33 protein-coding genes are annotated in these 40,623 nt (G+C 68.6%); 17 read left to right on the forward strand and 16 right to left on the reverse strand.

Annotated features, from left to right (window positions below):
• From ACK59X_RS08710 to ACK59X_RS08745, 8 genes are all read right to left on the reverse strand, one after another.
• Positions 1–611: response regulator (locus ACK59X_RS08710; RefSeq protein WP_409956534.1), on the reverse strand; the 611-nt coding region annotated here is incomplete at its 3' end.
• A complete protein-coding gene (locus ACK59X_RS08715) occupies positions 608–3,640 on the reverse strand; it encodes a response regulator (RefSeq protein WP_409956536.1) in 3,033 nt (1,010 codons plus the stop codon). The genes ACK59X_RS08710 and ACK59X_RS08715, both read right to left, overlap by 4 nt.
• An 18-nt stretch (positions 3,641–3,658) precedes the next feature.
• Complete coding sequence (locus ACK59X_RS08720; RefSeq protein ID WP_409956538.1) at positions 3,659–4,102, reverse strand: molybdopterin-dependent oxidoreductase; 444 nt, start codon at positions 4,100–4,102, stop codon at positions 3,659–3,661.
• Positions 4,103–4,329: 227 nt separating this feature from the next.
• A complete protein-coding gene (locus tag ACK59X_RS08725) occupies positions 4,330–5,253 on the reverse strand; it encodes an SMP-30/gluconolactonase/LRE family protein (RefSeq protein WP_409956539.1) in 924 nt (307 codons plus the stop codon).
• A gap of 26 nt (positions 5,254–5,279) precedes the next feature.
• On the reverse strand, positions 5,280–6,257 hold the full coding sequence (locus ACK59X_RS08730; RefSeq protein ID WP_409956541.1) for a Bug family tripartite tricarboxylate transporter substrate binding protein: 978 nt from the start codon (positions 6,255–6,257) through the stop codon (positions 5,280–5,282).
• Positions 6,258–6,366: 109 nt separating this feature from the next.
• A complete protein-coding gene (locus ACK59X_RS08735) occupies positions 6,367–7,569 on the reverse strand; it encodes a CaiB/BaiF CoA transferase family protein (protein WP_409956543.1) in 1,203 nt (400 codons plus the stop codon).
• A complete protein-coding gene (locus tag ACK59X_RS08740; protein WP_409956544.1) occupies positions 7,562–8,500 on the reverse strand; it encodes a hydroxymethylglutaryl-CoA lyase in 939 nt (312 codons plus the stop codon). Before ACK59X_RS08740 ends, ACK59X_RS08735 begins: the two co-directional genes overlap by 8 nt.
• A gap of 154 nt (positions 8,501–8,654) precedes the next feature.
• Positions 8,655–9,320 carry a TetR/AcrR family transcriptional regulator gene (locus tag ACK59X_RS08745; protein WP_409956546.1) on the reverse strand — a complete coding sequence of 222 codons (666 nt, stop codon included), beginning with the start codon at positions 9,318–9,320 and terminating at the stop codon, positions 8,655–8,657.
• A 185-nt stretch (positions 9,321–9,505) separates the two neighbouring features.
• On the opposite strand from ACK59X_RS08745, the gene ACK59X_RS08750 reads away from it, so the two are divergent.
• Genes ACK59X_RS08750 through ACK59X_RS08765 form a run of 4 tightly spaced genes read left to right on the forward strand, consistent with a single transcriptional unit; the run spans position 9,506 to position 14,219 of the window.
• The gene (locus ACK59X_RS08750; protein WP_409956548.1) at positions 9,506–10,312 is read left to right on the forward strand and encodes an SDR family NAD(P)-dependent oxidoreductase; all 807 of its coding nucleotides are present in this window, start codon (positions 9,506–9,508) and stop codon (positions 10,310–10,312) included.
• A gap of 21 nt (positions 10,313–10,333) precedes the next feature.
• Positions 10,334–11,470, forward strand: a complete 1,137-nt coding sequence (locus ACK59X_RS08755; protein ID WP_409956550.1) for a DUF5938 domain-containing protein — start codon at positions 10,334–10,336, stop codon at positions 11,468–11,470.
• Between the two features lie 12 nt (positions 11,471–11,482).
• Entirely contained in the window at positions 11,483–13,015 is a 1,533-nt protein-coding gene (locus tag ACK59X_RS08760; protein WP_409956552.1) for an AMP-binding protein, read from the forward strand.
• A 19-nt stretch (positions 13,016–13,034) separates the two neighbouring features.
• Positions 13,035–14,219 carry a lipid-transfer protein gene (locus ACK59X_RS08765; RefSeq protein ID WP_409956553.1) on the forward strand — a complete coding sequence of 395 codons (1,185 nt, stop codon included), beginning with the start codon at positions 13,035–13,037 and terminating at the stop codon, positions 14,217–14,219.
• Positions 14,220–14,226: 7 nt separating this feature from the next.
• Here ACK59X_RS08765 and ACK59X_RS08770 read toward each other — a convergent pair whose 3' ends face one another.
• The gene (locus ACK59X_RS08770) at positions 14,227–14,649 is read right to left on the reverse strand and encodes a Fur family transcriptional regulator (protein WP_409956555.1); all 423 of its coding nucleotides are present in this window, start codon (positions 14,647–14,649) and stop codon (positions 14,227–14,229) included.
• A 309-nt stretch (positions 14,650–14,958) separates the two neighbouring features.
• On the opposite strand from ACK59X_RS08770, the gene ACK59X_RS08775 reads away from it, so the two are divergent.
• The 6 genes from ACK59X_RS08775 (at position 14,959) to ACK59X_RS08800 (ending at position 22,059) form a co-directional block, all read left to right on the forward strand.
• Positions 14,959–15,669 carry an ABC transporter ATP-binding protein gene (locus ACK59X_RS08775; RefSeq protein WP_409956556.1) on the forward strand — a complete coding sequence of 237 codons (711 nt, stop codon included), beginning with the start codon at positions 14,959–14,961 and terminating at the stop codon, positions 15,667–15,669.
• Positions 15,666–17,063, forward strand: a complete 1,398-nt coding sequence (locus ACK59X_RS08780) for an ABC transporter permease subunit (protein ID WP_409956558.1) — start codon at positions 15,666–15,668, stop codon at positions 17,061–17,063. Before ACK59X_RS08775 ends, ACK59X_RS08780 begins: the two co-directional genes overlap by 4 nt.
• Before the next feature lie 9 nt (positions 17,064–17,072).
• A complete protein-coding gene (locus ACK59X_RS08785; protein WP_409956560.1) occupies positions 17,073–18,545 on the forward strand; it encodes an ABC transporter permease subunit in 1,473 nt (490 codons plus the stop codon).
• Positions 18,546–18,584: 39 nt separating this feature from the next.
• The gene (locus tag ACK59X_RS08790; RefSeq protein ID WP_409956562.1) at positions 18,585–20,762 is read left to right on the forward strand and encodes a TonB-dependent receptor; all 2,178 of its coding nucleotides are present in this window, start codon (positions 18,585–18,587) and stop codon (positions 20,760–20,762) included.
• Positions 20,763–20,843: 81 nt separating this feature from the next.
• Complete coding sequence (locus ACK59X_RS08795; RefSeq protein ID WP_409956564.1) at positions 20,844–21,059, forward strand: hypothetical protein; 216 nt, start codon at positions 20,844–20,846, stop codon at positions 21,057–21,059.
• A gap of 10 nt (positions 21,060–21,069) precedes the next feature.
• Complete coding sequence (locus ACK59X_RS08800) at positions 21,070–22,059, forward strand: SDR family oxidoreductase (RefSeq protein ID WP_409956566.1); 990 nt, start codon at positions 21,070–21,072, stop codon at positions 22,057–22,059.
• 12 nt (positions 22,060–22,071) lie between these two features.
• Here ACK59X_RS08800 and ACK59X_RS08805 read toward each other — a convergent pair whose 3' ends face one another.
• The 4 genes from ACK59X_RS08805 to msrB form a co-directional block, all read right to left on the reverse strand.
• On the reverse strand, positions 22,072–23,052 hold the full coding sequence (locus tag ACK59X_RS08805) for a Bug family tripartite tricarboxylate transporter substrate binding protein (protein ID WP_409956568.1): 981 nt from the start codon (positions 23,050–23,052) through the stop codon (positions 22,072–22,074).
• 130 nt (positions 23,053–23,182) lie between these two features.
• On the reverse strand, positions 23,183–23,911 hold the full coding sequence (gene msrA / locus ACK59X_RS08810) for a peptide-methionine (S)-S-oxide reductase MsrA (protein WP_409956570.1): 729 nt from the start codon (positions 23,909–23,911) through the stop codon (positions 23,183–23,185).
• A 57-nt stretch (positions 23,912–23,968) separates the two neighbouring features.
• Entirely contained in the window at positions 23,969–25,750 is a 1,782-nt protein-coding gene (locus tag ACK59X_RS08815) for a cytochrome c biogenesis protein DipZ (RefSeq protein ID WP_409956572.1), read from the reverse strand.
• Between the two features lie 13 nt (positions 25,751–25,763).
• Complete coding sequence (msrB, locus tag ACK59X_RS08820) at positions 25,764–26,267, reverse strand: peptide-methionine (R)-S-oxide reductase MsrB (protein WP_409956574.1); 504 nt, start codon at positions 26,265–26,267, stop codon at positions 25,764–25,766.
• A gap of 143 nt (positions 26,268–26,410) precedes the next feature.
• Here msrB and ACK59X_RS08825 point away from each other — a divergent pair, with 143 nt between their 5' ends.
• The 6 genes from ACK59X_RS08825 to ACK59X_RS08850 all read left to right on the forward strand — a co-directional run bounded on the left by ACK59X_RS08825 (position 26,411) and on the right by ACK59X_RS08850 (position 35,362).
• On the forward strand, positions 26,411–27,130 hold the full coding sequence (locus tag ACK59X_RS08825) for a response regulator transcription factor (RefSeq protein ID WP_409956576.1): 720 nt from the start codon (positions 26,411–26,413) through the stop codon (positions 27,128–27,130).
• Positions 27,127–28,626 carry an ATP-binding protein gene (locus ACK59X_RS08830; protein WP_409956578.1) on the forward strand — a complete coding sequence of 500 codons (1,500 nt, stop codon included), beginning with the start codon at positions 27,127–27,129 and terminating at the stop codon, positions 28,624–28,626. Before ACK59X_RS08825 ends, ACK59X_RS08830 begins: the two co-directional genes overlap by 4 nt.
• Before the next feature lie 160 nt (positions 28,627–28,786).
• Entirely contained in the window at positions 28,787–32,173 is a 3,387-nt protein-coding gene (locus tag ACK59X_RS08835; RefSeq protein WP_409956580.1) for an EAL domain-containing protein, read from the forward strand.
• A gap of 207 nt (positions 32,174–32,380) precedes the next feature.
• Positions 32,381–33,565 (forward strand): DUF3182 family protein, encoded by a 1,185-nt coding sequence (locus ACK59X_RS08840; RefSeq protein WP_409956582.1) that lies wholly within the window; start codon positions 32,381–32,383, stop codon positions 33,563–33,565.
• On the forward strand, positions 33,549–34,301 hold the full coding sequence (locus tag ACK59X_RS08845; protein WP_409956584.1) for an alpha/beta hydrolase family protein: 753 nt from the start codon (positions 33,549–33,551) through the stop codon (positions 34,299–34,301). The genes ACK59X_RS08840 and ACK59X_RS08845 overlap by 17 nt, the downstream gene beginning before the upstream one ends.
• Before the next feature lie 548 nt (positions 34,302–34,849).
• On the forward strand, positions 34,850–35,362 hold the full coding sequence (locus ACK59X_RS08850) for a hypothetical protein (RefSeq protein ID WP_409956586.1): 513 nt from the start codon (positions 34,850–34,852) through the stop codon (positions 35,360–35,362).
• Between the two features lie 18 nt (positions 35,363–35,380).
• Here the strand turns inward: ACK59X_RS08850 and ACK59X_RS08855 are convergent, their stop codons facing one another.
• Positions 35,381–36,340, reverse strand: coding sequence for a LysR substrate-binding domain-containing protein (locus tag ACK59X_RS08855; protein WP_409956588.1), 960 nt, complete (start codon positions 36,338–36,340; stop codon positions 35,381–35,383).
• Between the two features lie 84 nt (positions 36,341–36,424).
• Here ACK59X_RS08855 and ACK59X_RS08860 point away from each other — a divergent pair, with 84 nt between their 5' ends.
• Positions 36,425–36,715 carry a DUF2917 domain-containing protein gene (locus ACK59X_RS08860; protein WP_409956590.1) on the forward strand — a complete coding sequence of 97 codons (291 nt, stop codon included), beginning with the start codon at positions 36,425–36,427 and terminating at the stop codon, positions 36,713–36,715.
• A gap of 7 nt (positions 36,716–36,722) precedes the next feature.
• Here the strand turns inward: ACK59X_RS08860 and glgA are convergent, their stop codons facing one another.
• The gene (glgA, locus tag ACK59X_RS08865) at positions 36,723–38,219 is read right to left on the reverse strand and encodes a glycogen synthase GlgA (protein WP_409956592.1); all 1,497 of its coding nucleotides are present in this window, start codon (positions 38,217–38,219) and stop codon (positions 36,723–36,725) included.
• Positions 38,216–40,623: malto-oligosyltrehalose synthase (gene treY / locus ACK59X_RS08870; RefSeq protein ID WP_409956593.1), on the reverse strand; the 2,408-nt coding region annotated here is incomplete at its 5' end. The genes glgA and treY, both read right to left, overlap by 4 nt.

Here is a 40,623-nt window from a genome sequence, read left to right on the forward strand (position 1 = left end):
TCGTCCGAAAAGCTCGGGTGGTGCTGGAGCTTGCGCTCCAGCACCTCCTCATAGTGCTGGGTGCGGCGGATGTGGTTGCCGGTCTCGTTGTCGCGCGTCTCGGCCAGCGAGGCCATGGCGCGGATGGTGCCGTCCTGCAGCTCCACGACCTCGCGCGTGCGCTTGGCCACCTCGTCCTCCAGGTACTGGTTCTGGCGCGCCAGCATGTCGCGGGCGCGCTTGAGCAGCAGGTGGTTGCGCACCCGCGCCAGCGTGATGGCGGGGTTGACGGGCTTGGTGATGTAGTCCACGGCCCCAAGCTCCAGGCCGACGGTCTCGTCGTCCGTGGCGCTCATGGCCGTGAGGAAGATCACCGGGATGTCCTCGGTGTCGGGGTTGAACTGCAGGCGGCGCAGCACCTCGTAGCCGTCCATCTCGGGCATCATGATGTCCAGCAGGATCAAATCGGGCTTGGCTTCGCCCGCCACGATCTGCAGTGCCCGCTCGCCGCTGTTGGCCAGCTTGACCTTGTAGTCCGGGCGCAGCAGGTCGCTCATCAGCGACAGGTTGTCGGGCGTGTCGTCCACCACCAGCACCGTGCACCTGCCGCTGGATTCCATGGGATTGTTCATGTCGTGGGTCCTCCTTGTATCGCTGGGCCGGGCAGAGGGGCTGCCCGCAGCAGTGCCAGTGCGTCCGTGAAGATGTAGCTGTCCAGGGCCCGCTTCATCTCGCCGTAGACCGGGCCCAGGAGCGCCTGCAGGGCAGGGGCCGAGTCCTTGAACAGCTCCACGGCGTCCGAGTCGTCGTCCGCCAGCAGCGCGTCCAGGCGCGCCAGCAGTTGCTGCGCCTCGGCGGGGTCCACCACGGCCGGGGGCGCTGCGGCTTCCTGGGCGGGCAGTGCATGCTGCAGTGCCTCCACCAGGGCCTGGCATGCCTTGCCCAGTGGGGCGAGCAGGGCGGCCAGGGTGCCCGCGTCCGCGCCGTCTGCAATGGCTTTTTCCGCCGCCGCGGCCAGATGGGCCAGGTGGGCCGCGCCAATGGTGCCCGCCGTGCCCTTGAGGGTGTGCATGCTGCGCAAGGCGTCGTCGCGCTGGCCTGCGGCCAGGAAGGCCTGCGTGTTCTGCACCGCCGACGCCTGGCCGGCGGTGAACTTGCGCAGCAGGCTTTCATAGGCGGCGGGCTTGCCCAGCACGCGGCGCAGGCCGGCGGCCGTGTCCAGCCCATCGATGCGCGTGAGCGGCCCATGGAGCACATCCGCGGACTGCGCTGGCGTTGCTCCAGCCGCCTCCAGCCCATCCTGTGCTTCGCCGCGCGCCGGCACCCACTGCAGCAACTGGGCGAACAGTTCGTCGGGGTCGATGGGCTTGGTCACATGGCCGTTCATGCCGGCGGTCAGGCAGTTGTCGCGGTCGCTGCTCATGGCGTTGGCCGTCATGGCCAGCACGGGCAGGCTGGTCCATGCCGGGTTCTCGCGGATGCGGCGGGTGGCGGTCAGGCCGTCCATCACCGGCATCTGCATGTCCATGAGCACGATGTCGTAGGGCGCGCGCTGGTGCAGCATGTCCAGCGCCACCTGGCCGTTCTCGGCCACCTCCACCACCAGCCCGGCATCGCCCAGCAGGTCGGCGCCCACCTGCTGGTTCAGGTCGTTGTCGTCCACCAGCAGCACGCGGGCGCCGCGGATGGGGGCCAGGTCGGGGGCACTGCCGGCGCGGCGCGGTGCGGCACGATCCGCCAGGCTGGCCTCCTGCCCTCCCAGCGCCCGCATGGCGGCGTCGAACAGCAGCGATGGGCTGACCGGCTTGGTCAGCATCAGCGCAATGCCGGCCTTTTCCAGTGCGCGGAACACCTCTTCGCGGCCATGGGCGGTGACGATCACCGGCACCGGCGGGTGCGGCAGCAGGGCCAGCTGGGCGGCCGTCTGGAACCCATCCATGCCCGGCATGCGCCAGTCGAGAAACGCAATCTCGCAAGGCAGGCCCGCCTCGTCGGCCTCGCGGGCGGCGGCAATCCCCTCCTCGCCCGAGGCGGCCGTGGTCACGGCAAAGCTCATGCTGGCCAGCAGGCCCGCCAGGATCTGGCGCGCCTGCTCGCTGTCGTCCACCACCAGCACGCGGCGCCCGCGCAGGTCGGGCTCGGGCAGCAGCGGGCGCGCCGAGGGCGTGCCCAGGCCCACGCGGGCGGTGAACCAGAAGCGGCTGCCCTGGCCGGGCGTGCTCTGCACGCCCACATCCCCGCCCATCAGGCCCGCGAGCTTCTTGGAAATCGCCAGGCCCAGCCCGGTTCCGCCGTACGTGCGGGTGGTGGAGGTGACCGACTGCTCGAAGGAGCGGAACAGCCGCGACTGCTGCTCGGGCGTGAGGCCGATGCCCGTGTCCTGCACCTCGAAGCGCAGCAGCAGGCCTTGTTCATCATCACGCGCCAGCTCGGCCACGCGCACCACGATCTCGCCGGTTTCGGTGAACTTCACGGCGTTGTTGCCGTAGTTCACGAGGATCTGCCCCAGGCGCAGCGGGTCGCCGCGCAGGTCGTCGGGCAGGGCCGGGTCCACATCGAATATCAGCTCCAGGCCCTTGGCCGAGCATTTGTCGCCGATCAGATTGGCCACGTTGTCGAGCACGCTGCGCAGCCCGAAATCGACGGTTTCCACCTCCAGCTTGCCGGCCTCGATCTTGGAAAAGTCGAGGATGTCGTTGATCAGGCCCAGCAGGTGCTGGCCCGAGCGCTGGATCTTCTCGACATAGTCGCGCTGGCGCGGCGACAGGTCGGTGGTGAGCGCCAGGTGGCTCATGCCGATCACCGCATTCATGGGGGTGCGTATCTCGTGGCTCATGTTAGCCAGGAAGTCCGACTTCATCTGCGAGGCGTCTTCGGCGCGGGCGCGGGCGATCTCCAGCTCTTCCTCGTGCTCGCGCAGCGCGGTGTTGGCCTTCTCCAGCGCCTCGGTGCGCTCGACCACGCGGGCTTCCAGCACTTCCTCGCTGCGCTTCAAGGCATCCACCAGCTCGGCTTGCGCGGCCAGCGCCAGCGACTTGGCTTTTTCGCGCTTGAGGAACTGCCGGGCCATGGCCACGGCCAGCAAAAAGGTGAGCACCGCCTGGAAGGCCGTGAGGCCGGTGGTCAGCAGGGTCTGGTGCTGCACCTCGGCGTTGCGCTGGTCGCCGAGCAGCGCGGAAATGCGCGACGCGTTGAGCGACAGCTCCTGCACCGTCGGGCGCAGCTCCACCAGGCGCTCGCGCAACAGCCGCATGTTGGCCTGGCTGGTGCGCGCGTCGACGCTCTGGCCGAAATAGCTGTCACCGGCCTCCACGAACTCCTGCAGTTCCGCCAGTGCCTTGGCGTACAGCGGCTCGTGCTGCATCAGCGTGCGCGCAGTGCCGCTCTCCAGTGCGCTGAAGCGGCTCAGGAACAGGTCGTAGCGCAGCTGCAGCGCATCCGTGGAGATGCTTTGCGGGTCGTATTCGTACTGGTGCAGCGCGTGGTCCAGCCGTTCATGCTCCACATTGAGCTGCAGGTAGGACCACAGGGCGTTCACGTCGCCCCGGCGCATCACGGCTTCGACACTGCGGTACTGGCGGTACTGCACGGTCGCAATGGACACATAGACCACCACCAGGCTGGCAATGATCAGGGGCAGGAGGTGCTTGCTGCGCAGCATGGGTGCCCCTGGTGCCGCTCACTGGATCTGCAGTGTGCTGAGCTGCCAGGCGGAGCGGTTGTAGTAGAGCTCGGTACGCAACTCGGCCTTGGTGTCGAAAGGATAGACAATGAACAGCGGCCCCTTCTCGCGGATCGGCATGGGGCGGTTGTTCATGAGCCGCGCCACGATCACCTCGTGGCGCGTGGCGTCGTCGAAAGGGATCTCGGTCTTGTAGTCGTTGAGCGCCACCGCCGTGATCTTGCTGCCCTTGGCGCCCGCGGCGGCCAGCACGTCGCGCAGCAGCGGCCCGGTGAAGCTCACCGGCTGCGGGTACCAGGGGGTCTGGGTGGTGAAGTTCTTCTGGGGCAGCTTTTCGAGCATCTTCATGTCGAACTGCGCCTTTTGCCCCTGGTTGGCCTGGGTGATGCTGCCCTGCACGGTCAGCACCACGGGGCCGGCGGGCTTTTCCAGAGCGGTCATTTGTGCCTGCGCAGGGGAGAAAAAGGCACAGGCCGACACCACAACGCCTGCAGCGAGGCGCAGCCATGGGCTTCTGGCCCGATACGCACCGGTCATGCAATTCTCCCTCATCGGCCTGTGAGGCCGTTGTTCCTGCTTTATGGTCCCTTTATAGCAGCCTGCGCGTTTTCACGCACCTGTGGAATGACCACTGGCCGAAGCCACCGAGGTGCCTGCCAGGGGCGCGCTCAGCGCAAGGGGTGGGGAGGCGCGCCGGTCACGGGCAGGGTGGCCCGCAGCACGGTGCCCGAAGAAGATTCCGTCATGACGATCTCCGAGGTGGCGGGCCGGAAGGCGATGTTGGTCACCGTGAGACCCACGGGGCTGCGCACGAAATGGGTCACTTCGCCGCGCGCATTGAGCACGAAGGCGCCGCCCAGGCTGGCATGCGCCCCCACCACCCCGCCATCGGCCGTGGCGGCCAGGCCAACGGGCCCGCTGGTGCCGAAGAAGGTCTGCAGCGCCCCCATCTTGGAGATGCTGCCGTCGGGCAGCAGCGGCGCACGCCAGACCTGGTTGCCGCGCGTCACGGCCACGAAGAGGGCGCCGCCGTCGGCGCTCAGCGCCAGTCCGTTGGGGCTGGGGGCGTTGGCCAGCAACAGGTCGAGCCGGCCGCCGCGCGTGTAGCGGTAGACGCGGCCAGTGGGGTCGTGCATGCCCGTCTGCCCCTGGTCGGTGAAATACAGGTTGCCTGCGGCATCGAAGGTCAGGTCGTTGACCCCCTTGAAAGACTCGCTGTTGCGGTGCGCCAGCACCGGTTCGGGCGCGCCGCTGCCCGCCGGGTCCAGCCGCAGGATGCCGCGCCGGTAATCGGCGATCCACAGGCTGCCATCGGCATGCAGTGCCAGGCCGTTGGGCCAGCCGTCGTACTGCACCACCAGCTGCCACTGGCCGTCGGGCGTGATGCGCAAGATGCGGCCGTAGGGGATGTCGGTCACGTACAGGTTGCCCTGGCCGTCGAACACCGGGCCTTCGAGAAAGCTGTCCATCACATGGCCGGGCTTGTTGGCGTCCACCCATTCGGTGCGCCGCGGCTGGCGCATGGCGTCGGGCAGGCGGGTCAGCACGGTGGCCTCGATGACCTCGGGCGGGGCAAAGCTCAGGTTCCACATGGCGGGGGTTGCTCCTTGGGTGGGGATTATTCGGCCTGCACGCCGGCGGCCTTGATGACGCGGCCCCAGTCCTCGGTCTGGCTGCGCACGTACTTCTGGAAGTCGGCCGGTGCCATGGCTCCCACTTCCGCGCCCTGGTCGGCAAAGCGCTTGGCCAGATCGGGGGATTCCACGGCCTTCTTCACCTCGGCCTGCATCCTGTCGATGATGGCCTGGGGCGTGCCCTTGGGCGCGGCAATGCCGAACCAGTTGGTGGCCGTGAAATCCTTGAGTCCCAGCTGCGCGCTGGTGGGCGCGTCGGGCAGGGCGGCCAGGCGCTGGGGCGAGGTGACCAGCAGCGCACGGCCCTTGCCGCCCTTGACCTGGGGAATGGCCGTGGGCGCGGCCGTCACCACCAGGTCCACCTGGCCCGAGATCACGCCCAGCATGGCCTCGCCGGCACCCTTGTAGGGCACATGGGTCAGGGAAATCCTGCCGTGCTGGCGCAGCAGCTCCCCGCCCAAGTGTGAGGAGCTGCCCATGCCGCCCGAGCCGAAGGTGAGCTTGTCGGGGTTCTTCCGGGCGGCATCGAGCAGTTCCTGCATGGTCTGGTACGGCGAATTGGCCCCCACGACCACGACCAGCGGCGTGTCGACGATGCGCGTCACCGGAACCAGCCCGGTGGCATGGTCCCAGGGCAGCTTCTTGAACAGGTGCGGCAGCATGGCGTAGGTGGTGTCGTTAATGAGGAAGGTGCTGCCGTCCGGCGCGGCCTTGGCCACCAGGTCCGAGCCGATGGTGCCGCTGGCGCCCACCTTGTTCTCCACATAGAAGGACTTTCCGGTCTGCTCGGTGAGCTTCTGGGCGATCTGCCGCGCCGCATAGTCGGTGGTGCCCGAGGGCGAGTAGGGCACGACCAGGCGCACCGGCTTGTCGGGCCAGGTGGTGGCCTGTGCGGCAGCGGAGGTTGCGCTCAGTGCCAATGCGGCGCCGGCCAGAATGCAGGTGAGGCTTGGGGAATGCATGGATGTGTCTCCTTGGTGTGGTCGAAATCGGGCCGCTGCAGGCAAATGGCGCACAGCGGCGCCCAGCCAGGCCGCACGGCGGCCGGCTGGAGGGGCAGGGAATTGATCGTCAGCCGCCAGCCACGGTGCCCTGGTCTCGCAGGGCGGCCACCTCGTCATCGGAGTAGCCCAGCTCCTGCAACAGCGCGGCCGTGTGCTCGCCCGCGCGCGGCGGCTGCAGGCGCACGCCGGGGCGCGTGCCACCGATGGTCAGGGGCAAGAGCGGCACCTTGGACTCGGTGCCGTTGTTCAGGCGGATGGGCGCCAGGCCCCCGCTTTCGTTGAGGTGCCGGTCGTCGAACAGCTCCTGCGGTTTGGTGATGGGTGCAAACGGCAGTTCGTTGGCCTCGAAGATGGCAGCGAGCTCCGCCGCGCTGCGGCTGGCCAGGTGCGAGCGCAGCTGGGGCATCATCCAGTCGCGCGCCTGCACGCGGTTGTTGTTGGTTGTGAGGCGCGGGTCGGCCAGCAACTCGGTCAGGCCCAGGGCCTCGCAGAAGATGGCCCACTGCTTGTCGCTCACGGCGGCCAGGAAGATCTGCTCGCCATCCTTCACCGTGAAGACGTCGTAGATGGCCCAGGCAGAGATGCGGCTGGGCATGGGGTTGGCCGCCTTGCCGGTGCTGGCGAACTGCATCATGTGCTGCGCCACCAGAAAGACATTGTTCTCGAACAGCGCAGCCTGCACCTCCGAGCCCTCGCCGCTCAGCTCGCGCTGGCGCAGCGCCGCCATGGCGCCGATGGCACCGAACATGCCGCCCATGATGTCGTTGACGCTGGTACCCGCACGCAGCGGATCACCGGGGCGCCCGGTCATGTAGGCCAGTCCGCCCATCATCTGCACCACCTCGTCCAGGGCGGTGCGCTGCTCATAGGGCCCAGGCAGAAAGCCCTTGTGGCTCACATAGATGAGGCGCGGGTTGAGCTTCTTGAGGGAGGCATTGTCCAGCCCCAGCTTGGCCATGGTGCCGGGCTTGAAATTCTCGCTCACGATGTCGGCCGTGGCGATCAGGCGCAGCGCGGCCTGCAGGCCCTCGGGTTTCTTCAAATCGAGCGCGATGCTCTTCTTGTTGCGGTTGAAGGTGGGAAAGAACCCGGCGCCCGAGCCCAGCAGGTGGCGCGTGCTGTCGCCCTCGATGGGCTCGACCTTGATGACCTCGGCGCCCAGGTCGGCCAGCACCATGCCGCAGGTGGGGCCCATGACCATGTGGGTGAACTCCACCACGCGGATGCCGGCGTAGGGCAGGGGCTTGTCGTTCTGGCCGGCCTCAGACATGGCGGGCTCCTTGTTGTACGAAGCCCTTGGGCAAACCCGCCTCGGGGGTCATGCCGTACACCGGCTCACCGGGCAGCCCGGCCACCAGCGGCGCGCGCGCGTCCATCAACCGCTGCAGGTCGATGCCCGTGGAAATGCCACTCGCCTCGAACATGAACACCAGGTCCTCCGTGACCACGTTGCCCGAGGCGCCCGGCGCATACGGGCAGCCGCCCAGGCCACCCAGGGAGGCATCGAAGGTGCGCACGCCTTCTTCGTAGGCCGCCAGGCAGTTGGCCAGGCCCAGGCCGCGCGTGTTGTGCATGTGGGCGGCGCCCGCCTTGTCACCCAGCTCGGCGCGCAGGCGCCGGAACAGCCGGCGCACCTGGGCCGGGTTGGCATAGCCCACGGTGTCCGAGAGGCCCGACTCATCAGCCCCGGCCGCCACGCACTGCGCGGCCAGCCAGATCACCTCGTCCTCGGGCACCAGGCCCTGCAAGGTGCAGCCAAAGGCGGTGGAAATGCCGGCCTCCAGCTTCCCATGGGGGGCAATGTCGCGGCGCAGGTCGGATATGGCGCGCACCTCCTCGACCATCTCTTCGCGCGTCTTGCGCACATTGGCCAGCGAATGGGCGGCGCTGGCGGACATGGGCATGGTGAGCTTGTGCACCCCGGCTTCGAGCGCCGCCTGCGCGCCCTTGCGGTTGGGCACCAGAGCCATTACCGTCAGGCCGGGCAGGGTGATGGCGTGTCGCACCACCTCGGCCGCGTCGGCCATCTGCGGCAGCAGGCGGGCGGGCACGAAAGAGGCGACCTCGATCTCGCGCAGGCCGGCGGCATACAGCGCATCGATCCAGCGCAGTTTGTCGGCCGTGGGCATGGTGCCCTTGACGGACTGCAGGCCGTCACGCGGGCCGACCTCGCTGATCAGCACATCGGGTGCTTGGGGCATCGGATCTCCTGTTTTCTTCAAAGTTCTATAAGAAAGAACATCAATCTGTCCTATGAAAGTATGAGAAAGATCCGATGCAAGGTCAAGCACCGCGCAGAAACAAAAAAGCCGTTCTGCAGAACAGAACGGCTTGTATGGGATACCAGGGGGCGGGCTACGCGGCCTGCACTGCAGGCTTGCGCTTGCGCGGCGCCTTGGCAGGAGCGGCGGCTGCAGCTGGCACGCCGATCAGCTGTTCCACCAGCAGCCGCACATGCCCCTGCATGGTGGGGATGGCCTTGGCATCGCCGGCCATGTGGCGCAGCAGGCACTGCTGGAACACGCCGTCGAACATGGCGTAAGTGAGATCAATGGGTGCGCGCACGGGCGAGCCGGCCAGTTCGGCCATGCGCGTGAGCACGCGCCAGACCATGTTGGCCAGGCTCTTGTCGATGGCCTCCACGTCGGCGCGCAGCGCCTCCTCGAACAGCGACTGCGAGCGGATGTCGTACCACAGGCGGTGCATCGGCGCCTCGGTGCGCACGGTCTCGCCCAGCACGTCGACAAAGCCGTCCACCAGTTGCGCAAACGAGGTGGATTGCTCGGTCACATCGTCGTAGCGCGTGACACAGCGCGCCTTGTACTGGCGCACGCTGCACAGGATGAGGTCGAGCTTGTCGGTGAAGTAGTAGTGCAGCACGCCATGCGAGAAGGCCGAGTTCTGCGCAATCTCGCGCAGGCTGGTGCGCGCGTAGCCCAGTTCGGCCAGCGTCTGCAGCGCGGCCTCGCCCAGTTCGGCGCGGCGTTCGGCGTACTTGTCACGGCGGGGTGCTCTTTCCATCGCGCCATTGTAGGCAGAGCCGGGCAGGGCGCCCATGTCTTTTCATGCATGGACCGGGGCCGGTCGATTGAATTTATGACAACTGTCAAGAAAATATCTTGACACTTGTCCAGCACATTTCCAGAATCGATTCCGTTCATCGCAGAAAGCGGTGGGCCAACGATCCCAATACCAGGAGACAAGACATGGCGAAGTTCGATTTGACCGGCCGCAAGGCCCTGGTCACCGGTGGCGCGCGCGGCCTCGGTGAAGGCATGGCCCAGGCACTGGCTGCCGCAGGCGCATCCGTGATGATTGGCGACGTGCTCACGTCGCTGGGGCAGGAGACGGCGGGCAAGCTGCCGGTCACCGCAGGCGCCAAGGCGGGCTTCGTGAAGCTCGACGTGACGCAGGAGGCCGACTGGGCCGCCGCCGTGCAGGCCACGCAGGAGACGCTGGGCGGCTTCGACATCCTCATCTACAACGCCGGCATCGAGGTCACGGCCCTGGTGTCCGAGATCGAGGCCGACTCGCTGCGCCGCATGCTGGACGTGAACATCGTGGGCACGGCGCTGGGCCTCAAGCACGCGTTTCGCGCCATGCGCCCGGGCGGCGGCGCGGGCAAGGGCGGGGCGGTGGTCAACATCTCTTCGGTGGCCGCCACCATCGCCTTCCCGGCGATCGCAGGCTACTCGGCCACCAAGTCGGCCGTGGACCGGCTGACCCGCGTGGCGGCGATGGAGTCGGGCAAGCTCGGCTACGGCGTGCGCGTGAACTGCATCTACCCCGGCCTGGTGCCCACCGAGATGGGCATGAAGCTCGCCGCCGACGTGGTGGCCGCAGGCCTGTTCCCATCGCCCGAGGCGGCCGTGGGCGCCATCATCGAGCAGACGCCCGCGGGCCGCCTGGGCGAGGTGGCCGACATGGCCGACGCCGTGGTCTTCCTGTGCTCCGACGCATCGCGCTTCATCACCGGCGCGGGCACGCCGGTCGATGGCGGCATGGGCATGTAAACCAGCACAGGAGACATGGCTATGGGCAACAGCAACAAGAAACCCGTCGTGGTCTATGGCGCCTCCGGCTACACCGGCCGGCTGGTCTGCGAGTACCTGCGCGAGTACAACATCCCCTTCATCGCGGCCGGCCGCAGCAAGGAAAAACTCGACGATGCGATGCGCTCGCACGTGCCCGGCATCGAAACCGCCAGCTACGAGGTGGTGGAGGTAGCGCACACGGTGGAGGCGCTCAGCGCACTGTTCGACGGCGCCAGCGTGGTGCTCAACACCGTGGGACCATTCGCGAAATTTGGCCACGAGGTGGTGCAGGCCTGCCTGGCCACGAAGTGCCACTACACCGACACCACGGGCGAGCAGGACTGGCTGATCACGCTGGAGGCCGAGTACGGGACGAAGTTCGCCGCCGCCGGCCTGCTGCTCTCGCCCGGCCTGGCGCAGATGTACACCACGGGCGAGATCGCCGCCCAGCTGTGCCTGGAGACGCCGGGCCTCGATACCCTGGACATCGCCGTGTTCTGGGGCGGCAGCCCCACGGTGGCATCGACCCAGACCATTCTGGTCAACGCGGCCACGTCCAAGGCCTACTTCCTGGAGCAGAACCAGTACGTGGAATGGCAGCCCGACGCCGGCCTGTACAGCCTGGCCATCCCCGGCCAGCACGAGACGGCGCTGGCCCTGCCCTGGGGCGGCACCTCGCACCCCGTGTGGTTCAAGAAGGACCCGCGCGTGGCCAACGTCAAGGTGCTGGGCGGCGTGTTCAACAAGCCGCTGATGCTGGGCGTGCCGCAGATCGTGGCCGCCGCGCTCAAGGCCACCGAGGGCATGAACGAGGAAGACCGCTACGCCGCCCTGGCGCAGACGGCCGCCAGCGTGATGGGCAGCATGCCGCCGCGCGAGAACCCGCGGATCAACAAGTCGGTGGATTCGGTGCATGCCTCGGGCCCGCTGGGGCGCGCGCACTGCGTGATCTACGGCAACTGCAACTACAAGCAGACCGGGCTGATGCAGGCCTATGCCGCAGCCTACCTGCTGCAGCAGGCGCCGCGCCGCGTGGGCTTTGCCTCGGGCTGCCAGGCCTTTGGCCACCACGAGCTTCTGGGCGTGCTGCGCAGCTTCGGCCTGGTGCAGCCGCCCGTGCTTACGGTGCAGCACTGAGCAGGCGGCCCTATGCGCCTGATCGACTACCTCGACAAGGGGGCCATGCTGGGCGAGGACGCGCCGTGCCTGAGCATGGGCATGGCCGACCTGTCCTACGGCGAGGTGCAGCGCACCAGCCACCGGGTGGCGCGGGCGCTGCTGCGTTCGGGCATCGCGCCCGGCGACAAGGTGGCCGTGCTGTCGAGCAACGACGCCCTGGCCTTTGCCTGCGTGTTCGGCATCTCGCGCGCTGCCGCCGCGTGGTGCCCGGTGAACCCGCGCAACGAGACGGCGGAGAATCGCTACGTGCTCGATGCCTTCGACTGCAGCTGCCTGATCTTCCACAGCGCCTACGCGCCCATGGTCGAGCAGATGCGCGCGCAACTGCCCAAGGTGCGCCAGTTCGTCTGCCTGGATGCGGCCCTGGGCTGGGCGCCTTCGTGGGCAGAGTGGGTCCAGGGCGTGGGTGACGAACCAGTGGAAATCGCCCCCGTGGACGACCTGGCCATGATCGCCGGCACCGGCGGAACCACAGGCCAGCCCAAGGGGGTGATGCTCTCGGGCCGCAACCTGGAGACCATGTCGGCCCTTACCTTGATGGGCTACCCCTTCGAGGGCCGGCCGGTCTACCTGGCGCTGGCGCCGCTCACCCATGCGGCGGGCGTGCTCTGCCTGCCGGTGATGGCCCTGGGTGGGCGCATCGTCATCATGCCCAAGCCGGACCTGGGCGAGTTCCTCGCGCTGGTGGAGCGGCACGGGGTGACCCACACCTTCCTGCCGCCCACGCTGATTTACATGCTGCTGCAGCACGAAAAACTGGCCAGCACGCGGCTCGATTCGCTGCAGTGCTTCTGGTACGGCGCGGCGCCCATTGCGGCGGCGCGGCTCGAAGAGGCGCTCACGGCCATCGGCCCGGTGATGGCCCAGCTCTTCGGCCAGACCGAGGCGCCGATGATGATCTCCATGATGTCCCCGCGCGAGCATTTCCACGCCGACGGCACGGTGGCGCGCGAGCGCCTGGCGAGCGCCGGCCGGCCCGGCCCGCTGGTGCAGGTGGCCACCATGGACGGAGAAGGCCGGCTGCTGCCGCGCGGCGAGACCGGGGAGATCGTGGTGCGCAGCTCGCTCGTGATGATGGGCTACTACAAGAACGCTGAGGCCACGGCCGAGGCGGGGCAGGGTGGCTGGCACCACACGGGTGACATCGGCCGGGTGGATGCCGATGGCTACCTGTACATCGTGGACCGGGCCAAGGACATGATCATCACCGGCGGCTTCAACGTCTACTCGGTCGAGGTCGAGCAGGCTCTGATGCAGCACCCCGACGTGCAGGACAGCGCCGTCATCGGCCTGCCCGACGACAAATGGGGCGAGCGGGTGGTGGCCGTGCTGCAGCTGCGCCCGGGGCGCACGGTGCAGCCCGACGAAATCATCGCCTTCACCAAGGCGCGCATCGGCAGCGTCAAGGCGCCCAAGCAGGTGGAGATCTGGCCCGACCTGCCGCGCTCCAAGGTGGGCAAGGTGCTCAAGAAGGACATCCGCGCCACCGTGCTGGCGCGCTGAAAAATAAGGTTGTATCCCCATGGCACACAAGGCATTCATCGCGGGCGTGGGCATGATTCCCTTCGCCAAGCCCGGCGCCAACGAGACTTATCCCGTGATGGCGGCGCAGGCCGGGCGGCTGGCACTTGCGGACGCGGGCGTGGACTACGGCGCCATAGAACAGGCGTACGTGGGCTATGTCTATGGCGACTCCACCAGCGGGCAGAAGGCCGTCTACGGCCTGGGCATGACCGGCATACCGGTCTTCAACGTCAACAACAACTGCTCGACCGGTTCGACGGCGCTGTTCCTGGCGCGCCAGGCGGTGGAATGCGGTGCGGCCGACTGCGTGCTGGCCCTGGGCTTCGAGCAGATGAACCCGGGCGCCATCGGCACCGTGTTCAACGACCGGCCCAGCCCCTTCAAGGACTTCGACCGCGAGGCCGAGGCCCTGGTCGGCATGCCCGAACTGCCGCTGGCCCTGCGCTATTTCGGCGGGGCTGGGCAGAGCCACATGCGCCGGTACGGCACGCCGCTCGAAGCCTTTGCCCGGGTGCGCGCCAAGGCCAGCCGGCACGCGGCGCGCAACCCGCTGGCGCTGCTGCGCAAGGAGCTGTCGGTCGATGACGTGATGAACGCCCCCATGCTCTGGCCCGGCGTGCTGACCCGGCTCATGGCGTGCCCGCCGACCTGCGGCGCCGCGGCGGCGGTGCTGGTGTCCGAATCCTTTGCAAAAAAGAAGGGCCTGCGTACCGACGTGATCATCGCCGCCCAGGCCATGACCACGGACCGGCCCGACACTTTCGACAGCCACGAGATGATGCGCCTGGTGGGCTACGGCATGACGCAGGAAGCTGCGCACAAGGTCTACGAGCAGGCCGGCATCGGGCCGCAGGATCTGGATGTGGTCGAACTGCACGACTGCTTCGCCCAGAACGAACTCATCAGCTACGAGGCCCTGGGCCTGTGCCCGCCGGGCGGCGCGGCGGCTTTCATCGATGCGGGCGACAACACCTATGGCGGCCAGGTGGTGACCAACCCGTCGGGCGGGCTGCTGTCCAAGGGCCACCCCTTGGGCGCCACGGGCCTGGCCCAGTGTTACGAGCTCACCCACCAGTTGCGCGGCAGTGCCCAGGATCGGCAGGTGCCCGGTGCCCGCACCGCGCTGCAGCACAACCTGGGGCTGGGTGGGGCCTGCGTGGTCACGCTTTACCAATCGGCCTGAGGCCGTTTCAGGCAGAGGCTGTGGGCTTGCGGCCGGCCTTGGGCGCCGCCACCTTCGCGCAATCCGCACACTGGCCGTACAGCGTCAGCTCATGGCGCTCCACCGTGAAGCCCTTGGGCGCCATGCCGGCCAGGTCGCCCGGGCAGTCGTGCACATCGAACACGCGCGAGCACACCGTGCACTGGAAGTGGTGATGGTGGTGCCCGTGCTCATGCTCGGCGGGCTCATACCGCGGACTTTCGCCCGGTAGCTGTACGGCCTGCAGCGATCCGTCTTCGAGCAAGGCCTTGATGTTGCGGTAGACCGTGGCCATGCCCAGGCCTTGCACGGTTTCGCGCGCACTCTCCAGCACCTCCTGCGGCGTGAGAGGGCGCTGTGCATCTGCGATCGCCGCCAGGATGGCGGTGCGTTGCCGGGTGGATCGTTCCATGGGGTGGGGCGTTGCCTCAGGGCTTGTTGTTGAGAAACCATTATCGACCAAGGGAGCGCAGCCCTGGCCTCCCGCAGGACTTTGCCGCAAGGGGCACTGCGGGGCGCTTCCCGCGTCTGCCTGCAAATTTCTCGCATACTGTTGTAATTGATATTGATAAAGCATTATCATTTGTGGCTTTCGCGGACCAGTCACCACCGGCAAGCGCGTTTCCGAAGCGCCCGCTTTGTCACCTAGGGCCATCCCAAAGCGCTGGCCCACCCGAGTCCACTTTACTTCTGCAGCCATCAGACGATGGAAGGAACCCCTGTGCTCGAAGCCATAGGCCTCACCAAACGCTACGGCGACCAGACCGCCCTGCACCCGCTCGACCTGTGCATCCGCCCGGGCGAGATCTACTGTCTGCTGGGCGCCAACGGCGCGGGCAAGACCACCACCGTCAACCTGTTCCTGAACTTCATCGCACCGGATGGCGGACGGGCGCTGGTGAACGGCACAGATGTCACACAGGAGCCGGTGGCGACCAAGCACTACCTGGCCTACATCCCCGAGCAGGTCAACCTCTATGGCACGCTGACCGGGCTGGAGAATCTGCGCTACTTCGCCGCACTGGCGCTGGGCGAGGCCCCGCCGCGTGCGCGCCTGCTGGAGCTGATGGCCCAGGTGGGCCTTCAGGCGGACGCGGCCGACAAGCGCGTGGCCGCGTACTCCAAGGGCATGCGCCAGAAGATCTGGATCGCCGTGGCGCTGGCCAAAGAGGCCAAGGCCCTGCTGCTGGACGAGCCCACCTCGGGCCTGGACCCGCATGCCGCGGCCGACTTCACCAGCCTGCTGCAGCGCGCCAGCGAGGCGGGCGTGGCCATCCTGGCCACCACCCACGACCTGTTCCACGCCAGGCAGACGGCCACGCGCATCGGCATCATGAAGCAGGGGCGGCTGGTCGAGAACCTCGACGCCGCGCAGATCAGCGATACCGACCTGCAGGCCCTGTACCTGCGGCACATGCGGGGCAACGCATGATCTGGCTCATCGCTTGCAAGGACCTGCGCGAACGCTTGCGCGATGGCCGGTTGTACTGGGCCGGCGGGCTGGTGGCCTTGCTGCTGCTCACGGCCCTGGCCGTGGGCGCCAGCCACCAGCGCGAGGCCCGCGCCGAGCAGGCCGCCGCGCAAAGCTCGGACTACCAGGACTGGCTGGCCCAGGGCGCGCGCCACCCGCACGATGCGGCGCACCAGGGCATGCATGCCTTCAAGCCCGATGCGGCGCTGGCCCTGGTCGATCCGGGCATCAACCCCTACATCGGCAGCACCGTGTGGCTGCAGGCGCACCGGCAGAGCGAGGTGAAATTCCGCCCCGCGCAGGACGCCACCGGCCTGCAGCGCTTTGGCGACCTGTCGGTGGGCTGGATTCTGCAGGTGCTGGGGCCGCTGCTGGTGGTGGTGCTGGGCTTCAATGCCTTTGCGGGCGAGCGCGAACAGGGCATGCTGCGCCAGACCCTGAGCCTGGGCGTGCCGCCGCTGCGCCTGCTGTGGGGCAAGGCGCTGGCGCTGGCCATGGCGCTGGCGGTGCTGCTGGTACCGGCCGCGCTGATCGCCGCAGCGGCCGTGGCCCTGTTCGCGGGCAGCGGCGAGCGCCTGGATGCACTGCTGCGCTTTGCCGGGCTGGCGTTGGGCTACGCGCTGTACCTGGCCATCTTCGTCTTCGCCACGCTCGGGGTTTCGGCCGCCTCGCGCAGCTCGCGCGTGGCCATCGCGGTGCTGCTGGCGCTGTGGATCGCCAATGCCGTGGTGGCGCCGCGTGTGCTGTCCGAACTCTCGCGCGCGCTGTTCCCCAGCCCGACGGGGCTCGCATTCAACCAGGCTCTGGCGGCCGACCTCAAGGCCACCTCCGACAAGACCTGGATGCAGGCCTTCGACACCACCGAGCGCTGGAGCAAGGATGTGCCGCTGAACCAATGGGGCATTGCCCTCAAGCTCGACGACCAGGCCAGCTATGCCGTGTACGACCGCCACTTCGGCCGGCTGTGGGACACCTGGGAGCAGCAGCAGGCCGTGCAGGAAGCCGGCGGCCTGCTGCTGCCGCTGCTGGCCGTGCGCAGCTTTTCCAGCGCCATGGCGGGCACGGACTTTGCGCACCACCGCGACTTCACCACCGCTGCCGAGCGCCACCGGCGCCTGATCCAGGACATCGTGAGCCAGGACCTGGTGGACCATGCCGACCCGCTGGGCCACCAGCACTTCGCCTACCAGGCCAGCCCCGCGCTGTGGGCGCGGGTGCCGGCTTTCGATTACCACGCGCCCAGCGCCGGCTGGGCCCTGGCCCGGGGCGGGGCCAGCGCGCTGGTGCTGTGCGCCAGCCTGGCGCTGGCCGTGGCTTTTGCCTGGATTGCCGTCGTGCGGCAGCGGGCGCTGTAGGAGACATTGGTGAACCCATCCCCATCCCCATCCCCATTCCAAAGATTTCGCCTGGTCGCGCGCCAGGAGCTGCGCCTTCTTGTGCGCGACCGCAGTCTGTGGCTGGTGGGCGGCCTGTTCCTGCTGCTCGTGGGCTATGCGCTGTTCAACGGCATGCTGCAGACGCGCCAGCGCGACCAGGCCCAGGCGGCCCTGGTGGCGGCCGACAGCCAGGCGCGCGCAGACCAACTGGCGCAACTGGGCCGCATCATGGCCGGCACCGAGCTGCCCACGCCCTTCGGCAACCCGGCCAACCCCGCCAACATGGCGGGCGGCCTGGGTGCGCAGCATGCCGTGATGCCCAGCGCGCCGCTGGCGCCCGTGGCCCTGGGGCAGACCGACTTGTTTCCCGCGCAGTTCAAGGTCACGCACCAGAGCAAGGTCAACTTCCTGCACAACAACGACATCGAGAACCCCTGGCATCTGCAGAGCGGGCATTTCGACCTGGCCTTCGTCGTGGTCTACCTGCTGCCGCTGTTGATCTTCACGCTCAGCTACAACCTGTTGTCGGGCGAGCGCGAGGACGGCACGCTGCGCCTGCTGCTGTCCCAGCCGCTGGCGCTGCCCACGCTGGTGGCGGCCAAGATCGCCGTGCGCGCGGCCGTGCTGCTCGGGGCGGCGGTGCTGGTGCCGCTGGCGGTGCTGCTCATCGCCCGGCCGCAAGCCCTGGCGGCGCCCGGCGCCACGTTGTGGTGGGCGCTGGTGGTGGGGACCTATGCGCTGTTCTGGTTCACGGCGGTGGTGGCGGTCAATGCCTTCGGCTGGTCGTCGGCCACCAATGCCATGGTGCTGGTCATCGGCTGGGTGGTGCTGGTGCTGGTGGCGCCCGTGCTGCTCAACATCGCGGTCACCCAGGCCAGCCCGGCCCCCTCGCGCGCCGAGCTGGCGGCCCGCACCCGGGTGGTCACGGCCCAGGCCATGTCGCACAACGCCGCCTTGCTGGCCACCGACTACACACACGTGGACCAGCCCGACACGCTGGTGCCCCGGGGCGGTCGCCTGGCCATGAGCGGCCGGGCCATGGCCAACTACCGCATCCAGCGCCAGGTGGACGAAACCCTGCAGCCCGAGCTGGAGCGCTTCGACGCGCAGCAGGCGCGCCAGCAGGCCCTGGTGGCGCGCTGGTCCGCCATCTCGCCCGCTGCGGTGGCCTACGAGGGCATCACCGCGCTGGCCGGCACGGGGCACAGCCGCAATGCCTGGTTCCTGGCGCAGGTCGCCAGCTACCACCAGGCCTGGAAGGACTTTTTCTACCCCCGCATCGACGGCGGGCTGGCCCTTGCCGAGGCCGACTTCCCGCGCATCCCCGCTTTCTACTGGCGCGAGGAGGGGCAGGGCGCCGTGCAGGCCCAGGCCGCGCGGGCGGTGCTGCAACTGCTGCTTCCCACGCTGGCGCTGCTGGGCCTTGCCGGCTGGCGGCTGCGCCGCTACCGGGTGGAATGACCCAATGACCCCATTTCAAATCGCAAGAAAGAGCACACCATGACTTCATTCAAGCGCAGCGCAGTGGCGCTGGCGGCAACTGCCGCCATGCAGGGCGCACTCGCGCAGGCCGTCGAAGCCGAACTGCCGGCCATCAACATCCAGGCCGGGCAAGACCGCGACAGCCTGCAGCTGGACAACAAGAGCAGCAGCGCCTCGCGCCTGGGCATCACCTTGCGCGAAACGCCGGCCTCGGTGGAAATCCTCTCACAGGACCTGATGCAGGAGCGCGGCGCCCGCACCCTGAGCGAGGCGCTGCGCAGCACCGCCGGCATGGCCGGCGGCGGCCCGCCATCGTCGCCCACCACGCTGTCGCTGCGCGGCTTCACCAACGTGCTCTACCTGTACGACGGGGTGCGCATGTCGGGCGCGGGCGTCACCAACCGGGTCGAGGACACCTGGAACTACGAGCGCATCGAGGTGCTCAAGGGCCCGGCCTCGGTGTTGCAGGGCGACAGTGCCATCGGCGGCATCGTCAACTTCCAGACCAAACGGCCCGACCGCAACAACCCCGGGCGCGAGGCCCTGCTGTCCTACGGCAGTTACGGCTCCACGCGCGCCGCCGTGGGCCTGGGCGGTGCCGTGGGCGAAACCGGGGCCTACCGGATCGACTACAGCCGCAATGACACGCGCGTGGGCACCATCGCGCGCAACAGCGAAAAGCTGGAACACCTGACCACGGGCCTGTCGTTCGACCTGGCGCGCGCGACCCGGCTCGACCTGTCCTTCGACTATTCCCGCGACGAAGGCCACGCCTATTGGGGCACGCCGCTGATCCCGGGCAGCCTGTCCACCCGGCCGACCAGCGTGGTCAGCACGCCCGATGGCCGGGTGATCGACCGGCGCATCGCGCAGAACAACTACAACATCCTGGACGACCGGAACCAGTCCGAGGCGTACTGGCTGCGCGCCCGCATCACCAGCCGCGTGACGCCCGAATGGACGCTGCGCAACGAATTCACCGCCAACAAGGTGGACCGCCTGTGGCGCAACTCCGAAAGCGCCGTGTTCAGCGCGCCAGGCTCCATCACCCGCGACCAGACCCAGATCGCTCACGACCAGCGCTACCTGGCCAACCGGCTGGATGCATCGCACGAGGGCCGTATCGGCGCTCTGGCCAACAAACTCGTCATCGGCGGCGAGTTCAGCAAGACCGATTTCGACAACACACGGCGCTTCTCCAACGGCTCGGCCACCACCAACGCCAGCTTGCGCGTGCCCCTGTTCGATCCGGCCGTGGGCACCTACAACGACGACCCGGCGCTCATGGCCGGCGGCGGCAACCGCACCAACTTCACGTCGGACGTGCACAGCACCTCCGTTTTTGCCGAAGACGCGCTCAAGCTGACCAAGGCCTGGACCCTGGTCGGCGGCCTGCGCCACGACCGGGTGGACGTGGACCGCAGCGTGACCGACCTGAACCTGGGCAGCTTCAGCGCCTTTGGCACGAAGTACACGGCCAACTCCGTGCGCCTGGGCACGGTATACGACCTGTCTTCGGAATCGTCGGTCTACGCGCAGTACACCAATGCCACCATCCCCGTGGGCTCGCTGTTCCTGCTGTCGGCCGGCAATGCGGCCTTTCCGCAATCCCGGGGCAAGCAATTCGAAGCGGGCTTCAAGCAGAGTGCGGGCGAGGTGGAATGGACGGCCGCGGCCTACCACATCAGCCTGGACAATGTGCTCTCGCGCGACGCCAACAACGCCAACCTCACGGTGAACAACGGCAGCCAATCCTCGCGCGGAGTGGAGTTGTCCGCCGCGTGGCGTGCCACGAAGCAGCTCACCCTGTCGGGCAATGTGGCGGCACTCGACGCACGCTTCGACTCGCTGGTGGAGGCGGGCGGCGTCTCGCGCGTGGGCAACACCCCGCCCAACGTGCCCGAGCGCGTGGCCAACCTGTTCGCCAACTACCGATTCAGGGACCTGCCGCTGGACCTGTTCCTCAGCGTCAACCACACCGGCCCCATGTACACCGACAACGCCAACCAGATCCGCATCAACGGCCACACCACGGCCGACATCGCGGCCAGCTACCGCATCAAGCCGGCCCTGCTGACCCTGCGCGTGCGCAACCTCACGGACAAGCTCTATGCCAGCTATGCCGGGCGGGCCACCAGCCAGGTGCTGCTGGCACCGGGGCGCACCTTCGAACTCTCGGCCAAATTTGACTTCTGAATGACGCCATCCTGCGGCAATGGCTGACAGGCGGGGACTTGCGGGCTGGCAAGAATGGGTCTATTGCCCCAGGAGTAGCCCATGCGCATCACCCCGCTTCCCAAAGCCGAAGTCGACAAGGCCGAACGCAAGGTCGACAACATCCTCGAAGACCTGGAAGAAGAAACCAATTCCGAGGTCAAGGACATCGACCTGGAGGACGTGGTCGAGATCGACCCTGCCACGGGCCAGCCCGACGTGCACAAGACGGTCGACATCACCGTGCAGCCCAAGCCTCAGCGCAAGTGGCTGAAGTAGGGAAGAGGCCATGAAAAAATCGGCCCCCGAACAGACCGCCAGAAAGCACAAGCGCATCCAGGCCGAGCAGGATGCCAAGGACGCTTCCAAAAAGAAGAAGCCTGCCGCCAAGAAGAAGGCCGTGGCCCCAGGTCCTGGCCGGGCCGAGCCGGGCACGCCCTTGCCCGCCCAGCCACTGGCCAAGCCGGGCATCGAGGCGCGCATGTCCCTGCCGCCGCGCTTCGAGGCGCCCCACTACCGGGGCAGCGGCAAGCTCGAAGGCCTGTCGGCGCTCATCACGGGCGGCGACTCGGGCATCGGCCGGGCGGTGGCCGTGCTGTTTGCCCGCGAAGGCGCCGACGTGGCCATCGCCTACCTCAACGAGCACGAGGATGCCCGGCGCACCTGCGAGCTGGTGCAGGCCGAGGGCCGGCGCTGCATCGCCATCTCGGGCGCCGTGAAAAGCGCACGCTTTTGCGCCAGCGCCGTGAAGCGCACCGTCAAGGCCTTCGGCAAGCTCAATCTGCTGGTGAACAATGCGGCCTTCCAGGAGCATGCCAGCGCGCTGGAAGACCTGAGCGAAGAGCGCTTCGACGAGACCTTCCGGACCAATATCTACGGCTACTTCCACATGGCCAAGGCGGCGCTGCCGCACCTCGGGCGGGGTGACGCCATCATCAACACCGGCTCGGTTACCGGCCTGCGCGGCAGCAAGGAGCTGCTGGATTACTCGGCCACCAAGGGCGCCATCCACGCCTTCACCAAGGCCCTGGCGCACAACCTGGCCGAACGGGGCATCCGCGTGAACGCCGTGGCCCCCGGCCCGGTATGGACGCCGCTCAACCCGGCCGACAAGACCCCTGGGGACATCGCCCAGTTCGGCGCCAGCACGCACCTGGGGCGGCCTGCGCAACCCGAGGAGATATCGCCGGCCTATGTGTTCCTGGCCGCGCCGTGCTGTTCAAGCTACATCACCGGCATCGTGCTGCCCATCACAGGCAATGCGGGTGACGGAGGCTGATGCAGGCTGCGCTCAGTTGCGGATGCTTGCGAATTCCACGACCCGCCTGAACTTCTGGATTTCTGCTTGAAGGAAGGGCGCGAAATCCGTGCCGTCCATCATGGTCAGGCCCGCTGCTTCCAGCGTCTTTCGCAGTTCGGGGTCCCGGAGCAGTTGCTGCAGGTTCTCGCGCAGCCTGGTGGTGGTGGCGGGCGGCAGCTTGCCAGGGCCCAGCAGACCGAACCACACCCCCGCATCCACCCCCTTGAAGCGTGCATTCTCCGCCAGGGCCTGGATCTGGGGCGCCGCCGCTGAGCGCTCCAGCTTCGTCACTCCAATGGCCTTGAGCTTACCGTCCTTGATGTGGGGCAGGGCGCTGGAAAGCACCATCACCGCGAAGTCCACGTCGCCGCTGTCCAGGTGGGCGAGCATGGCGCCGGCGCCGCGCGAGGGCACATGCACCATGCGCACCCCGGACTGCTGCCGGATGGTCTCACCCGCCAGGTGCAGCGGCGTGCCCATGCCCGACGAGGCGTAGCGCATGGCGTCGGGGGATTGCGCAGTGGCGAGCAGGAACTCGTCGATGCTGGCCACAGGCGTCTTCTTGCTGGCCACGAGAACCAGGGGCTGGCTGCCGATGAGGCCGAGGGGGGTGGAGTCCTTAAGCGGGTTGTAGCCGTCGCGCCGGCGGCTCACCAGGTGGTTGATGCCCACCTCGGCCGGCGAGCCCAGCAGCAGGGTGTGCCCGTCCGGGTCGGCCAGGGCTACCCGGGCCGCGGCCAGGGCGCCACTGGTGCCAGGAATGTTCTCCACGTTCACCGGCTGTCCGAGCCGGCGCGACAGGCCGGGCGCTATGGCCCGCGCCACCAGGTCCACGCTGCCGCCTGCGGGGTAGCCCACCACCAGGGTGATGGCCTTCCAAGGATAGTCCTGCGCCCAGGCGGCCATGCTGGACAGGGCCAGCACATGCACTGAAACAACGGTACGGACCGTCTTCAAAATCATCGTGTCCATGGGGCATCCTTGAGAGGTGATTTGGATTACCCATGGTTACATCCGGCGCGAGGCATAGCGTGCCTCTTCGGCACCAGTTGGTGCCGAATGGGATTCTAAGGGCCGCGCAGGCGACTGTGCCACAACCCACCTATGCCGCGCGCTTGACCAGCACCGGCTCGGCCCGGTAGCGTGCGGCGAACAGCCGCTTGAGATGCGCGACCTTGGGCAGGTCGTTGATCACGATATAGGGGTGGCGCGGGTTCTCGGTCAGGAAATCCTGGTGGTAGGCCTCGGCGGGAAAGAAGCTGGGGTTGCTCTCCACGCGCGTCACGATGGGCCTGGGGTAAACCTTGAGCGCATCGAGCTGGGCAATGTAGGCGCGAGCCACCTTGTCCTGCTCGGGGCTGGCCGCGAAGATGGCCGAGCGGTACTGCGGGCCCGTGTCCGGCCCCTGGCGGTTGAGTTGGGTCGGGTCGTGCACCACCGAAAAGAAGATCTGCAGCAGGGCGCCGTAGCTCACCTGCGCGGGGTCGTAGCTCACTTCCACCGACTCGGCATGGGCCGTGCGCCCGCTGCTCACCTGGTTGTAGCTGGCCGTGGCGGCCGAGCCGCCGCTGTAGCCCGACACGGCCTTTTGCACCCCCTTGACATGCTGGAACACCCCCTGCACGCCCCAGAAGCAGCCGCCGGCGAAGATGGCCTTCTCCAGCCTGGCGCTCCCCGCAGGCACATCCTGCGCGGGCGGCGGGATCACCACGGCGTCTTCGGCCGAGTGGGCCAAATTCTGGAAGAGCAGGGCGCCGCTGGCCAGCGTGGCGCCGCCGGCGAGAAACTGCAGCAGGCTGCGCCGGCGGGGAGAGGACGGGGTCGTTGTCATGGTGAAGGCCTTGGTGGGAAGGTGGAGGGAGTGTGGTGCGCAGATGCGCGGCGTGGCTCAGCCAAACGTAAAGGCATAGGCGTCGACAGGGGCATCCAGGAACTCGATGCTGAAGGTGCGCTCGCGGATGTCCCCGCTCTGGCGCACCAGCTGGTACAGGCGCTGCCCGGTCACCGTGCCCGTGCCATCGGCGGCCACGTCCAGGCCGTGGGCAGTGCCAGGGGGCTGGCCATCGACCGTGACCTTGAAGCGCACCGGCGTGCCGCCCGCGCCCGGCCCCAGCACCATGTGCACGTCGCGGGCCTGGAAGCGGTAGACGATGCGGCCGCTGCCGCCGGAGAGCGTGGCGCGCTCGGCACCCACCGTCCACTGGCCGGCCAGGCCCCAGGCATTGAGCGCCGGGTTCGACGGGGCGGTGTAGGTGGCAGCGCGGTCGCGCACCGCAGGCTCGGCCGAGGCGAAATTCTCGGCCCGTTCATAGTCCAGGTAGGTCTCGTGCGAGCGCACCGCCTTCATGTCGGCCGGCTGGTGCACGCCCGAGGCGGCCACCTGGGCCAGCCCGTTCTGTACCGGGGCGGCCGTGCCAGCCTCGCGCAGCAGTTGCTGGATGGCGCGCTCCGACTCGGCATAGCTGCCCTCGCCGAAATGGTGGTAGCGCATGCGGCCCTGTGCGTCGATCAGGTAGTGCGCGGGCCAGTAGCGGTTCTGGAAGGCACGCCAGATGGCGTAGTTGTTGTCGATGGCCACCGGGTAGGTGATGCCCAGGTCGCGCACGGCCTTGCCCACGTTGGCGGCATCGCGCTCGAAGGCGAACTCGGGCGCGTGCACGCCCACCACCACCAGGCCCTGGTCCTTGTACTTCTCGGCCCAGGCCTTGACATAGGGCATGGCGCGCAGGCAGTTGATGCACGAATAGGTCCAGAAGTCCACCAGCACCACCTTGCCGCGCAGGCCGGCAGTGGTGAGGGGCGGCGAGTTGAGCCACTGCACGGCCCCGTCGAGCGAGGGCACCTCGCCCTGGTCCGCAAGCCGCTCGGTACCGCCGTGCCCCGCAGAACCGGCCGCCATCATCATCATCGACGGGTTGCCGCTCATCGCCATGGCCCCGCCCTGGGGCTGGCCGCCGAGCCGGTCCACCAGGGCCTGCTCGATGCCGCCGGTGGATGCCGTGGAAAGCCGCGCCAGCACGCCCGTGTCCAGCCCCAGCGCGATCGCGGCGACGCCGGCCAGCATGGCAGCCCCCAGGCCGCGGCGCACCCACTCGCCCACGCCCAGCGAGCGCTTGAGCGCGGAGAACACCCGCCCGCCCAGCAACAGGGCGGCGGCCATCGAAGTGGCCGCACCGGCGGCATAGGCCAGCAGCAGCAGGCTGGTGCCCACGCTGGCGCCCTGCAACGCGGCTCCTGTCAGGATCAGGCCCAGCACCGGCCCGGCGCAGGGTGCCCACAACAGGCCGGTGGCCACACCCAGCAGCAGCGAGGCACCGGGGCGCGGCCTGCCATCGCCCTGCGCCGTCTGCGACAGGCGGTCACCAGCGGCGACCAGGGGGCGCGCCATGCGCTCGGCAAGGCCGGGCCACAGCAGCGCCAAACCGAACACCGCCACCAGCACCAGTGCGGCCCAGCGGCCGTACTGGTTGGCGGCCACCACCCAGCCGCCGCCCACGGCAGCGAGCGTGGCCACGGCCGCAAAGGTCAGCGCCATGCCTGCCAGCAGCGGCAGGCCGCTGCGCACGAAGGGCTGGCTGGCGCGCGAGAAGACAAAGGGCAGCACGGGCAGGATGCAGGGGCTGAGGATGGTGAGCACACCGCCCAGGTAGGCCAGAAGGATGAGCAGCATGGCAGGTCTCTCCTCAGGCCGCGCCGGGCGTGAACTGGAGCGACAGGCCGTTCATGCAGTAGCGCAGGCCGGTGGGCTGGGGCCCGTCGTTGAACACATGGCCCAGGTGGCCGCCGCAGCGGCGGCAGTGCACCTCCGTGCGTGCCATGCCGAAGGTCCGGTCCGTGCGGGTGGCCACGGCCTTGTCCAGCGGCTTCCAGAAGCTGGGCCAGCCGGTGCCGCTGTCGAACTTGGTGCTGGACGAGAACAGTGGCAGCGCACAGCCCGCGCAGGCGAAGGTGCCGGGGCGGTGCTCCTTGTTGAGCGGGCTGCTGCCCGGGCGCTCGGTGCTCTCCTGGCGCAGCACCGCGTACTGCTGGGGCGTGAGTTTGGCGCGCCACTGGGCATCGGTGAGGGTGAATTCGAAGACTTCGCTGCCGCCGGCGGCGGCCGGGGCCTGGCGGTGCGAGAACACGGCAGCCAGGGCCAAGGCGCTGGCGCTGCCGGTGAACAGGAGTTGGCGGCGGGTGGTGGGCATGGTGTCCTCGGTCGGTAGGGATGGCACGGAGCTTAGGTTCGCTCCCATCGCGAAGTCTTCACGCAAACTTCAAAAAATCGTGATAACTCGGCACGCGGCGATTGCGCACAATGCAGGCCATCCCTTGCTCACCTGCTTTTTCCATGTCCATACCTCCCTCCAAACGCGTCCTGCTTGTCGAAGACGATGCCCACATCGCCGACCTGCTGACCATGCACCTGCGTGACGAAGGCCTGCAGGTCGTGCACTGCGCGCGGGGTGACGACGGCCTGGAGCAGCTCACGCGCGGTGGTGACTGGGACGCGCTGGTGCTGGACCTGATGCTGCCCGGCGTGGATGGCCTGGAAATCTGCCGCCGCGCCCGCGCCATGCAGCGCTACGTGCCCATCATCATCATCAGCGCCCGTGCCAGCGAGGTGCATCGCATCCTGGGCCTGGAAGTCGGTGCCGACGACTACCTGCCCAAGCCGTTCTCGGTGCTGGAACTGGTGGCCCGCGTGCGGGCCCTGCTGCGCCGGGCCGAGGCCATGGCGCAGAACGCGCGCCAGGAGGCGGGCAGCCTGTCGGTGGCCGGCCTGGCCATGGACCCGGTGGCGCGCGAGGCCCGCCTGGCCGGCCAGCGGCTGGACCTCACGCCGCGCGAGTTCGACCTGCTGTACTTCTTCGCGCGCCAGCCGGGCAAGGTGTTCTCGCGCATGGACCTGCTCAATGCCGTCTGGGGCTACCAGCACGAGGGCTACGAGCACACGGTCAACACCCACATCAACCGCCTGCGCGCCAAGATCGAGGCCGACCCGGCCCAGCCCGCGCGCATCCTCACCGTCTGGGGCCGGGGCTACAAATTCGCTGGGGAGGCACCATGAAGCTCACCCTGACCCAGCGGCTGTCGCTGGTGTTCGCCGTGCTGCTGCTGGTGTGCAGCGGCACCTCGGCCTGGATGCAGGTGCGCTCCAACCGCATGCACGAGCTCGAGGTGGTGCAAGGCCTTTCGCGCGACCTGGCCGCCAGCATCGCCCGCGACGCCCAGCTCACCGATGCCGACGGCCTCATGCCCGGCGCGGTACGCAGGCTGTTCAACCAGCTCATGGTGGTCAACCCCAGCGTGGAGGTCTATCTGCTCGGGCCCGATGGCGCCATTGCCGGCCATGCCGCACCCGAAGGCCGGCTGCGCCGCGACCGGGTGGACCTGGCCCCCGTGCGCCGCCTCATCGAAGGGGCGCCGCTGCCCATCCTGGGGGACGACCCGCGCAGCCAGGACGGGCGCAAGGTCTTCAGCGCCGCGCCGCTGCGCGTGCATGGGCGCGATGTGGGCTTCATCTACGTGGTGCTCTTGGGCGAGGCGCACGACGCGGTGGCCGCGCAGGGCTCCACCAACGCCGTGCTCACCACGGCGCTGTGGTCCATCGCCATGGTGGCGCTGCTGTGCCTGGCGGCCGGGCTCACGGCCTTCACGCTCATCACCCGGCCGCTGCGCCGTCTGACAGAGACCGTGCGCGGCTTCGACATGAGCGGCGCACCGGTGCCCCTGCCCGCGCCTGCGCTGCAGGAGCCGGTACCGCCGGGCAGCCGCGACGAGATCGCGGTGCTGGATGGCGCCTACCGCCAGATGGTGGCGCGCATCGGCGAGCAATGGCAGGCCCTGAGCCGCCAGGACCAGGAGCGGCGCGAGCTGATCGCCAACGTCTCGCACGACCTGCGCACGCCCCTGTCCTCGCTGCACGGCTACCTGGAGACCCTGCTGGTGAAGGACGCCACCCTGCAGCCGGCCGAACGCCAGCGCTACCTGGGCATCGCGCTGGACCAGAGCCGCAAGGTAGGCGCGCTGGCGCAGAGCCTGTTCGAGCTGGCACGGCTCGAATACGGCTTTGTCCAGCCGGAGGCCGAACCCTTTGCCATGGCCGACTTGGTGCAGGATGTGTTCCAGAAATTCGAGCTGATGGCCCAGGAGCGCCAGGTGGCGCTGCAGGCGGACATCGCGCCGCAACTGCCGCCCGTGCATGCCGACCTGGGCCTCATCGAGCGGGTGCTGACGAACCTGCTGGACAACGCTTTGCGCCATACCCCGTCCGGTGGCTCCGTGACGGTGGGGCTGGCGCGCGAGGGTGACGCCCTGGCCGTGCTGGTGCAGGACACCGGGCCCGGCATTGCGCCGGAGCTGCGCGAGGGGCTGTTCGAGCGGCCGTTTGCCGTGGGCGGAGCGCGGCGCGGCGGCGGCCTGGGGCTGCGCATTGCGCACCGCATTCTGGCGCTGCATGGCAGCCGCATCGCGCTGCTGGAAACTCCGGAGACCGGGGCTGCGTTCCGGTTCACCTTGCCCTGGGCACGTGGCGGCGCATCCGACGGGCCTGCCGACCGCTGAGGGGGCATGCCGCCAGCGGGGCTAAGAGTTTTCACCTAGGCGCCCCTGTAGGACAACCTCACCATGGCGGCACCCCTGCAATTTTGTGCTACCCCTTTGCCGGTATCGGGTGTAAGAATGGGTTGTCCTGGCATAACAGGATCGGCGGGGAGGACCATTGTTGCGCTCGAGCTTCGAATCGAAGGTTCTGGCTGCTTTCATCGCGGCCGCTGCGGTGGTGGCCGGCGTCACGGCGATGGGATGGAAGCTGGCCGATGACGCCGAGGAGGCGACGCGATGGGTGGCCCACACCCACCAGGTGCTGGGCAATGTGGCCCACATCCGTGCCAACACCCTGCAGATCGAGCTGAGCACGCAGACCTTCCGCATCAGCGGAGACACTGCGCACCTCACCGAGCGCGATGCTGCGGCCGAGGCCCGCGAGGCCATGCTGTCGCAACTGCGCCATCTCACCGCCGACAACCCTTTGCAGCAGGAGCGCTGGACCCTGCTGCGCCAGATGGTGGACGAGCGGCTGGCCATTTCCCGGCGGGTGGAAATGCTGCGCAAGACCCAGGGGCCGGAGGCCGCCAATGCCTATGTGGCCACGGCCCCGCTGCAGAAGACGCGCGACCGCATCCACGAACTGCTGCGCGGCATGGAATTCGAGGAAGCCTCGCTGCTGCGCGAGCGCACCGAAGCGCAACTGCGCATCCGCCGCCTGCTGCTGACTGCCAATGGCGCAGCGGTGCTGGTGCTGGCAGGACTGCTGGCGGGGGCCTATGCGCTGATCACGCGCCAGTTGCGCGAGACCCGCCAGGCCCAGCGCGCACTGGCCGACAGCGAGGAAGGCCTGGCCACCACCATGCAGTCCATCGGCGACGCCGTGCTGGCCACCGACACCGAAGGCCGCGTGACCCGCATGAACCCGGTGGCCGAGCAACTGACCGGCTGGACCTTCGAGATGGCGCGCGGCCTGCCCATCGACGTGGTGTTCCGCATCATCAACGAGATCACCCGCGAGCCGGCCGTGGTGCCCGTGGCCCAGGTGCTGGCCACCGGCGTGGTCCATGAACTGGCCAACCACACGACCCTGATCGCGCGCGATGGCACCGAGTGCCCGATTGCCGACAGTGCAGCCCCCATACGCACCAGCGCTGGCGAGGTGACGGGGGTGGTGCTGGTGTTCCGCGACGAGAGCCTGGCCCGCCAGGCCCAGCGCCTGATCGTGGACGCCAATGCGCAGCTGGAGCAGCGGGTGCAGGAGCGCACGGCGCAGCTGCGCGCCAGCGAAGACCAGCTCTACAGCGTGATCAACAGCGTACCGACGGTGCTGGCCTACGTCAACGCCGAACAGCGCTACGTCTACGTCAACGCGCACCACAAATCACTGTACGCCCCGGACCGCGACGAGGTGGCCGGGCACACGGTGCGGGAGATCATCGGCGAGGAGCGCTACGCCCATGCGCGACCGATGATCGAGCGGGTTCTGCAGGGCGAGCGCCAGAGCTATGACTGGCAGCCCTTTCCCGGCATGTGGCAGGCCATCGACTGCATACCCAAGCACGACGACGAAGGGCGCGTGCAGGGCTACTATGTGCTGGGTTCCGACATCACGGTGCGCAAGCACGCCGAGGACAAGGTGCTGGCGCTCAACGCCTCCCTGGAGGACCACGTGCTGCGGCTGGAGCACACCACCCGGGCCCTGAAGACGCTGAGCGCCGGCAACCGCACCATGCTGCGTGCCGTGGACGAGCAGGGCCTGCTGTCCAGCATGTGCGAGGCCATCGTCACGGCGGGCGGCTACGCCATGGCCGTGGTGTGGTGCCGCGCCGCGAATGGCGAGGGCCGGCTGGTGCCGGTGGCCGAGAGCGAGGCCCCCGGGGCCCCGCCCTGGCTGCGCACGCTGAATGCTCGCTGGGATGGCGGCGACGCAGCCCAGGGCCTGCCGGGTGACGCACTGCGTTCCGGGCTGGCCTGCGTGGGCCGGGGAGGGGAGCCATCCGGGCCGGATGGCCCCGTCTGGCTGGCAGGCATGCCTGCCGCAGCCTCGGTGCTCGCGTGCCCGCTGCGGGTGGAGGGCACGGTGATCGGTGTCCTGGCAATCTACAGCAGCCGCCCGAAGATCTTCGATTCCGACGAGATCACCTTCCTCGTCGAGTCGGCCGATGACCTGGCCTATGGCGTGGCCACGCTGCGCCAGCGCAGCGAGCAGGCCCGGGTGCAGGAGGCGATGCAGCAGATGCGCCGCTACGACAGCCTTACGGGTCTGCCCAACGAGGCGCACTTCACCGAGATCCTGGTGGCCGCCATCGCGGCCGGCCGGCAGTCCGGCCAGCACTTCGCGGTGCTGCAGGCCAATGTGGAGCGGCTCAGCGAGATCAACGATGCACTGGGGTTCTGCTATGGCGACCAGATCCTGCAGGGTGTCGGGGCCCGCCTGGTCAATGCCGTGCCAGCTTCGGCCACGGTGGGAAGACTGCGCGGCGACGAGTTCGCCATTTTGCTGCCGCAGTGCGATGCCGTTTCCGCGGTGGCCATGGTGCGGGCCGTGGATGCGGCGCTGGCCCAGCCGTTTCCCATCGCCGGCATTGCGATGGAAGTCTCGGTCACGGCCGGGGTCGCCCTGTTCCCCCTGCATGGCGAAACCCCCCACGACCTCTACCGGCACATGGACACGGCCGTTCACCAGGCCAAGAAGGCCGGGCTCGGGCACGTGGTGTTCGACCCGGCGCAGAGCCACCACCGCAACCAGGCGCAGCATCTGCAGATGGCCGGCGAACTGCGGCTTGCCATCGAAAACGGTGACCTGTCGCTCTACCTGCAGCCCAAGATCGAGATGGCCACGGGCCGGGTGTGCGGTGCCGAGGGCCTGGTGCGCTGGCGCCATGCGGCGCGCGGCATGCTGATGCCGGGCGAATTCATCGGACTGGCTGAACACACGGGCTTGATCAAGCCGCTGACCGAATGGGTGATCGAGGCGGGCCTCAAGCTCAACCACGGCTGGGCCGCCCGGGGCGCGGCGCTGCCGATTGCCGTGAACCTGTCCGCGCGCAACCTGCGCGACGAATCGCTGCTGCACACCATCCGCCAGTTGCAGGCCACCTGGCCCGTGGCGCCCGGACTGCTGGAACTGGAGATCACGGAAACCACCGTCATGGAAGAGCCCGAGCGTGCCCTGCGCGTGCTGCAGGCATTGCGCGACCTGGGCATCGCGCTGTACATCGACGACTTCGGCACCGGCTATTCATCGCTCAGTTACCTGCAGCAGCTGCCGGTGGAGTGCATCAAGATCGACCAGTCCTTCGTCAGCGAGATGTCGGTGAGCAAGGCCTCGGCCGTGATCGTGCGCTCCACCATCGACCTGGCGCATGACCTGGGCCGAAAGGTGGTGGCCGAGGGCATCGAGTCACTGGCGCACTGGGACCTGCTGGCGGCCCTGGGCTGCGATATCGGACAGGGCTACTTCCTGGCGCGGCCCATGCCGGCAGAAGAACTGCCGGGGTGGATCGCGGGCTTTGTCGCGCCCAGGGCGGGCGTGCAGCCCGACAACAGCGTCGTGATCTGAAAGGCCACTCCCCAGGCAATCGCCGCGCTGTAGCCCGCGTCCTACAACTTGTTGCGGCGCACAAGAAGCGCCGCGGGAACCCTTCAAAAATAGCATGGAGCCACGGTCACACCGGGCACGGGCCCCCTGACCGCACACTTTACGTGCCAGTGGCGGGTCTGCAGATTCCTTGCAGCACGCGCCCACCCACCCTGGAGGGCCCCGGCCATGACATCCCACCCATCGGAGTTTCCGCACGGCCTGGAGGCCGCCCACAATGCGCTGGCCCTGCGGCGCCCCGAAGCCCAGGAAACCGTCATGCCCTTCACCCGGGGCCTGCGTGGCCACGCCAGCACGCATGAGCAGGTCACCCGCGAGGAGCTGGTGCGCAGGCTCGCCGACATCAAGGGCTGCGCCTACAGCATCGACGAACTGCCGCAGCCCATCTGGCAGGGCCGCACCTACCTGGTGCCCAGCGATACGCTGATCGGCCTGGCCACTGCGCATGCCCTCGGGGTGCATGGGCAGGATGATTTGTTCGGCGGTGTCGTGCCGCACGCCTTCGTGGCCACCAAGGCCATCACCCATCCCCTGGTGTCTTTCGAGGCCAATGCGCCAGAAGGCTGGAATCCCGACTTCTCGCGGCTGGTCAAGCGCTCGGTGCTGCCCGGCTATGCGGCTTTTTCGCGCGCCGACGCGCTGCGCGCTGGCGAGGCGCTCTTTGCCTTGGGGCCGCTGCGCGTCAAGCCAGTAGGCGAGACGGGCGGGCGGGGGCAGACGGTGGTTGCCACCATGCAGGCCCTGGAAACCTGCCTGACCGCGCTGGGCGACAGCCTGCTGGAGCGGGCCGGGGTGGTGCTGGAGCACAACCTGACCGAGGTGGAAACGCTGAGCATCGGCCAGGTGCGGGTGGCCGGCCTGCAGGCCTCGTACTATGGACTGCAGCGCCTGACCCCCGACAACGACGGCGCCCTGGTCTACGGCGGCTCCGACCTCACGGTGGTGCGGGGCGACTTCAATGCGCTGCTGGCCTGCACACCCTCGGGCCCTCTGCACGATGCCGTGACCCAGGCACTGGCCTATGACGAGGCGGTGCGCACCTGCTACCCGGGTTTCTTCGCATCGCGCATCAACTACGACGTGGCCCAGGGGCTGAACGCGGCAGGCCAATGGTGCTCGGGCGTGCTCGAGCAGTCCTGGCGCGTGGGCGGGGCCAGCGGTGCCGAGGTGGCGGCCCTGGAGGCGTTCCACCAGGATCCGCTCCTGCGCCGGGTGCGCGCCAGCTGCGTCGAAAAATTCGGTGCCCCCCAGCCCATACCGGTTGGGGCCACCCTGTACTACCAGGGGGTCGATCCCGAGGCCGGGCCGCTGACCAAGTACACCACGCTGGAGATCCATGACCACACGGCATAGAGCCATCCGCATTCCCGTGGGCGACCGCAGCATCGCCGGCACCCTGGTCGCACCCGACGTGCTGGTGCCTGGCGTGATGCTGGTGCACGGCTGGGATGGCAGCCAGCAGCAGTACATCCAGCGCGCCCACCAGATCGCCGCCATGGGCTGCATCTGCCTGACCTTCGACCTGCGCGGCCATGCCAACGACCGGGCCGAGCGCGAGACTGTGACCCGGGAGGACAGCCTGAACGACATGCTGGCCGCCTACGACCTGCTGGTAGGCCACCCGGCGGTGGACCCTGCCTCGGTGCTGGTGGTCGGCACCAGCTACGGAGCCTACCTGGCGGCCGTGCTCAGTGCCTTGCGCCCCGTGCGCTGGATGGCACTGCGCGCGCCCGCGCTGTACAAGGACGAGGACTGGATGGTCTCCAAGATCAAGCTCAACCGCCAGGAAGTCGCCGCCTACCGCAAGAGCAGCAGCATCGAGCCGCAGAGCAACCGCGCGCTGGCGGCCAGCGCCCAATTCGAAGGCGACGTGCTGTTGGTGGAGTCCGAGCACGACGACGTGGTGCCGCGTCCGGTGCTGGAGAACTACCGTGCGGCCTTCCTGCACACGCAGTCCATGACCTACCGGGTGATCAGCGATGCCGACCACGCACTGACCCGGGCCGAGTGGAGGGACGCCTACACCAGCATCCTCGTCAATTGGGTGCAGGAAATGCTCAACGGTGCCCGCAAGAAGGCAAGGGGGTAGGCAGGCCTTCCATCCCCAATGAGAGCGATGATGGCGCAGACACCGTCCCTGGCCGCCTGAGGCCTGCCCGAAGGCACGGTGGATGCCGCCCAGAGCCGCATGCGCCATGCGCTGTAAGCGCATCGGGGTGACCCCGGCAAGGTACCTGATGCATTCAGCGCGGCCCGGTACAGCGCTGGCGGCAACGCCGCCGCCCATGCCAACCTGTGGCCGTATACCCTGGCCTGCCCTGCAAGAGAGGCCTGAGGAATATCGGCCTGCACAGTGGTCATATTGCCGGATGGATTTGGTAACCGAATATAGATGGTATTTACGATGTGAATTGCATTGCGGAGCAGGGATGGCCTGGCACACGGCGATTGTCCTACAGCCAATAATCAATGCAAGGTTCACCATGGGTGCATTGATAAATCGCCCATAGGTGCTTTCATTGCCGGTCTCGGCAAGCGCAACCCCAATGCTCCAGGCTGTGCAGGCATCTGCGGATATTCCAGGGCGAGTTCCTGAAAACCAGGATATTTACGGAGCCTACCTTCACGAGGTACCTTATGTCCCGTTCCAAATCCGCTGTATCTTCCCTGCTCGATGCCTCGGTCGTCGGTGAGGAGGATCCCGGCGCATCCCTCGAAATCCTGCGCAACGCAGCACTTCAACACAACCAGTCAAAGAGGAAAGCCCCGGCAGACTCGCCACGCCCGAGCCAGGAAACCAATCCCTACCTCACGATTAACTGCTCCAACAATGGCCGGTGCTTCACGATCCAGGTTCAATGGCAGCAGCCGCAGGCGCGCGAGTTCACCGACCTGCTGGGCCTGGTGATCGCGGAACATGCGGTGATTTCCGACGTAGCCTGGGCGCACCACAAGCAGACGGGGCAGGACCCCGTGCAGCTGGAGATCAGTGCCACCGCCAGCGGCAAAGCCGCTGTGCAGGTCAAGGCTGCCGCGGTACACGGCGGCAGCCCGGCTACTGCGCCCAAGCGCAAGGTGCTGCATGAGCCCTTCCTTGCCGCGAATGACCATGTGCCCTATGGCACAACACGGCAGCGGATGTACCGCTGAGGCAGCGTAACCGAGTGTTCAGGCTCCTGCAGGCGACAGCGCCGACTCGGCCTCCGAGCGCAGCCAGCGCGCGAAATCCTGGGCATCGGGGTTGGCGGCACCCCGTAGGCTGGGCACTACGTAGTAGCCCCGCTGGGACGCCGCACAGCTGCCGAAGGGCGTGACCAGCCGGCCGCTGGCCACCAGTTCGGCCAGCAGCGGCAGGCGGCCGATCACCACCCCCTGGCCCTGCATGGCCGCCGCCACCGCATCGGCGTACTGCGTGAAGCGCACCGTGTTCTTCATGCGCACTTCGGACACGCCCATCAGGCGCGCCCAGGGGTCCCATTCCCCCGTGAGCGGCATGTTGGCATGCGGGTCCACCGCGAGCAGGGTATGGCGCACCAGGTCCCCCGGCTGCAGCAGCGGGTTGGCCGGGTTGCGGGCCAGGCCCGGCGAGCACATGGGAACCACCCACTCCTCGAACAGGGGCTTGCCCTGGCCATCCTCGGTGGGGCAAAAGCGCACCCCCAGGTCCAGCTGGCTGCGGTCCAGGTCCAGCAGTTCCAGGGTGGCCGAGATGCGCACATCCACGTCGGGATGCCGCTCGGTGAAGCGCGCCAGCCGCGGAATCAGCCACAGCGAGGCAAAACCCGGCGTGCAGGTCAGCGCCACCTGGCGCGGCACCGGCACCGCGCGCACCCGGGCGGTGGCGTCGCGCAGGCGCTCCAGGGCGTCGACTGCGGCCCGCTGCATGATGGTGCCGGCCTCGGTCAGCACCAGGGCGCGGTGCCGGCGCTCGAAGAGCGCCACCCCCAGCCAGGCTTCCATCTGCTGGATCTGGCGGCTTACGGCCGACTGGGTGAGAAAGATCTCCTGCGCAGCCAGGGTGAAGCTCAGGTGGCGTGCCGAGGCCTCGAAGCTGCGCAGCAGGTCCAGCGGTGGCAGCTCCTCCCGCCCAATGGCCGCAGAAGCCGCTTTCACATTCTGAATTGGCATGCGAAGAATTCCAAATGACCGTTTGAGCAACAGGGACCGGCTCACTATATTCATTCCATCAGCGAATGGATAGGAGCGTTTACCATGATGATCGAACTCGCACACCGCGGCCTGCACCAGGTGCCTGATGCGGCCGGTCAGCGCATTCAGTGCCAGAGCGGCACCGTCTGGATCACGCTGGACCACGACACCCGGGATATCGTGCTGGAGCAGGGCGAGAGCTTTTCCAGCCCAGAGCACAAGAGGGCCCTGGTGTACGCCCTGGCACCAGCGCGCCTGCTCATCGAGCCGCCAACGGGTGACAAGCCGGCCGCGCGCACAACGACCTCCCTGCGCCGCGCGCTCCGTGGTACAGGCGCGCCGGTCGCCGCCTGAGGAAGGCTCAGCGCCGGCTGGCGATATCGACCACCTTGGCCTCGGCCGGTGGCGGCACCCCTTGGCCCAGCAACTGCAGGTACAACTGCTCGTAAGGGCGGGCTGCGGCAGCCCAGCCGAAGGACTGCGCCATGCCCCTGCGCTGCAGTCCGCGCCAGAGCGCGGGCTGCGCCCAGGCCTCAAGCACCCGGCTCAGCGCGCGGTCGAACTCGGCCTGGGTCGGTGCCGCCATCATGAAGCCGGTGCCCTGGTCCAGGCCGGGGCCGGCGTCGCTCACCGTATCGGCCAGGCCGCCTGTGGCCGTGACCACCGGCGGCGTGCCGTAGGCCTGGCTGTACATCTGGTTGAGCCCGCAGGGCTCGAAGCGCGAGGGCATCAGAAAGCAGTCGGCCCCGGCCTCGATCTGGTGCGCCAGCGCCTCGTCGAAACCCAGCGTGGCGTGGACCTGGCCCGGATGGGCCTCGGCCAGCGCGCGCAGTCCGGCCTCCAGCGGTGCCTCGCCCCGGCCCAGTACCACCAGTTGGGCCCCCCGCGCCAGCAGGGCAGGGGCGCCCGCCAGCACCAGGTCCACCCCCTTCTGGGAAGTGAGCCGCCCCACCAGGCCCAGCAGCGGGCCGGGCCCATCTTCCAGGCCGCAGCGCTTGCGCAGGGCGGACTTGTTCAAGGCCTTGGCCTGCAGGCGGTCCGCGCCGTAGTGGGCCGCAATCAAAGGGTCGAGCTCCGGGTTCCACACTTCGGTGTCGATGCCGTTGAGCAGCCCGTGCAGCCGGTCGGCCTGGGCGCGCAGCACCCCATCGAGCCCGAAGCCCAGGGCCGGTTGCTGGATCTCGCGCGCATAGGTCGGGCTCACCGTGGTGATGGCGTCGGCGAACTGCAAACCCGCCTTGAGCATGGACAGCTGGCCCCAGAACTCCACGCCCTCCATGCCACGGTGGGCCGGCGCGATGTCCAGCACCTCGCAGGCCTCCATGGGGAACACGCCCTGGAATGCCAGGTTGTGGATGGTGATGAGGCTGCGGGCCACGTCTTTCTGCCCGGCATCCCGCGCCTGGCGCAGGTACAGCGGCGCCAGGCCGCAGGGCCAGTCGTTGGCGTGCACGATGTCGGCGCGCCAGCCACAGGGGGTGTGCTCCGTACCGATCAGCGCGGCCACGCGGCTGAGCAGGCCGAAGCGCAGGGCCTGCTCGTGCATGGGCGTGTGGGCCGGATCGCCGTAGGGCGTGCCCGCGCTGGCATACAGGGACGGGCACGACAACAGCAGGAACGGCATGCCGTCGGGCGCCATCACCTGCAGCAACTGGGCCGCCGGCCAGGGGCCATGGGCGGGAATGGGCATGATCGCATCGAGCGTGCCATCGATGACCATGCCGCCATAGGCGGGCATGAGGATGACCACCTCATGCCCCAGCGCCTTCAGGGCCCGGGGCAGGGCGGCACTGACGTCTCCCAGCCCTCCGGTCTTGACCAGGGGAGCGCATTCGGGCGTGGCAAACAGGATTTTCATGGCGGGGTATCTTGCGCCACCAGGATGGCAAAGGGCAGGCGGGTGCTGGCCGGGCCGATATCGCCCAGCACCTCATCCAGGGAATGGTCTGGCGCATTGGCCAGTGTCTGGCCGGTCATCCAGTCACGCCAGCGGCCCGGGCGGGCCAGCGCAGGGTGGGCCGAGGCCAGCGCCATGCGCGTGCCGTTCCATCCGCGCTCGCCCAGGCCCACCAGCAAGCGCCCGCAGACGACCACGATGGCCTGGTCCCCGCCGATGCGGGCAAATGCCAGGGCATGCTCCTGCGCCGGGCCTTCCAGGGCCAGCGGCAGGTACAGCCCGTCGCGGAACAGCGCGGGCATCAGCCGGCGCAGCTGCAGCAGGCGCCAGGTGACCAGCTGCTTGGCACCCGGCGGCATGACCGGGCCGTTGCCCAGCAGGGCATGCCAGTCGGCGGGGGCCGGATACTGCCCCTCGCCCCGGTAAAGCGCCCGCAGCGGTTCCAGCGCAGCGGCGAGCGCCGGCAGGTCCGCCGGGCGCCGGTTGTCGGGGTCCACCAGCGCAAAGTTCCAGACCTCGCAGCCCTGGTAGATGTCCGGTACGCCCGGCGCGGTGAGCTTGAGCGCCAGCTGGCACAGGCTGTTGCGGAATCCGTATGGGGACACGCGCTGCACGAACGCTTCGAGCTCGGAGACAAAACGCTCCGTGGACAGTGATTTTTCGATGTAGTCGCGCACCGCGGCCTCGTAGGCCTCATTGGGGAACAGCCAGTTGCTCTCGAGCTTGGCTTCGCGCATGGCCTTTTCCTTGTAGCGCTGAATGCGCTGCACCAGGCCCTGGCGCTCCTGGGGATCGGTGGCGTGCGCCGGCCAGATGCCGACCATCGCCTGGTACAGCCCCCACAGGTCGTGGGGCAGCGGCGCCGCCCGGCCGTCGACCTCCACCTCGAAGCGCTGGCCGCAGGCCTGCAGCGCCTGCACCGTTTCCTGCCAGGCGGCGGGCATTTCGGAGAGCACGTTGAGCCGCGCGCGCACGTCCTCCGAGCGCTTGCTGTCGTGCGTGGAGGTGGCCAAAAGCTCGTGCGGCAGGTGGCGCCCGCGCTGCAGGTTGCCCTGGTGAAAGGCCGCGACCGAAATGCCGAAGCGCTGCGGCTCTGCGCCCACGTCGTTGAGCGAGACCAGCCGCACGTAGCGGTAGAACAGGGTGTCCTCGACCGACTTGGCCATCACCGGCGCAGTGAATTGCTGCCAGCGCCGCACGAAGCGCTCGCGCAGGCCAGGCTCGGGACCGGGCTCACCCTGCAGTACCGCCTGCAGGTAGGCCAGCACCCCGCCTTCGGCCGAGCCCAGGCGCCGGCGTGCGGCACTGATGGCCCAGGCGATGTGCTGGCGGTCCGCCTCGCTCGGCGGGGCGCCGCCGGGCACCACGTAGGTGCGGTACACGGGGAACTGGGCCGCCACCTCCACCAGGGCCACGCGCAGCTGGTTGCGCGTGAAGTCGCACACGGCGCGGTCGGCGCGGGTGATCCGGCTCAAGGTGTCCACCAGCCAGGCCATGTCGGAGAACAGCGCCGTCTCGATGATCAGGCGCTTGCATTCGTAAGCGGCCTCCTCGAAGGGCCGGGTGTCCCCGGTGAACGCGCCATAGATCGCGTCGAAGCGTTCCCGCGCGTCGGCCGCGATGAACAGGCCGTTGACCAGGGTGCTGAAACGGTAGCCCGTGCCACCATGCACCCGCCAGTCGGCGGGCAGGGGCTCATGGTCGGCCATGATCTTCTCGACCACCAGGTACAGCGCCTGCGGCGGTTGGCCCCGGGCCTGGCGCTGCGCGGCATGGCGCTGCTGCAGGCGCTCGAAGTACCGGGCCGGGTCGGCCAAGCCATCGGGGTGGTCGATGCGCAGGCCCGTGACCTGGCCCTCGGCCAGCCAGCGCAGAGGCAGGGCATGCACGGCCTCGAAGACCTCGGGGTCTTCCATGCGGATGGCCGCCAGGGCGTTGATGTCGAAAAAGCGCCGGTAGTTGATGTCGTCGCCCGCCACGCGCCAGTCGGCCAGCCGGTAGGCCTGGGCCTGGAGCACGGCATCGAGCGACTCGCGCCCCGCCGCGTCCGCCGTCTGCCCGTTCACACGGGCCAGGCAGGCCTGGATCCAGCCCGCCACCCAGGGGCGGGAGGCAGCCAGCTCGGCCCGCCTGCGCTGGTACAGCGGGGCGTCGCGCAGGCGGGCCGCGCGCAGCGCGGCATCCCTGCTGTCCCGGGGGGGAATCTGCCCGCAGGCGTCCACCAGCGAGGCCACTTCGGCCAGCTCCTCGGCCGGCTCCCCCGCTGGCAGGGCCACGGCGCCCAGCAGCGGGGCATAGCTGCGCCGGTCCAGCGGGACGGCGTGGTCCCAGTAGCCGACCTGCGGGCGGCCCTGGGCGGCGTCCA

The sequence above is a fragment of the Acidovorax sp. genome (genome assembly GCF_046339755.1).
Classification (GTDB): domain Bacteria; phylum Pseudomonadota; class Gammaproteobacteria; order Burkholderiales; family Burkholderiaceae_C; genus Acidovorax.

What these genes read in the sequence shown, in the direction of transcription:
- ACK59X_RS08780 (WP_409956558.1), top strand. Translation starts at nt 15,666, where the DNA reads ATGATCTGGCTCATCGCTTGCAAGGACCTGCGCGAACGCTTGCGCGAT.
- ACK59X_RS08725 (WP_409956539.1), bottom strand. Translation starts at nt 5,253, where the DNA reads ATGTGGAACCTGAGCTTTGCCCCGCCCGAGGTCATCGAGGCCACCGTG.
- ACK59X_RS08730 (WP_409956541.1), bottom strand. Translation starts at nt 6,257, where the DNA reads ATGCATTCCCCAAGCCTCACCTGCATTCTGGCCGGCGCCGCATTGGCA.
- ACK59X_RS08740 (WP_409956544.1), bottom strand. Translation starts at nt 8,500, where the DNA reads ATGCCCCAAGCACCCGATGTGCTGATCAGCGAGGTCGGCCCGCGTGAC.
- ACK59X_RS08860 (WP_409956590.1), top strand. Translation starts at nt 36,425, where the DNA reads ATGATGATCGAACTCGCACACCGCGGCCTGCACCAGGTGCCTGATGCG.
- ACK59X_RS08765 (WP_409956553.1), top strand. Translation starts at nt 13,035, where the DNA reads ATGGCACACAAGGCATTCATCGCGGGCGTGGGCATGATTCCCTTCGCC.
- ACK59X_RS08790 (WP_409956562.1), top strand. Translation starts at nt 18,585, where the DNA reads ATGACTTCATTCAAGCGCAGCGCAGTGGCGCTGGCGGCAACTGCCGCC.
- msrB (WP_409956574.1), bottom strand. Translation starts at nt 26,267, where the DNA reads ATGCCCACCACCCGCCGCCAACTCCTGTTCACCGGCAGCGCCAGCGCC.
- msrA (WP_409956570.1), bottom strand. Translation starts at nt 23,911, where the DNA reads ATGACAACGACCCCGTCCTCTCCCCGCCGGCGCAGCCTGCTGCAGTTT.
- ACK59X_RS08800 (WP_409956566.1), top strand. Translation starts at nt 21,070, where the DNA reads ATGAAAAAATCGGCCCCCGAACAGACCGCCAGAAAGCACAAGCGCATC.
- ACK59X_RS08805 (WP_409956568.1), bottom strand. Translation starts at nt 23,052, where the DNA reads ATGGACACGATGATTTTGAAGACGGTCCGTACCGTTGTTTCAGTGCAT.
- ACK59X_RS08770 (WP_409956555.1), bottom strand. Translation starts at nt 14,649, where the DNA reads ATGGAACGATCCACCCGGCAACGCACCGCCATCCTGGCGGCGATCGCA.
- glgA (WP_409956592.1), bottom strand. Translation starts at nt 38,219, where the DNA reads ATGAAAATCCTGTTTGCCACGCCCGAATGCGCTCCCCTGGTCAAGACC.
- ACK59X_RS08715 (WP_409956536.1), bottom strand. Translation starts at nt 3,640, where the DNA reads ATGCTGCGCAGCAAGCACCTCCTGCCCCTGATCATTGCCAGCCTGGTG.
- ACK59X_RS08745 (WP_409956546.1), bottom strand. Translation starts at nt 9,320, where the DNA reads ATGGAAAGAGCACCCCGCCGTGACAAGTACGCCGAACGCCGCGCCGAA.
- ACK59X_RS08735 (WP_409956543.1), bottom strand. Translation starts at nt 7,569, where the DNA reads ATGTCTGAGGCCGGCCAGAACGACAAGCCCCTGCCCTACGCCGGCATC.
- ACK59X_RS08845 (WP_409956584.1), top strand. Translation starts at nt 33,549, where the DNA reads ATGACCACACGGCATAGAGCCATCCGCATTCCCGTGGGCGACCGCAGC.
- ACK59X_RS08830 (WP_409956578.1), top strand. Translation starts at nt 27,127, where the DNA reads ATGAAGCTCACCCTGACCCAGCGGCTGTCGCTGGTGTTCGCCGTGCTG.
- ACK59X_RS08795 (WP_409956564.1), top strand. Translation starts at nt 20,844, where the DNA reads ATGCGCATCACCCCGCTTCCCAAAGCCGAAGTCGACAAGGCCGAACGC.
- ACK59X_RS08815 (WP_409956572.1), bottom strand. Translation starts at nt 25,750, where the DNA reads ATGCTGCTCATCCTTCTGGCCTACCTGGGCGGTGTGCTCACCATCCTC.
- ACK59X_RS08855 (WP_409956588.1), bottom strand. Translation starts at nt 36,340, where the DNA reads ATGCCAATTCAGAATGTGAAAGCGGCTTCTGCGGCCATTGGGCGGGAG.
- ACK59X_RS08760 (WP_409956552.1), top strand. Translation starts at nt 11,483, where the DNA reads ATGCGCCTGATCGACTACCTCGACAAGGGGGCCATGCTGGGCGAGGAC.
- ACK59X_RS08840 (WP_409956582.1), top strand. Translation starts at nt 32,381, where the DNA reads ATGACATCCCACCCATCGGAGTTTCCGCACGGCCTGGAGGCCGCCCAC.
- ACK59X_RS08750 (WP_409956548.1), top strand. Translation starts at nt 9,506, where the DNA reads ATGGCGAAGTTCGATTTGACCGGCCGCAAGGCCCTGGTCACCGGTGGC.
- ACK59X_RS08720 (WP_409956538.1), bottom strand. Translation starts at nt 4,102, where the DNA reads ATGACCGCTCTGGAAAAGCCCGCCGGCCCCGTGGTGCTGACCGTGCAG.
- ACK59X_RS08850 (WP_409956586.1), top strand. Translation starts at nt 34,850, where the DNA reads ATGTCCCGTTCCAAATCCGCTGTATCTTCCCTGCTCGATGCCTCGGTC.
- ACK59X_RS08825 (WP_409956576.1), top strand. Translation starts at nt 26,411, where the DNA reads ATGTCCATACCTCCCTCCAAACGCGTCCTGCTTGTCGAAGACGATGCC.
- ACK59X_RS08755 (WP_409956550.1), top strand. Translation starts at nt 10,334, where the DNA reads ATGGGCAACAGCAACAAGAAACCCGTCGTGGTCTATGGCGCCTCCGGC.